57 protein-coding genes (1 of these 57 running past the window's edge) are annotated in these 57,248 nt (G+C 50.3%); 32 read left to right on the forward strand and 25 right to left on the reverse strand.

Going from position 1 to position 57,248, the window contains the following annotated elements; translation table 11 throughout:
- Positions 1-307 precede the first annotated feature (307 nt).
- A complete protein-coding gene (locus tag C6Y40_RS21865) occupies positions 308-2,005 on the reverse strand; it encodes a sensor domain-containing diguanylate cyclase (protein ID WP_105936518.1) in 1,698 nt (565 codons plus the stop codon).
- Positions 1,989-3,410, reverse strand: a complete 1,422-nt coding sequence (locus C6Y40_RS21870) for a bifunctional metallophosphatase/5'-nucleotidase (RefSeq protein ID WP_170308558.1) — start codon at positions 3,408-3,410, stop codon at positions 1,989-1,991. Before C6Y40_RS21870 ends, C6Y40_RS21865 begins: the two co-directional genes overlap by 17 nt.
- 233 nt (positions 3,411-3,643) lie before the next feature.
- On the opposite strand from C6Y40_RS21870, the gene arfB reads away from it, so the two are divergent.
- On the forward strand, positions 3,644-4,066 hold the full coding sequence (gene arfB, locus C6Y40_RS21875; RefSeq protein WP_105936520.1) for an alternative ribosome rescue aminoacyl-tRNA hydrolase ArfB: 423 nt from the start codon (positions 3,644-3,646) through the stop codon (positions 4,064-4,066).
- A gap of 32 nt (positions 4,067-4,098) precedes the next feature.
- Here the strand turns inward: arfB and C6Y40_RS21880 are convergent, their stop codons facing one another.
- Positions 4,099-6,519 carry a porin family protein gene (locus tag C6Y40_RS21880; RefSeq protein ID WP_105936521.1) on the reverse strand — a complete coding sequence of 807 codons (2,421 nt, stop codon included), beginning with the start codon at positions 6,517-6,519 and terminating at the stop codon, positions 4,099-4,101.
- A 386-nt stretch (positions 6,520-6,905) separates the two neighbouring features.
- On the opposite strand from C6Y40_RS21880, the gene C6Y40_RS21885 reads away from it, so the two are divergent.
- Positions 6,906-7,502, forward strand: coding sequence for a hypothetical protein (locus tag C6Y40_RS21885; protein ID WP_105936522.1), 597 nt, complete (start codon positions 6,906-6,908; stop codon positions 7,500-7,502).
- A 183-nt stretch (positions 7,503-7,685) separates the two neighbouring features.
- Here the strand turns inward: C6Y40_RS21885 and C6Y40_RS21890 are convergent, their stop codons facing one another.
- The 7 genes from C6Y40_RS21890 to C6Y40_RS21920 all read right to left on the reverse strand — a co-directional run bounded on the left by C6Y40_RS21890 (position 7,686) and on the right by C6Y40_RS21920 (position 16,689).
- Positions 7,686-9,710, reverse strand: a complete 2,025-nt coding sequence (locus tag C6Y40_RS21890) for a methyl-accepting chemotaxis protein (protein WP_105936523.1) — start codon at positions 9,708-9,710, stop codon at positions 7,686-7,688.
- A gap of 320 nt (positions 9,711-10,030) precedes the next feature.
- Complete coding sequence (locus C6Y40_RS21895) at positions 10,031-10,837, reverse strand: symmetrical bis(5'-nucleosyl)-tetraphosphatase (RefSeq protein WP_105936524.1); 807 nt, start codon at positions 10,835-10,837, stop codon at positions 10,031-10,033.
- Positions 10,838-10,846: 9 nt separating this feature from the next.
- A complete protein-coding gene (gene apaG / locus C6Y40_RS21900; protein ID WP_105936525.1) occupies positions 10,847-11,245 on the reverse strand; it encodes a Co2+/Mg2+ efflux protein ApaG in 399 nt (132 codons plus the stop codon).
- A complete protein-coding gene (gene rsmA, locus C6Y40_RS21905; RefSeq protein WP_105936526.1) occupies positions 11,220-12,038 on the reverse strand; it encodes a 16S rRNA (adenine(1518)-N(6)/adenine(1519)-N(6))-dimethyltransferase RsmA in 819 nt (272 codons plus the stop codon). Before rsmA ends, apaG begins: the two co-directional genes overlap by 26 nt.
- Complete coding sequence (gene pdxA, locus C6Y40_RS21910) at positions 12,035-13,018, reverse strand: 4-hydroxythreonine-4-phosphate dehydrogenase PdxA (RefSeq protein ID WP_105936527.1); 984 nt, start codon at positions 13,016-13,018, stop codon at positions 12,035-12,037. The genes rsmA and pdxA overlap by 4 nt, the downstream gene beginning before the upstream one ends.
- Positions 13,019-13,033: 15 nt before the next feature.
- Positions 13,034-14,317: a peptidylprolyl isomerase SurA gene (gene surA, locus C6Y40_RS21915; RefSeq protein WP_105936528.1), complete on the reverse strand. Its 1,284-nt coding sequence runs from the start codon at positions 14,315-14,317 to the stop codon at positions 13,034-13,036.
- 56 nt (positions 14,318-14,373) lie between these two features.
- Positions 14,374-16,689, reverse strand: coding sequence for an LPS-assembly protein LptD (locus tag C6Y40_RS21920; protein WP_240622052.1), 2,316 nt, complete (start codon positions 16,687-16,689; stop codon positions 14,374-14,376).
- Positions 16,690-16,978: 289 nt separating this feature from the next.
- Here C6Y40_RS21920 and djlA point away from each other — a divergent pair, with 289 nt between their 5' ends.
- The 11 genes from djlA to mazG all read left to right on the forward strand — a co-directional run bounded on the left by djlA (position 16,979) and on the right by mazG (position 28,013).
- On the forward strand, positions 16,979-17,815 hold the full coding sequence (gene djlA, locus C6Y40_RS21925; protein ID WP_105936530.1) for a co-chaperone DjlA: 837 nt from the start codon (positions 16,979-16,981) through the stop codon (positions 17,813-17,815).
- Positions 17,812-18,726, forward strand: coding sequence for a site-specific tyrosine recombinase XerD (gene xerD / locus C6Y40_RS21930; RefSeq protein WP_105936531.1), 915 nt, complete (start codon positions 17,812-17,814; stop codon positions 18,724-18,726). Before djlA ends, xerD begins: the two co-directional genes overlap by 4 nt.
- A 196-nt stretch (positions 18,727-18,922) precedes the next feature.
- Complete coding sequence (gene dsbC, locus C6Y40_RS21935; RefSeq protein WP_105936532.1) at positions 18,923-19,654, forward strand: bifunctional protein-disulfide isomerase/oxidoreductase DsbC; 732 nt, start codon at positions 18,923-18,925, stop codon at positions 19,652-19,654.
- A gap of 97 nt (positions 19,655-19,751) precedes the next feature.
- Complete coding sequence (recJ, locus tag C6Y40_RS21940) at positions 19,752-21,476, forward strand: single-stranded-DNA-specific exonuclease RecJ (protein ID WP_105936533.1); 1,725 nt, start codon at positions 19,752-19,754, stop codon at positions 21,474-21,476.
- A 16-nt stretch (positions 21,477-21,492) separates the two neighbouring features.
- Entirely contained in the window at positions 21,493-21,762 is a 270-nt protein-coding gene (locus C6Y40_RS21945; RefSeq protein ID WP_105936534.1) for a hypothetical protein, read from the forward strand.
- Positions 21,763-21,764: 2 nt separating this feature from the next.
- Entirely contained in the window at positions 21,765-22,463 is a 699-nt protein-coding gene (gene recO / locus C6Y40_RS21950; RefSeq protein WP_105936535.1) for a DNA repair protein RecO, read from the forward strand.
- A 56-nt stretch (positions 22,464-22,519) separates the two neighbouring features.
- Positions 22,520-23,266, forward strand: coding sequence for a pyridoxine 5'-phosphate synthase (pdxJ, locus tag C6Y40_RS21955; protein ID WP_105936536.1), 747 nt, complete (start codon positions 22,520-22,522; stop codon positions 23,264-23,266).
- 18 nt (positions 23,267-23,284) lie between these two features.
- Positions 23,285-23,665: a holo-ACP synthase gene (acpS, locus tag C6Y40_RS21960; RefSeq protein WP_105936537.1), complete on the forward strand. Its 381-nt coding sequence runs from the start codon at positions 23,285-23,287 to the stop codon at positions 23,663-23,665.
- 9 nt (positions 23,666-23,674) lie between these two features.
- Positions 23,675-25,033: a 23S rRNA (uracil(1939)-C(5))-methyltransferase RlmD gene (rlmD, locus tag C6Y40_RS21965; protein ID WP_105936538.1), complete on the forward strand. Its 1,359-nt coding sequence runs from the start codon at positions 23,675-23,677 to the stop codon at positions 25,031-25,033.
- 9 nt (positions 25,034-25,042) lie between these two features.
- Positions 25,043-27,223 (forward strand): GTP diphosphokinase, encoded by a 2,181-nt coding sequence (gene relA, locus C6Y40_RS21970; protein ID WP_105936539.1) that lies wholly within the window; start codon positions 25,043-25,045, stop codon positions 27,221-27,223.
- Positions 27,201-28,013 (forward strand): nucleoside triphosphate pyrophosphohydrolase, encoded by an 813-nt coding sequence (gene mazG, locus C6Y40_RS21975; RefSeq protein WP_105936540.1) that lies wholly within the window; start codon positions 27,201-27,203, stop codon positions 28,011-28,013. Before relA ends, mazG begins: the two co-directional genes overlap by 23 nt.
- A 19-nt stretch (positions 28,014-28,032) precedes the next feature.
- On the opposite strand, the gene C6Y40_RS21980 is transcribed toward mazG, so the two are convergent.
- Positions 28,033-28,935 (reverse strand): type 2 periplasmic-binding domain-containing protein, encoded by a 903-nt coding sequence (locus C6Y40_RS21980; RefSeq protein ID WP_146129629.1) that lies wholly within the window; start codon positions 28,933-28,935, stop codon positions 28,033-28,035.
- 271 nt (positions 28,936-29,206) lie between these two features.
- On the opposite strand from C6Y40_RS21980, the gene rplM reads away from it, so the two are divergent.
- The 10 genes from rplM to C6Y40_RS22030 all read left to right on the forward strand — a co-directional run bounded on the left by rplM (position 29,207) and on the right by C6Y40_RS22030 (position 36,771).
- Positions 29,207-29,635, forward strand: a complete 429-nt coding sequence (gene rplM / locus C6Y40_RS21985) for a 50S ribosomal protein L13 (RefSeq protein WP_105936542.1) — start codon at positions 29,207-29,209, stop codon at positions 29,633-29,635.
- Positions 29,636-29,647: 12 nt separating this feature from the next.
- The gene (gene rpsI, locus C6Y40_RS21990) at positions 29,648-30,040 is read left to right on the forward strand and encodes a 30S ribosomal protein S9 (RefSeq protein WP_105936543.1); all 393 of its coding nucleotides are present in this window, start codon (positions 29,648-29,650) and stop codon (positions 30,038-30,040) included.
- 414 nt (positions 30,041-30,454) lie between these two features.
- Positions 30,455-31,087 (forward strand): ubiquinol-cytochrome c reductase iron-sulfur subunit, encoded by a 633-nt coding sequence (petA, locus tag C6Y40_RS21995; protein ID WP_105936544.1) that lies wholly within the window; start codon positions 30,455-30,457, stop codon positions 31,085-31,087.
- A 1-nt stretch (position 31,088) separates the two neighbouring features.
- The gene (locus C6Y40_RS22000) at positions 31,089-32,354 is read left to right on the forward strand and encodes a cytochrome b (RefSeq protein WP_105936545.1); all 1,266 of its coding nucleotides are present in this window, start codon (positions 31,089-31,091) and stop codon (positions 32,352-32,354) included.
- Positions 32,351-33,085, forward strand: a complete 735-nt coding sequence (locus C6Y40_RS22005) for a cytochrome c1 (protein WP_105936546.1) — start codon at positions 32,351-32,353, stop codon at positions 33,083-33,085. The genes C6Y40_RS22000 and C6Y40_RS22005 overlap by 4 nt, the downstream gene beginning before the upstream one ends.
- A 120-nt stretch (positions 33,086-33,205) precedes the next feature.
- On the forward strand, positions 33,206-33,838 hold the full coding sequence (gene sspA, locus C6Y40_RS22010) for a stringent starvation protein SspA (RefSeq protein WP_105936547.1): 633 nt from the start codon (positions 33,206-33,208) through the stop codon (positions 33,836-33,838).
- Positions 33,835-34,281 carry a ClpXP protease specificity-enhancing factor gene (locus C6Y40_RS22015; RefSeq protein WP_105936548.1) on the forward strand — a complete coding sequence of 149 codons (447 nt, stop codon included), beginning with the start codon at positions 33,835-33,837 and terminating at the stop codon, positions 34,279-34,281. Before sspA ends, C6Y40_RS22015 begins: the two co-directional genes overlap by 4 nt.
- 241 nt (positions 34,282-34,522) lie before the next feature.
- The gene (locus C6Y40_RS22020; protein WP_105936549.1) at positions 34,523-35,236 is read left to right on the forward strand and encodes a spondin domain-containing protein; all 714 of its coding nucleotides are present in this window, start codon (positions 34,523-34,525) and stop codon (positions 35,234-35,236) included.
- Between the two features lie 8 nt (positions 35,237-35,244).
- Positions 35,245-35,952, forward strand: coding sequence for a spondin domain-containing protein (locus tag C6Y40_RS22025; RefSeq protein WP_105936550.1), 708 nt, complete (start codon positions 35,245-35,247; stop codon positions 35,950-35,952).
- Between the two features lie 105 nt (positions 35,953-36,057).
- A complete protein-coding gene (locus tag C6Y40_RS22030; RefSeq protein ID WP_105936551.1) occupies positions 36,058-36,771 on the forward strand; it encodes a response regulator transcription factor in 714 nt (237 codons plus the stop codon).
- A gap of 82 nt (positions 36,772-36,853) precedes the next feature.
- Here the strand turns inward: C6Y40_RS22030 and C6Y40_RS22035 are convergent, their stop codons facing one another.
- Both C6Y40_RS22035 and mgtE read right to left on the reverse strand, forming a co-directional pair.
- Positions 36,854-39,046, reverse strand: coding sequence for a prolyl oligopeptidase family serine peptidase (locus C6Y40_RS22035; RefSeq protein ID WP_105936552.1), 2,193 nt, complete (start codon positions 39,044-39,046; stop codon positions 36,854-36,856).
- 110 nt (positions 39,047-39,156) lie between these two features.
- A complete protein-coding gene (gene mgtE, locus C6Y40_RS22040; RefSeq protein WP_105936553.1) occupies positions 39,157-40,515 on the reverse strand; it encodes a magnesium transporter in 1,359 nt (452 codons plus the stop codon).
- Positions 40,516-40,756: 241 nt separating this feature from the next.
- Here mgtE and C6Y40_RS22045 point away from each other — a divergent pair, with 241 nt between their 5' ends.
- A complete protein-coding gene (locus tag C6Y40_RS22045; protein WP_105936554.1) occupies positions 40,757-42,772 on the forward strand; it encodes a cache domain-containing protein in 2,016 nt (671 codons plus the stop codon).
- Positions 42,773-42,784: 12 nt separating this feature from the next.
- On the opposite strand, the gene C6Y40_RS22050 is transcribed toward C6Y40_RS22045, so the two are convergent.
- A complete protein-coding gene (locus tag C6Y40_RS22050; RefSeq protein ID WP_105936555.1) occupies positions 42,785-43,519 on the reverse strand; it encodes a helix-turn-helix domain-containing protein in 735 nt (244 codons plus the stop codon).
- A 115-nt stretch (positions 43,520-43,634) separates the two neighbouring features.
- On the opposite strand from C6Y40_RS22050, the gene C6Y40_RS22055 reads away from it, so the two are divergent.
- The 6 genes from C6Y40_RS22055 to C6Y40_RS22080 all read left to right on the forward strand — a co-directional run bounded on the left by C6Y40_RS22055 (position 43,635) and on the right by C6Y40_RS22080 (position 47,583).
- Positions 43,635-43,976 (forward strand): hypothetical protein, encoded by a 342-nt coding sequence (locus C6Y40_RS22055; RefSeq protein ID WP_240622053.1) that lies wholly within the window; start codon positions 43,635-43,637, stop codon positions 43,974-43,976.
- Positions 43,977-44,027: 51 nt separating this feature from the next.
- Complete coding sequence (locus C6Y40_RS22060; protein WP_105936557.1) at positions 44,028-44,819, forward strand: DUF2145 domain-containing protein; 792 nt, start codon at positions 44,028-44,030, stop codon at positions 44,817-44,819.
- Positions 44,820-44,833: 14 nt separating this feature from the next.
- Positions 44,834-45,307: an inner membrane protein YiaA gene (yiaA, locus tag C6Y40_RS22065; protein WP_105936558.1), complete on the forward strand. Its 474-nt coding sequence runs from the start codon at positions 44,834-44,836 to the stop codon at positions 45,305-45,307.
- 64 nt (positions 45,308-45,371) lie between these two features.
- On the forward strand, positions 45,372-45,824 hold the full coding sequence (locus tag C6Y40_RS22070; RefSeq protein WP_105936559.1) for a hypothetical protein: 453 nt from the start codon (positions 45,372-45,374) through the stop codon (positions 45,822-45,824).
- 117 nt (positions 45,825-45,941) lie between these two features.
- Positions 45,942-46,979, forward strand: a complete 1,038-nt coding sequence (locus C6Y40_RS22075) for a mechanosensitive ion channel family protein (RefSeq protein WP_105936560.1) — start codon at positions 45,942-45,944, stop codon at positions 46,977-46,979.
- A 145-nt stretch (positions 46,980-47,124) separates the two neighbouring features.
- Complete coding sequence (locus C6Y40_RS22080) at positions 47,125-47,583, forward strand: hypothetical protein (protein WP_105936561.1); 459 nt, start codon at positions 47,125-47,127, stop codon at positions 47,581-47,583.
- A 104-nt stretch (positions 47,584-47,687) separates the two neighbouring features.
- Here C6Y40_RS22080 and C6Y40_RS22085 read toward each other — a convergent pair whose 3' ends face one another.
- From C6Y40_RS22085 to C6Y40_RS22135, 11 genes are all read right to left on the reverse strand, one after another.
- Positions 47,688-47,960, reverse strand: a complete 273-nt coding sequence (locus C6Y40_RS22085) for an HPr family phosphocarrier protein (RefSeq protein WP_105936562.1) — start codon at positions 47,958-47,960, stop codon at positions 47,688-47,690.
- The gene (gene rapZ / locus C6Y40_RS22090) at positions 47,960-48,805 is read right to left on the reverse strand and encodes an RNase adapter RapZ (RefSeq protein ID WP_105936563.1); all 846 of its coding nucleotides are present in this window, start codon (positions 48,803-48,805) and stop codon (positions 47,960-47,962) included. Before rapZ ends, C6Y40_RS22085 begins: the two co-directional genes overlap by 1 nt.
- 23 nt (positions 48,806-48,828) lie before the next feature.
- Positions 48,829-49,287, reverse strand: a complete 459-nt coding sequence (gene ptsN / locus C6Y40_RS22095; protein WP_105936564.1) for a PTS IIA-like nitrogen regulatory protein PtsN — start codon at positions 49,285-49,287, stop codon at positions 48,829-48,831.
- Positions 49,288-49,302: 15 nt separating this feature from the next.
- Entirely contained in the window at positions 49,303-49,590 is a 288-nt protein-coding gene (gene hpf / locus C6Y40_RS22100) for a ribosome hibernation promoting factor (RefSeq protein ID WP_105936565.1), read from the reverse strand.
- A gap of 24 nt (positions 49,591-49,614) precedes the next feature.
- The gene (locus C6Y40_RS22105) at positions 49,615-51,093 is read right to left on the reverse strand and encodes an RNA polymerase factor sigma-54 (protein WP_105936566.1); all 1,479 of its coding nucleotides are present in this window, start codon (positions 51,091-51,093) and stop codon (positions 49,615-49,617) included.
- Between the two features lie 67 nt (positions 51,094-51,160).
- Positions 51,161-51,886 carry an LPS export ABC transporter ATP-binding protein gene (lptB, locus tag C6Y40_RS22110; RefSeq protein ID WP_105936567.1) on the reverse strand — a complete coding sequence of 242 codons (726 nt, stop codon included), beginning with the start codon at positions 51,884-51,886 and terminating at the stop codon, positions 51,161-51,163.
- Complete coding sequence (lptA, locus tag C6Y40_RS22115; RefSeq protein WP_240622054.1) at positions 51,883-52,392, reverse strand: lipopolysaccharide transport periplasmic protein LptA; 510 nt, start codon at positions 52,390-52,392, stop codon at positions 51,883-51,885. The genes lptB and lptA overlap by 4 nt, the downstream gene beginning before the upstream one ends.
- A gap of 31 nt (positions 52,393-52,423) precedes the next feature.
- Positions 52,424-52,987, reverse strand: coding sequence for an LPS export ABC transporter periplasmic protein LptC (gene lptC, locus C6Y40_RS22120; RefSeq protein WP_105936569.1), 564 nt, complete (start codon positions 52,985-52,987; stop codon positions 52,424-52,426).
- Positions 52,984-53,532, reverse strand: coding sequence for a 3-deoxy-manno-octulosonate-8-phosphatase KdsC (gene kdsC / locus C6Y40_RS22125; protein WP_105936584.1), 549 nt, complete (start codon positions 53,530-53,532; stop codon positions 52,984-52,986). Before kdsC ends, lptC begins: the two co-directional genes overlap by 4 nt.
- A gap of 5 nt (positions 53,533-53,537) precedes the next feature.
- Positions 53,538-54,515 (reverse strand): KpsF/GutQ family sugar-phosphate isomerase, encoded by a 978-nt coding sequence (locus C6Y40_RS22130; RefSeq protein ID WP_105936570.1) that lies wholly within the window; start codon positions 54,513-54,515, stop codon positions 53,538-53,540.
- Complete coding sequence (locus C6Y40_RS22135) at positions 54,515-55,471, reverse strand: calcium/sodium antiporter (protein WP_105936585.1); 957 nt, start codon at positions 55,469-55,471, stop codon at positions 54,515-54,517. Before C6Y40_RS22135 ends, C6Y40_RS22130 begins: the two co-directional genes overlap by 1 nt.
- 648 nt (positions 55,472-56,119) lie before the next feature.
- Between C6Y40_RS22135 and mlaF the strand changes: the two genes are divergently transcribed.
- Positions 56,120-56,920 (forward strand): phospholipid ABC transporter ATP-binding protein MlaF, encoded by an 801-nt coding sequence (gene mlaF, locus C6Y40_RS22140; RefSeq protein WP_105936586.1) that lies wholly within the window; start codon positions 56,120-56,122, stop codon positions 56,918-56,920.
- Positions 56,917-57,248: the start of a lipid asymmetry maintenance ABC transporter permease subunit MlaE gene (mlaE, locus tag C6Y40_RS22145; protein WP_105936571.1), read on the forward strand. The gene runs 445 nt beyond the window's last position; 332 of the gene's 777 nt are visible here — the first part of the coding sequence; its start codon is at positions 56,917-56,919; its stop codon lies off the right edge, out of view. Before mlaF ends, mlaE begins: the two co-directional genes overlap by 4 nt.

Genomic DNA, 57,248 nt, shown 5'->3' on the forward strand with positions numbered 1-57,248 from the left:
TCACTGGTTGCTATCTTATTGGGTATGGTAGTCGTCTCTTCGAATAAACATCGGCGCTTCCAAGCTAATACCGACACCAGAAGCGTGCTGTCATTCCACTATCTCGGTCTGAGAGCTATTGCTTGCCGAATAAGATTCACTATGCGACAGTGGAAAGCTGCACTCAAATGGTACAGCTCCATAGTTGACGCTGCCTGGGCCGCAGGCACATGAAATTAAATTCGTGGGGATCCCTCAGGGTCAGAGTTAATTAATTCCTAACAAATTAATTAACTCTGACCCCTTTATTTAATTAACTCTGACCCCTTTATTGCTCGTCTTCATCTGCATCATTCACCCAGCGATTGCGGCCAGTTCGCTTAGCCTTATAAAGGGCTTTATCGGCGGCTTCCACTGAGGGGAGGGTGATCCTGCCATCCTGTTGCTGGCCAACAGAAATACCAATGCTTACGGTAACGTGGTCGGCAACGCCGCTAAAGTCGTGAGGAATTTGCGCATTTTTAAACGCATCCAGAATATTCCGGGCTACCGTTATCGCCCCTTGTTCGTTGGTATCGGGTAACAGTACGGCAAATTCTTCACCACCGTAGCGGGCTAAAATATCGGTTTTACGGGGCATCTGTTGCTTGATCAGCGAGGCCACCTGCTTTAAACACACGTCGCCCTGACTGTGACCATAGTTATCGTTGTATTGTTTAAAATAATCCACATCAATCAGTAATACGGTTAGCGGCCAGCGTTGTCGGCTAGCCACATTGAGCGCCTGGGAGTAGTAGTCGTCGAAGGCACGGCGGTTAGCGATACCAGTGAGCGCATCGCGCAGACTCATTTCTTCCAGGGTATTCTTTTGTAATTCGATAGTAGTGGCAAACCGTTCAAAGCTCTGGGCCAGTTCTGTAATTTCGTCTTTGCCGCTCACGGTGATGAGGTGTCCCTCCCCGGTGGAGCGTTGTTGTACCTGCTTGTTAAGGGTCTTTAAGCGATTCACTACTACCCGCTGGATAAATACGGCAAATCCAATGTAAGCAAACAGTACAATAATAAACAGCAGGCTGGCCTGCTTTACCTGTTGCTCAACCAGTCGGGAAGTTTTCGCCGCCTGGCCTAGTACAGCCTGGTTTAGCTGATGAGATTCAAACTCATTTAAGCGGGCGTAATCGGCAATCAGGTTACGTACAAAGTTACTTCTGCCCTGCACCCGGCCAAGGATCTTTAATTGCAACTGACGCTGCGCAATCAAGCCAGAATTAGGATGTAACACGGTTTCAGATAATGCCGCGATGGCCAGTTGTGCACTTTGTTGTTGGTCTGCCGGCAGCGTATCGGCAAGTTCAGACAGGGAGATAAACAAGTGATCCAGATTGCTCTGACGTAGCCGTATCTCGCTTAACTGGTCGAGGCTGGTGAGTTCAGCAGAGAGCAGCATGATACGGGAAAACAATAAAGACCAGGACGTGCTGGCAGTTGTTGGGTTGCTGGCAATCAGGTCCGTATCGATCTGGCGTTGCAGAGCGAAAAGTTTTGCCGTTAACCGATCGATTTTGTTATTGATGGCAATTCGCTTTTCTACTAACGCATTGAGTTCATCCAGTTCCCGTTCAACCGAACTCAGCTGAGACGTAATATGGTGGGTTTGCTCATGCTCCTGCGATAGTTTGTGTAAGCCGTCCAATTGTAGGGTGATGGCATTTTTAGCAATTCTACGCATGGCCTCTGAATTGGCCATGGATAATTGTTCTGTGCCGCTCAGTAACAGGTTCATCTGCGAATACAGTTTGCCCGATTGAATAACACCGGGCAGCGATTTATCCATCATTGAATTTAAAGACTGTTCGAACGAGGACAGTTTCGAATAGGTAGTATAAGCCAGGATCATAACCGCGATAATCAGCGTAACCAGACTCAAATTAATGATCCCTGATAGCGAGTACAATCTCCTGAGCCTAAGGCGTTTGCTGACGGCCGGCCGTCCCTGCTGACTGGTCATATCAGCTGTCTCTGCCATTAACGAAGCTGACTCTGCCGGTTGCGGTGGCCGAAAGCGTTGACTGACGTCGTAAAACACTGATCACGATGTCGGCAATCAGTGGGGTAACCTGCTGACTAAAGGGGACTTCTGTTCCGCGTTTGAGACTGTCGTAACCGTCACCGCCATTTGCCAGATAATCGGAAGTGGCAAGCGAATAGATACGGCCGGATTCCATAGGCGAGCCATTAATAGTGAGCTCTTTCACACGATTGCCAGGCGCCGAAGAAAGCTGCACTTTAAACTGCATACCAGAGACATGTGGGAAACGGCCTGAAGCGTCTTCAACCCTGCTCACGCCGTTTTCCAGTGCTGACTTTAAATCAGCCCCGGTGATCCTCAGCACCCGGATATGATTTCGAAACGGCAGTTCGCTGGTAATATCCTTACGGGTTAACAGGTGCCCTTCACGATAGCTGCGCTCGCCACGGATAGCACCACCGTTGATGATTGCCACGTCGGTATGGCTGGCTTCCTTTAAGGCATCGCTCACCAGGTTTCCAAAGCCATTCTCACGGGTACGCACAGCTTCTCGCGAAGTGTCCATTTCGGTTGAGAGGCGGGCCACCTGTTCACTAAGCAGCGCGGTAATTCGGTTATCGTAGGTGGCCACCTGTTCGGCAATCACCGGATCTTTCGGGTAGTCGCTGAGAGGGAGTTGTATCACTTCATACTGAGCCTCGCCAGGATTGCCTTGTGGCCATTCAATGTTCACTTTCGCTGCGGCGGCTTCACTGGTAACGATGACATAGTTTGCCCGTGGCTTTTCATCAGGCGCCACCGGCTCAACATAGTAGGGATCGCTGCGCAGCACCAGATCGACTTGCGATTGGCCTAGTAGCTTATTAATAAAAGGCAATTCGTCTGAAATCATTAGCACTACTAATTCTGCGCCGCGTTCACGCAGCGCGTTGGCACGGCTGATTATGGTGTCGTAGGGAGAGTTAATCTGCAGCCGGTGCATTAAGTACTCTTCTGAGGAGGCGCTGGCTATCACCGTAAGAATGCCAACCCTGACACCCCCTCTTTCAAGAACGATATCCTGCCAGGTACCTTCCAGCTCCCGCCGGGTGATTGGATCGGTTACATTGCTTAACACTACCGGGAAAGCCGCCTCATAGGCGCGAAGCGTCAGCTCATCCTCAAAGTAACTAAACTCCCGCTTAGCGACGCCCATGGCATCCGGTTCGATGGTGTTGAGGATATCGATAATATGCGCACCGCGGTCGAAGGATGAAAGCATACTGGGGGCCAGGCTACCACCGCCAAATAAGAACAGACTGGGCTGTCGAGTGTTTCTGGTTTGCTTAACCAGAGTAGCCAGATTGGCGTAACTGCCATGCGGCGGATTAATGATCAGAGGCAGTTCAGCTGTATAGATCACGGTAAGCTGTTTAGACTGACACGCAGTAGCTATAAACAGTGAACTTACACACATCAAACCGAGAACAAGGGTATAGCAGCGAAACACCTGGAGCTGACCTCTTTGGAGACTTCTTAACCGCTTTCTATCGTAACACTGATATTTTTATGCGGGGTAGCTAAAAAGCCATAAGGTATAAAAAATAATGCGTTCGCGGTACTATTGGGTATGGATTTATCACAGTTGATGGATATATGAGCAATATAATTGAGATCTCGTCGACACTGGCTGTTGCCGAAAGCGAAATAGAGCTGCAGGCCATTCGTGCTCAGGGCAGTGGCGGGCAGAACGTAAATAAGGTTAGCAGTGCTATTCATTTACGCTTTGATATCCACAATTCGTCCTTACCCGATCCTATTAAGCATAAGCTGCTCAACTGTAACGACAGCCGGGTAAATTCCGACGGCGTAATGATTATTAAGGCGCAACAATTCAGAACCCAGGAGCAGAATCGCGAGGATGCCATTGCCCGTTTAGTGGAATGGATTAAGGAAAACACCAAAGTACAGAAAAAGCGCCGTCCTACCCGGGTAAGCAGAGCCGTGAAGGCTCGCCGCAAAGATGCCAAGCAGACCAACAGCCAGCGTAAGCAACAGCGTCAGAAAGTTCGCTGGTGATCCCGCCGTCTGTCGGATAACCTGGCAACGTCCTAAAATGTATAGCGTAAGCTCAATTTGGCTGTGGTACCGCTATAAAGGTTATTAACCACCCGCTTTTGCTCGCTGAGATAAGAACGGTCCGGGTAATTAAGAATATTATTCAGGCTGAATTTTGTGCTCAGGTGCTCACTGAAGCGCCAGCTGAAAGACTGGTTCCACGAAAGGACTTTCTCTCTGATAGTGTCCTGTTGGGCATCGGCGCCTACATCATCCAGCGCTTCACTCTGCCAGGCCAGGTTAGTGGTATATTGCCACTGGTTATTCTTTACCAGCAGGTTGAGCATCAGGCGGTGCTCAGCCCGCTCAGGCATGGCAATGGAGCGGTCAGCCAGATTGGCTTCAGTATCTGAGTAGGTGTAAGAGGCTGTGATATCAATCAGAGTCAGCCCGGTATCGGTAAACTGCTGTGACCAGTAGGTTTGCACACCGCGGATAAAGCCGTCCTTGCCATTTTCCACCCGGGTAACATCGTACACAATGCCGTCGAGTTCTTCTGTAACCCTGGAGTCATAAAAGAAGTCTGCGATATTGTTGTAGTACACCCCGGCATAGAGTTTACCTACGTGGGTGTGAGTATATTCGAGTCCGGCAAACCAGTTAATAATGGTGGTGGCCTCAAGATCCGGTGAGCCTTCCGTAATGGTGCGGGTGGGGGGATTAATGCGGCGGTAACGTACCGTATCAAAATACTGCGGGCGCATTAACTGCTCAAAATAATTAAATTTGAAACGGGTGGAAGCGGATAACTGGTAGCGCAACTCCAGTGAGGGTAGCAAATGCTGATAGCTGTTACCGCCTTCTACAAATGCCGCATCAAAGTGGCTGAAGGTCTCTTCGATAGTGAGGCCGGCCACGTCGACGCTGGTGATCTGATCACCAAGATTAGCAATCCCGGCTTCTGTGGGCCCGCTCACTGCACCACGAGTGCTGGTTTTGGTTTTCTCGTAACGCAGACCAAAACGCCAGAACCAGGATGCCCGTTGCTGGTAAGCATCGATATAGGCTGAACTTACTGTTTCCTCGCTGGTATAGATATCCTGAATAGACTCTAAAAAGGATTGGGCCGGGTTAAAGTTAAATTGTTCGTGATTAGCGGCGAGATAGGTTTCACCCAATAACAAGTCCATACCGGCAGGTATTGTGGTTCGGTCTTCCATAATCGCTACCGCCTGATTACTCCCCAGCACCTGAGTGAGGCTAAACCGGTTGTCAGTAGCGGTATAAACTGAGCGGTAATTGTCGTTATCGCGCTCTTTATTGCGCCAGGTGATGCCACTGCCAACCCACACTGGTCGTCCGGCAAACTTAAACTGCTGGCTCCAGTCGGTAACCAGAGCATAGTCGGTATCTGTTGTGGTAGTCAGTGTCGGCCGGTAGTTAGCAAACCAGGACTGACTGGTATCAAATACGTCGGCATTGGTTACGGTGGTAGCTGGCAGATAAGGGCTATCAATAGAATAGTTAGCGGTCAGTCCCTGATCAACAAAATTCCAGGGCAGCCAGAGTCGCTCGTTGACCCAGCGGCTATAGTAGATGCCAGCTTCAAACGCGCTGGTATCGGTTTCGTAATTAACGCCCAGGCGATGACGATGAATATCCCTGGCGGTTTCCATTCTGTGAAAGTAACGGCGAATACGCGAGTCGGACACGCTGACATCGCTTAAGGTGGAGTCGTCATCACCGAGTTCGGCGCTATCAATGGTGCCGGCGCCAATTTGGTATTCCAGTCGGTTACGGGTGGCGATATCATCGTAGTTGGTCGACATGCCTTCATAGGTAAAATAGGTATGCTGTGAAAGCACGTAGTCAGCGCGCCACTGCATATTGGTGCTGGTGGTATCAAACTGGTCCTGGCTGTAGCGGGGGAAACCCAGTAATAAAGCCTGTTGTTCCGGTGCCTCAGGTGCATCTATAGATAGCCAGCGGGCCTCATAAAAATCGACTATTCGCTCCAGACTGTTTCGTTGGGCGTTAAACTGTAAGCGCCAGCGATCGAAACTTTTGGCCAGCTTAATGCTGCCGCCAGGCGTATATTGCCGGGCCACGTCCTGATAACTAAGGTTGGCCTCAATTTCTGCATTATGGGCTGCGGCCCTGCCTTTTGATAAACGAAACTGACCACGAAAGTCCACGCCTTCCGCATCGGTCACCGCACTGAAGAAGCGCCCGGGAGTCTCGTTACCCTGATATTCAGAAGCAATGGGATTACGCTTGAGCAGGATTCGATCGCGTTCCCTGGCGCTTTGATTGGTCGCATCATCAGAGGGTCTTGCTACGGGCGTAGCTGTGGTTTGCGCAGACGTGGTGCCGGTAACCGACAACGCAGTCAGAATGACAGAGAGTAACGATAGTTTAAACGGTGTACCGACTGCCTTAAGGCCCCTAAGGCCTTTTCGGGTATCACTAGACATTAATTTCCCTTCAAAGAAGAACAACAATAAAAATAACGGTCGTTTTCAGGCAATAGGTACTTAATCAGTGGGCGAGCTGAGCCGAGTTATTTTGGTCTGCGCAGCCAATAACCAGTTCTGCTCTTTGTGGCAGATTATGTGTGTTGACGGACCGCATTGTTAGTATATTTTGCGTGCCCGCCACTGCACTGATTAGCGGCGTAACGGTAGCTATTTATCGGGTGAAAAACGAGCTTAATAAGATAAGCACACTGTGAATAACGTTCAATGGAGACGCACTTTGTGTAAATTATACGATTGGTTAAGAGTTTTGGACGTCCGGTGCAACATGCTGCTGGGTCAGGTTGTAAGCTGGCTAACATCAATTAGCCTCGGAAAATTACACAATGCTATTTAGTTTTAAACCTTGTTTCGGCACGCCAAAGCTGATCATTACTCTGGCCCTGTTAGTGATGACTCTGAAACTGTTTACTCCGCACCAAGCACAGGCCTCGGTGGTGTTGGAAGAACCGCATTTTTGTGGCCCGTATCGAAGTGAAGCTGAAACCTTGCGAAACATTGTACCGGCTTTATATGAAGTAGTGTCTGGTGCGCCAGATGAGGAACGTAACTGGCCGCTGCTCCACGATCTGTTTGCACCCACAGCTACCATCACACCGTTGTTTCATCGCGATGGAATGCCGGATATTTCAGTACTGACCGCTAGTGAGTTTGTGGATCTCAATAAACTACTGTTTCAGGATGTGGGATTTTATGAAACCGAGACTCATAATCAAACTATTCAGGTAGGACATATGGCAACGGTTATCAGTGCCTACGAATCCCGGGAAACGCCTGATAAACCGGTGTACTCAAGAGGAATTAATACTTTTCAGCTGGTCAACGACGGCCGGCGCTGGTGCGTGGTCTCGGTAACGTGGGACAGTAATAAAGGCGGTCACGATATCGCCGGGAGTATTGCTGAGGTGTTTGGTACGGAATAGAGGCAATGGAAGAAGATCCCGGATATTTTCTGCGAAAATTCCGGGAAGACATTGGGACCCCGGATAGCTTCTGCGAAGCTTCCGGGGTATAAAAACGCGAGAGCGGTTAGGTTAGCCGAATAATTCTGGAGATCCCGGATAACGCCTTTGGCATTTCCGGGATGTAAAAACACTAAGGTGTTTTTACACCTTAAACTGTCTGATTGAGCTTTGTAGTTCTTCGGCCAGGCGGGCAACTTCTTCGCTCGATTCTGACGTTTGTTGTGCACCCACGGTGGTTTCTTCTGCGATGCCAACAATTGTTTCCAGCTTTTCAGAGATATCCTGTGATACCAGGTTTTGCTCACGAGCTGATTGCTCAATCTGGCTGCTCACATCGTGAGCCCGTTTAACGGCCTCAGAAATAATGTCGAGAGCCTGGGTGGCCAGTTCGGTTTGTTCAACACATTTAGCAGTTTGCTGTTTGCCCTGATCCATCACTGATACGGCTTTCTCTGCGCCTTCCTGCAGGACTTCGATCATGGCGTTGATTTCCTGTGTCGATTCCTGTGTGCGGCTGGCCAGGGTGCGAACTTCGTCGGCTACCACCGCAAAGCCGCGACCTTGTTCACCGGCGCGTGCTGCCTCAATAGCGGCGTTCAGTGCCAACAGGTTGGTTTGGTCGGCAATGCCACGGATAACATCGAGGATGCTACCGATGCTGGCACTGTCCTGATGAAGTTTGTGAATAACCTGAGCGGCATCTTCTACATCGCGGGCCAGTACTTCAATGGTGGCCTTGTTCTCCAATGAAATATCACGAACCTTGTTCGATTCCTGGTCGGCATTACGAATCTCAAGCAGCGTATCTTCAGCATTTTGCGAGACCATTTGTGAAGTGGAATGCATTTCTGTGGTTGCCGTGGCTACCAAAGCAATTTGCGCTTTTTGATCCTGAATGGACTTGGTGGTTTGCGTGGTAACGGCTGAGGTTTGCTCTGAAGCCGCGGCGAGCTGCTCGGCGCGCACGTTAATACCGCGGATAAGCTCTTTAAGGCTGAGGATTAGCTTATTACAGTTTTTCGCCAGCTGACCAAATTCATCTTTGCTGGAGTCATCCAGGTTATGGGTCAGATCGCCGGACGAGGCGATGTTAAGTAAGTCGTTGACCTTTTTAAGCGGAATGGTAATGGCATTAACGGTTTTATAGCCGGTAAAGAAGGCAATAATCAGTGATGCCAGAACAATAACCACTACCAGTGTGGTACCAAAACTAACGTTACTGGTAACCTGTTCTTCGAGAGTTTTCACTTTAGCATTGGTCAGGTTAAGTAGCTGCTCAAGCTCGCTTACCGCGTTGGCCGCCATTTCTTCAGACTTACCAAGGGCTTGTTCGGTCTGGTTGCGCAGTTCTAAACGCGATACATGCAATTGCACCACGCCATCGCTGCCGGTTACCGCATCGATAGCATCATTAACCAGCGACTCAACTTCTTCCAGCGTGCCAGACGAATCCTGGCCATTGGCAGCGCTAAGCATGGCGTCGAGCTGTTCACGAATGGCATCCACGGCAAATTTCACTTCGTTACTCAGGGTGTCGGCACGCACCAGTGTCTGGGTTTTAATGTAGTCAGACGTCACTGTGATAAGCGTCAGCAGACGGGTTTCCAATTCGCCACCGAGTTCTGAGGCGCGGCGCAGATTAGCATTGCTTTGTACTTCACGTAAGTCGCTAAAATCGAGCAGGTAAGTAGAGGCGTCGTCGGCATTATCCTCGACGTCCATTAAGCGATCTTCGACATCGTTGCGACGGGATAAATAGCTGTTGTGGCTGGCATATAAACCGTTTACTGTAGCCAGGTACTCTTGCGAGATACCATTTACGTTTTGCAAAGCGGCGCTAAGTTTTGGATCGTTTTTTACCGTTGATGCCAGTGCACTGTAAGCGTTGGTAAAATTTTGACTGGCTTCTTCGAATTGTGTTTGTTTTTCTTTGACTGTTGACAGTTCATCAGACACATAAGCTTCGAAAACCAGACGGCCCATGTTTAAAAATGAAGCTTTAAGTGTATTGCTGCCGATAACTGTGGGGACTGCCACGGTATTAACTTCACCCACATCATGTTGCAGTGAACGAAGATTAACCAGAGACACTCCGCTGATAATTAGCAGCAGCACACTTATCGTGAAGAAGCCGAGAATGACCCGTGCTTTTACCGTTAAATTCATTGTAGCTCCCAGAGCAATATTATAGTTTTGGTGTTCCAAACAAATATGAACTGTGCCTGTTCGGAGTCTGGTGTTAACCGATTTCTTTGATATTGCAGCGTTGTATCCCCTCAAAGCACGCAATAAAACCGGATAATCTGTTGCAGAGGTGCTTTTTCCTCCGCACGATTAGTTATACCAATCTTTTAAAACTGATACAAAAGTATTAGAACCTTTTGAGCGGATTTTCGTAACAACCCTCGCTTCCTTATCGGACAATTCAACCAATAGTTAAGTGATTTTATTACGGGTTGCCTATTACTATAGTCGCTGAAATGTGGTTAGGCAGATACCGAAATGCATTCGTTGGTTTCTTTGTGCCAGAGGGTCATGGCGTTGCCCCAGACGTAACCCGTATCTAGCGCTACAAACTGGTCAGAAGAAGTGAAGCCTTGCAGTGCCGCCCAGTGGCCGAACAAAATGCGCTCATCGATGTTTAGTTGCGGATTGGGAATGTCAAACCAGGGGCGCAGAGAAGAGGGGGCGTCCTTCGGTGCTGATTTTACCGATAAGTTAAGTGCCAGTGAGGGGCGTACAAAGCGCATTCGGGTGGTGGCATTGATGATAAATCGTTGCCTCTGTTTACCGCTGAGTTTGTTATGCCACTTTGGCGGGCCGTCACCGTACATATTTTCGAGCAGTTGGCACCACTTCACGCTTTTGAGTTGTTGGGCGATTTCCTGACTGTATGTCAGTAGCTGAGCTGTCGACCAGCCCGGATATAAACCGGCGTGCACCAAGGTGTGTCTTTCATCAAGCGCCATTGCCAGCGGCCATTGCCTTAGCCAGGCGGTGAGCTCTTCAATATCCGGCGCTTTCAACAGAGGCTCGAGGTTATCACTGCGCTTGGCTTTTTTTATTCCTTGCGACACCGATAAGAAATGCAGGTCGTGATTACCCAGCACGCTATAAAAACTGCTACCTAATGAACGCAGATAACGCAGTGTATTCAATGAGTCCTCGCCACGGGCAATCAGATCGCCCACGGCATACAGGCTGTCGCGGCCGGGCTCAAAGCTAACGCTGTCGAGCAAACGGCGAAGCCCGGCGTAACACCCCTGAATGTCGCCAATTACATAGGTTGCCATTACTATAAGTTAGTTGATGATATTGGGTAGTGCGAGGCGGAATGGTTCTATTGGGACTCTGAAAACATCGCCGTCGGCGGTTTTCATGTCGTAATATCCCTGCATAGTGCCTACTTCCGTATCAATTACGGAGCCACTGGTATATTGAAAGCTGTCACCGGGTTCAATGGTGGGTTGTTTACCTACCACACCTTCACCGCTGACCTCGGTTTGTTTGCCGTTTGCATCCGTTACCAGCCAGTAACGGTGAGTCAGTTTCACCGCAAAGCTATTGTGATTGATCACAGTAATCTGATACGCAAAGGCATATTTATCGCTGTCTGAGGGTAAATGTTCTGGTAAATGCCGCGTTACAACTCTTACGGTTACCAGGTCGGCCGGATTATGTTCGGTCTTCGGTGCTGTCATGTTCACTCACCCAATTCGCAATGGTTGCAAAATCATCGAGCGACAGTGTCTCAGCCCGTCGGGTTGGATCAAGGCCAAGCGCTTCTAACTGTGCTTCGTCAATACAGTCTTTAAGACTATTACGTATGGTCTTTCTGCGTTGATTAAACGCCATCGTGCAAACACGTTCAAGCATTTTTACATCACTAACCGTTACCACCGGAGTTTGATGGGGAGTAAGACGGACCACGGCCGACTCCACCTTCGGCGGCGGCACAAAGGCACCTGGCGGCACATTGAGTACCGGCTGAACCTTACAGTAATACTGCGCCATTACCGACAAACGGCCGTAATTTTTATTACCCGGGCTGGCAGCCAAACGGTTAACCACTTCCTTTTGCAGCATAAAATGCATGTCGCCAATAATCCCGGCGTGGGAAAAAAGGTGAAACATGATGGGCGTGGAAATGTTGTAAGGCAGATTACCAAATACTCGCAAGGGCGCATCCGGTTTGGCCAGGTCGTTAAAGTCTACGGTCAGAGCATCCTGTTCGACAATGGTGAGTTTGCTGCCATGGAAAGGGTGATGACGCAGGCGTTTGGCCAGATCCCGGTCCAGTTCGATAACCGTCAGTGCATTAACCCGCTCACAAACCGGATCGGTAAGAGCGCCCAGACCAGGGCCGATCTCTACAAGATTCTCGCCGTCCTGCGGATTAATAGCATCGACAATTTGCTCAATCACAAAGGTGTCGTTTAAAAAATTCTGGCCAAACCGCTTACGCGCGGTGTGGCCTAAATGGGTTTTATTCATTGTTGATGATGAGCCAGTTCAATTGCTTTATTCAATGCTTTGGTAAAACTGCCGCTGTCGGCCTGGCCTTTTGCTGCCAGATCCAGCGCCGTACCATGATCTACTGAGGTGCGAATAAACGGAAGACCCAAAGTAATATTCACCGCCGCACCAAAGCCTTTATATTTTAGCACGGGAAGTCCCTGGTCGTGATACATGGCCAGCACCACATCGGCATCTTCCAGGTATTTTGGCTGGAAAATGGTATCAGCAGGCAAGGGCCCGGTGAGGTGAATACCTTCAGCGCGCAGTTCGTCCAGTGCAGGGCTAATGGTTTCGATTTCTTCGCGGCCAATGTGGCCGTCTTCACCAGCATGCGGATTCAGGCCGCACACATAGATATGCGGTTTGGTGATATTAAATTTGAGCTTCAGATCGGTATGAATGATATGAATGACCTTGTGCAGGCGCTCGCGGGTAATCGCTCGGGAAACATATTCCAGCGGAATGTGGGTAGTGGCCAGAGCGACATTTAAACCTTCGGTTGCCAGCAGCATCACCACATCAATGGTATTAGACTGATGGGCAAAATACTCAGTATGGCCGCTAAAGGAAATTCCCGCTTTATTAATGATACCCTTGTTTACCGGCCCGGTAACTACGGCGTCGAAGTCGCCCTCAATGTTGGCCTGGCAGGCCTGACGCAGGGTTTCCACCACGTAGTGGCCGTTATCGCTGCTTAATACTCCGGGCTCAACCGGTACGGCAGTCGGAATCGCCTGAATAAACAGTTCACCTGGTGCCTGAATGCGTGTTTCACCGTGGGTGTATGGCGTTAGCTTGAGCGGCATATTTAATGCCGCAGCGCGTTCCTGCATCATGGTTTCGTCGGCAAAAATAACCAGCTGTGCGGGCCATTCCTGTTGCGCCAGTTCGATAACCAGATCGGGGCCAACGCCAGCGGGTTCGCCTGGCGTAATGGCAATTTTAAGCGGTGTCATAGTCAGACCTTAATTTTAATCACTAAGGACTTCGATATAAGCCGAGTCACGCATTTCACGTAACCAGTTCTCACTCTCTTCTGCAAATTTACGGTTAAACAGCAGCTGGTGGGCTTTATCTTCCTTGCGTTGTTCTGTGGCATCGTCGATACGACGGTCGAGCAACTGAATTAAATGCCAACCGTGTTGCGTACGTACAGGTTCACTGTACTCTCCGGGCTCCAAATTAGCCAGTGCTTCTTTGAACTCGGGCACATAGATGCTCGGATCTGACCAACCCAACTCACCGCCACGCAGGGCTGAACCCGGGTCCGCTGAATGCTCTTTGGCCAGTTCGGCAAAGTCGGCGTCGCCAGCCTGAACCTGTTCTTTAAATTCGACCAGCATGCTGCGGGCACGCTCTTCACTCAGAATAATGGACGGCTGGATCAGAATATGTCGGGCGTTAACTTCTTCTACTTCCACAACCTCAATACCACGGGTATCAAGAATTTTCAGAATGTGGAAACCTGCGCCACTACGAATTGGGCCGATTACTTCACCTTTACGTTTACCCTGCACTGCTTCGGCAAACAGAGTAGGCATGGCGTTAATGTTCATCCAGCCCATGTTACCACCGTCCAGGGCTTCAGAGCCTGAAGAGGCGGCAATAGCAAGACGAGAAAACTCAGAGCCTTCATCCAGCAGGTTTAGGACTTTATCGGCTCGTTCGCGGGCATCGGCTACGTCGGCATCGGTGGTCTCCGGCGGAAAGCCAATCAGAATGTGACCGAGTTCATACTCAGCCTGCGCAGAACCCTGTTGTTCCATCAGGTCCACCAGGTTAGCGATTTCCTGCGAAGTAATATAGATTCGACGACGCACGTTAGCGCGACGTACTTCACCCATAATGATTTCTTCGCGAACCTGTTCGCGGTAGTCATTATAAGCAATGCCCTGGCGGGTAATTTCATCACGCAGTTGCTCAACCGTTGCGCCTTCACCGGCGGCGATGTTGGCAATGGTCTGGTCGAGCTGTGGATCACTTACCCGGATCCCCATACGCTCTGCCATTTGCAGTTGCAGGTTTTTCAGGATCAGGCGCTCAATGGCCTGAGTGCGCAGGGCTTCGTCAGACGGCAGGCGCTGATCTTTGGCTGCCGCGTCTGCTTTTACTTCATTAACCAGTGCCCTTACTTCACTTTCCAGTACCACACCCTGATCAACAATTACCGCCACTTTGTCGAGCAGCTCGGTTTGGGCCATGACGGGTAAGCTCATTACCAGACTTAAAAACAAACCCCGAATAAAATACTTCATAAACTCTCTTGCTTGTTGTTAATACTGCCGTGTTCCCTTAAGGGATACCGGCGCATTTAATTTAACACGTAAGGCTGTCGATAGCCGAACATGCCGTCCTCGAGCATAGCCCGATTCGACCGGGATGAACCGATCCCTTTAAAAATAAATTGCAGAGCAATACTTGAGTCAAACTCATTGGTATTTTGCTGGCCCGCTACATCGTAACGGTTACTCAGACTTCGCTGGGCAACAATCCGTAATGCCCAGCAGCAGGACTCATACTGTAACCCAAAATAGTTTTCGATGCTTCTGTCTCGCTCTAAATCGCGATAAGAACGCCCGACTACCTGCCAGTTCTCGCCAATCGGCCAGCTCGCCGATACGCCAAACTGATCGATGGTTTCCCCCGACAGATCGCGCACAAACCGGTGACTCAGTTGCACCAGCCGTGTGGCGTCGAGACGATATTCCAGTGCCATACTGCTGCGTTCAACCTTGTCATTGTCGGTGGCAATTTGTACCGCCGAATGAACAAACCAGCTGTCATCAAAACGCCAGTCCAGTTCGCCGGCCAGCGCCGAGCGGTTGCGATCGTCCACTGCCGTGGTGACCTGTGAGTCCGACAGGTAGAATATCTGACCCAGGCTGATAACAAATTGTTCCCGGTTGTTGTCATCAATTATTCGAGACGTTGCTCCTACCGTGATCTGGTCATTATCACTGATACGGTCAAGACCGGTAAATTCCTGGCCGCGGAACAGCCCGTTCACATCGGTTAACAGCGCGGTGGTGTCGTATAAACCGATATTGCTCTGGTCTTTAAATGAGGTATACAGATACTGAACTTTGGGCTCAAAAGTAATGGTTACATCATTGCCAAACAGCTGGTCATTCTTTTCCAGGTACAGGGTGCTGAACAGTCGGCCCTGATAGAGAGTACGGTTAACCTCTTCGTCCAGTTCGGTGTTGGCTATGTTGGTTTGTTTGTAATAGGTATTCATGGCCGTTAGTTCAGCCGTTACCTCACCCCAGTAACGCTGATAGGGGAGCGCAACGGTGGGTGCCAGGTGCCAGCGCAGGGCATCTGGCCTGGTCTCCTGGGCATTATCAAAATACGCCAGCTCAGAATCCACCTTAAAGGTCAGTAACTCACCGAGGCTGTTACGCCACTGCAGTTTCGCTTCCGGCAGGGCGCGGTAAATGGCATCAAAATCGCCCAGGGTTTCAAAATCACGTAAGTACAGGCTCATATCCAGCGACTGACTGTAATAATCCATGCCAATGGTGCGGTTGATAGTGGTATCGGAGCGATTGAAGAAGTCCGAGCCCAGGTCAACCACATAGTTGTTGTCGCTGATGCCGTTGAAATCCACATTAAGCTGCCAGTTATCCGACAACATGCCGTGATGCTGCAGGCGATAGAAGTAGCGGCTGTCGTCGCTGGCAAGCTTTGTATCATTGTTAAGATATTCAAGATGCATCTGACCACCGGATGCGCGGGTCAGATAGCGAAATTCTGTTTTTAACTGTAAACCACGGTTGGTCATCAGCCGTGGCGAGATGGTCATGTCGTAATTCGGCGCAATATTCCAGTAAAACGGCTGCTCATAATCAACGCCGGTAGCGCTGGAACTGCTGATGATCGGAAACAGTAAGCCGGTTTGGCGTTGGTTACTCACCGGAAACGCGAAATAGGGCAAATACAGCACCGGCACATCGCCCAGATAAAAACGGGTATGGCGCGCCTCACCGAGGGTGTCACCCGGTTCAATACTGATTTTAGAGGCTTCAAGCCGCCAGTCTTGTTGGTCCAGCGGACAGGTGGTAAAGCTGACATTATGCAGAGCGATACCTTGCTGGGTGCCTATATCAATCTCGCCGGCGGCACCATGGCCAACAAAACCGGTAAGCTGATACTGCGTATTTTCCAGCTTTAAGGTTTGCTCAACCGAATCAACCGACAGTAAGTCACTGCTGACTGTCAGCGCGGGACTGCGGTAACTTACGTTGCCACTGGCCGATAGCGCGCGGCCATTGTCGGTCACCTCGGCTGTGTTGGCGTGAATAATGGCACTGTCGGTCACGATATCCACATCACCTTCAAACAGGGCAAACTGGTTTTCGCGGATTTCTGCGGCGTCAGCAGTGACCTGCACCTGTTTTTTTTGGAGCAGTTGAGAGCTGTCAAAGGGGGCCGGTATGGCCATACACAGCGCATTGTTATCAATAGCGGTCCGGGCATTTGCCTGCCAGGCAAGACTGTTTAAACCTGCTACAGCAAGCCAGACCAAGGCACCATTCATGCGCCGTTGGCGGTTGACTGGTTGTCTGGGAGCCCGGGTGTTTCGTTGGCCATGCTGCTGAGCAAGTTGTGTAGTTTTCGACAGCAAATTATTATTCTCGGTGCTTCTAAGGATTATTCGGCTGGTAGGGGCGCCGATGTCTGTTCTGATAAGGCGCTAATTCTATGCACTTCGCCGCCAATTACCAACAGCAGACCCTAAAAAAATCGAAAAATTCATATCTTATCCCCATTTATTTGCTTTAAAGCAATGATGTGGGCGACTTCTCAAGCGAATAACCATTGGTTATAGTGCTTAACATCTTATCTTTTTTCTGGTTGTTACGCCTGTTTATCAACCAGTCCGGCGCGGGGCGTCGCAGTTGTAGGGGGAATGCATGCCGATTTGGGGCAGATTACTGGGTTTAATTTTCGGAATGATGTTTTTAAAAATACCGGGCGCCATTCTGGGGTTCTTTGTCGGCTATATGTTCGACAAGGGCTACAGTCAGGATTTCGGCCGTATGGGCGGTTTCGGACGCTTTTTCTCCAGTCAGGATGCGTTGCAGCAACAGGCTATCTTCTTCCATAGTTTGTTTGCTGCCCTGGGGCACCTGGCAAAATCTGATGGTAAGGTTACGGAATCAGAAATAAAGGTTGCCTCACGTCTGATGGACGACATGCAACTGCAGGGACAGGCTCGTCAGGAAGCGCAACAGGCTTTCCGGGAAGGTAAATCGCGGGATTTTCCTATTGCCGATATTCTCAAGCAATTATATGAATCCTGCCATGGCCGCCGGGATATTCTGCAAGTATTTCTGGAAATCCTTATTCAGGCGGCATTTGCCGATGGCCGGCTGGCCAACGAGGAATACCGGGTGCTGGAGAAAGTCGCTAGAGCACTGGGATTTGTGCGTCGCGATCTCGATTACCTTATTGCCATGTTTGAAGCCGAGGTGCGCTTTCGAAGCCAGGGGCGCGGTAGTCATCAACGTCAGGGCAGTCAGCAGAACAGCGGGCCATCACTGGAAGATGCCTATGCCGTGTTAGGGGTAGCTGCCAGTGATGATGAAAAGGCTATCAAACGGGCTTATCGTAAGCGAATGTCGGAGCATCACCCGGATAAACTGGCCTCTAAAGGGTTGCCGGAACAAGCGATGGAAATCGCCAAAAATAAAGCCCAGGATATTCAGGCTGCTTACGAGCTGATAAAAGAGCGGCGCGGCTTTAAATGAGTCAGAAAATGCTGCCTCCCGGCGCCGCCGATCTTGACCTGATAGAAGCCTTTATCGAAATGCTGTGGCTCGAAAAAGGCTTAAGCGATAATACCCAACAAAGTTATCGTCGGGATCTGTGTCATGTGGCGGGCTTCCTAACCAGTCGCTCTACCAGTCTGAAGCAGGCCAGTCTCACCGACATGCAGGACTATCTGATGTTTCGCGAGCAGCGGGGACTTTCGGCGCGCAGCACGCAGCGCAACATTAGCGCTATGCGTCAGTTTTACCGCTATCTGGTTACGGATAATCAGCGTAAGGATAACCCGGTGAGTCAACTGGCTATCCCCAAAGCTGCCAAGAAGTTACCCGGGACGCTGAGCGAGGCCGATGTTGAGGCGTTGCTCGATGCGCCGGAAATGGAAGAACCCATTGAGTGTCGTGATAAATGCATGCTCGAGGTGCTGTATGCTACCGGCCTGCGGGTCAGCGAGCTAATTGGCCTGCGCTTGTCGGAAGTCAGCTTACAGCAAGGACTGGTGCGGGTGATGGGTAAAGGCAATAAAGAGCGCCTGGTACCGCTGGGTGAAAATGCCCTCGATGCGCTACAGGACTATTTACACAGTGCCCGCCCGCAATTGTTAAAGCATCAGACCGACGTGGTGTTCGTGAGTAACCGTGGTGTACAGATGACCCGCCAGACATTCTGGCACCGCATTAAACACTATGCAGTGAAAGCCGGGATCCGTACTCAGTTGTCTCCCCATACGCTGCGCCATGCATTCGCAACGCATTTACTTAATCATGGTGCCGACCTGCGGGTGGTGCAAATGCTATTGGGCCACAGCGATCTGTCAACCACGCAAATTTATACCCATGTTGCCACAGAGAGACTTCAAAACCTGATTACAGCGCATCATCCTAGGGGATAAAACAAACTATTGGCAGGGCCGATTCGATGAGCACCGGGGTAATTGTCGATGGCAATCATCGCCAGAGCGGGATTTTTTGATACACTAGAGCGAATTTTACGGTTAAATGCCGGTCTTAAAGAAAACAATGTGCTGCAAATTCAGCACCCCAGAGGCCGTTTAGGCCATAATCCGAGTGGTTTTCAGGAGTGATTAAATGAAAGTGTTTCTTCGCAGTTTACTGGCAGTGCTGAGTGTTGTTTCAGTTGCTGCAACTGCAAATGTGCTGGCCGATGCGGCAGATAAAGAGAGCGTTAAAGCAAAAATCGAAACCACGCTGAAATGGCGGGTAGATGCCATCGCCGACTCACCTGTTGATGGCTTACTGCAAATCAGCACCGAAAACGGCCTGTTTTACGTTAGTGCAGACGGCACCTATTTACTCCAGGCGCGGGTTTACAATCTCGACGAAGAAATGCGTAACGAAACCGAAACCGCGCTGGCTGAAATGCGTCTGGATGGTTTAAAGCAATTTGATGATTCCTACATCGAATTTAAAGCTGAAGACGAACAATATGTGGTAACAGTATTCACCGACACTACCTGCGGATATTGCCGTAAGCTGCACGAGCAGATTGCTCAGTACAACGAAGAAGGCATTACCGTAAGGTACCTGGCGTATCCTCGTGCTGGCCTCAACAGCCCGGTCTATCGTCAGATGGTATCGGTCTGGTGCTCCGCCGATCCGAAAAAAGCTATGACCAACGCAAAATCAGGCAGCAGCGTAACGCCTAACAGCTGTGATAACGACATTGCCGAGCAATTTCGTTTTGGTCGCAAGATTGGCGTAAATGGTACGCCTAATATCGTACTCAGCGATGGCAGTATTATTCCTGGTTACCAACCGCCGGAACAGTTGCTATCGGCGCTTAAACAGATCGCCGGTTAATTGTCTTACCGCCTACCGGATACCATTCCTCTCGGGTATCCGGTTGCTTCACCAATCAGAATGCTTTTCAGTTTCAGTAACGAATCACAGCGAATTTATGAGTTTACACATCAGGCGCCGGCCGTTAACCGATACCTTTGACACGGCAATACATCCGGTTCTTGAGCGGGTTTACCGTGGCCGTTCCATTCAGTCTGCCGAGCAATTAAATACCGGTGCCCGGGCACTGCTGCATTATCGCGATTTACTGGGCTGCGACATAGCCGCCACGCGCATTGCCGATGCCATTAGTGAGCAGCAATCGATAACCATTATCGGTGACTTTGATGCCGATGGCGCGACCAGCACGGCGCTGTGTATGCTGGCTCTGGGGCAAATGGGGGCAACCCGGGTGGATTATCTGGTACCCAACCGGTTTGATTTTGGTTACGGGCTTTCGCCACAGATTGTCGAGGTGGCAGCCGAGCGGGGAACGCCGTTAATTATCACCGTTGATAATGGCATTTCATGCCATGCAGGGGTTCAGCGGGCCAACGAGCTGGGCATGGAAGTGATTGTGACTGATCACCATTTACCTGGCGAAACCCTGCCTGCCGCTACCGCCATCGTTAATCCTAATCAGCCGGATTGCCATTTTGCCTCGAAGAACCTCGCCGGTGTTGGCGTGGCGTTTTATCTTATGCTGGCGCTGCGAGCTGAACTGGAAGGGCGCGACTGGTTTAACCGCCAGGGGCTTCAGATGCCTAATTTAGCCAATTTACTCGACATCGTGGCAGTAGGCACAGTAGCGGACGTGGTGCCGCTTGATCAGAATAACCGTATTCTGGTGCATCAGGGCTTACAGCGGATCCGTGCCGGACAATGCCGGCCGGGGATTACTGCCTTACTCGACGTAGCTCAGCGTCATGCCAGCCGCCTGACGGCAACGGATCTGGGCTTTGTAATAGGCCCCCGGCTAAATGCGGCGGGTCGTCTGGATGATATGGCGGCCGGGATAGAGTGCCTGCTTTGCAGTGATTCCATGGAAGCCCGGGCGCGGGCGACGGAGCTCGACCGGCTTAACCAGCAGCGGCGAACCATTGAACAGGAAATGAAACAACAAGCACAGGAAACCCTGGCGTCGGTGCAACTCGACAGCAGTGCACCGCCAGATGCCATCGTGCTGTTCGATGAGCATTTTCACCAGGGCGTCATCGGGATCGTCGCGGGTCGGCTGAAAGATGAATATAAGCGACCGACCATTGTGTTTGCCAAACAGGATGATGAAATTATTAAAGGCTCGGCGCGCTCCATAGCCGGGGTCCATATCCGCGACATTCTGGAGGCCGTCAGTACCGCTCACCCGGGCCTGATTGAGAAGTTCGGCGGACACGCGGCAGCCGCCGGATTATCAATCCAGACTGCCAATCTTTCCGCCTTTACCGCAGCCTTTACCAGTCATGTTAAAGCGGCTCTGGCTGACATTGACGACCCGAATATCATCCTCAGTGATGGCGAACTGGAGCCACACATCCTTAATTTGCCCACCGCCCAGGTATTGCGCCAGGCCGGTCCTTTCGGCCAGGGCTTTCAGCCGCCGCTATTCGACGGTACTTTCCAGCTTATTCAGCAGCGGATTGTCGGTGAGCGTCACCTTAAGATGGTACTGGCTCACCCCGACAGCGGCGAGGAGTTCGACGCTATCGCGTTTAATATTGATTCCGATGTCTGGCCTGACCCTAATGTTAAGCAGGTGCAGTTGGCGTATCAGCTGGATGTGAATTACTATCGGGGCAGGGAATCGCTGCAACTGCTGGTGGAAGCTCTGGCTCCGGTGGCCTGACAGGTAATGAATTGCTATGAGTGTGGAAAAGCTGCTAAAACGTCATCAGTCACTGACTCACAGTGAAAACCTGAAAGTGGTTTCTCATGTACAGCGTCAGGATGGCGACTGGGTTCGCCATACCGTAATGATTGAAGATGTCGATGCGCCCTTTGTGTTTAAACGCACCAAACCTTATCAGTCGCTGCAGGGAGCCCGGGTGAATATGACCTACTACCGCACGGTGGAAACCGTTGCTGGTATGGAGTTTGAACAGATGAAAGTTGTGCGGATCAAGCGGGCATAATCATGGCTAACCACTGGTTGAATGCCTATGTTTTGCATCGACGCCCCTATCGTGAAACCAGTTTTATTGTTGATTTCTTTACCCTCGAACTCGGCCGCGTCAGCGCCGTGGCCCGTGGTGTGCGCAGCGCCAAATCCGACCGCCGAAGCCTGCTGCAACCCTTCCAGGCGCTGCGAGTACAGCTAAGCGGCAAAAGCGATTTAAAGAACCTGACTCAATTAGAAGGCAATGGCGCTTTGCGCATGCTCACCGGAAATGCCCTTTATTGTGCCCTGTATGTCAATGAGATCACCAACCGGGTATTGCCTGGCGGTGTCGAGGCTGCAGAGCTCTACAGTGCCTATGCAACAGCCCTGGCAGCATTGCAGCAGGAACAGGCGGCTGCCGAGTATATTCTGCGTCAGTATGAACTGGCACTCTTGCAGGAGCTTGGCGTTATGCCGGATTTCACTACTGACGCGGCTTCCAATGATCCCATCGAACCGTCTTTTCATTACGAACTGGTGTCGGAACTGGGGTTTTGCCAGGTTAAACAGGCCAGCAAACTCAGTTTTTCCGGTACCGAACTGCTGATGCTGGCTGAACAGGATTTCAGCCCGCCGGGATTAAAGGCGGCAAAGCGCTTATGCCGGTTAGCTCTGCATCCCTTTGTGGGTGACAAGCCATTGAAAAGTCGTGAGCTCTTTTTGGCCTCCCGCTGAATCACTGCTACAATACGCGCCACTTCAGTTTTGTTATGTAATCTAGGACCCTGGGAATGAAAGATATTCTGCTTGGCGTTAATATTGATCATATCGCTACGCTGCGAAATGCGCGTGGTACCTCTTACCCCGATCCGGTGCACGCTGCGGATATCGCAGAACGCGCAGGCGCAGACGGTATAACCGTTCATCTGCGGGAAGACCGTCGCCACATTAAAGACCGTGATGTCACGTTACTCGCGCAAACCATTAATACCCGCTTAAACCTAGAAATGGCTGTCACCGAAGAAATGCTGGCCATTGCCGAACAGGTTAAACCCACATTTTGTTGCCTGGTGCCCGAAAAACGTGAAGAGTTAACCACCGAAGGCGGGCTGGATGTGGCCGGCAATCTGAGTCGTATGACCGATGCCTGCCAGCGCCTGGCCGAGGCGAATATTCTGGTTTCCCTGTTCATTGATGGCGATGAGCGCCAGCTTGATGCCGCTAAAGCAACCGGCGCACCGTATATCGAAATTCATACCGGTCATTATGCCGATGCAACCAGTGAAGCGGAGCAGTTGGAACACCTGGCGCAAATCCGCCGTGGTGTGGAGTATGCCGATAATCTCGGGCTGCAGGTTAACGCTGGTCATGGCTTGCATTACCACAACGTAAAACCGATTGCGGCTATCCCGCAGCTTATCGAACTCAATATTGGTCATGCCATTATCGCCCGAGCTGCGTTTGACGGTTTGCACAAAGCCGTGGCGGATATGCGCAGCCTGATGCAGGAAGCGCGTTTACAGGCATACATAGGCTAACCACCACCGGAGCTGACCATGGCCATTGCAGGCTTGGGAACTGATATTGTCGAAATTGCCCGTTTTGAGATGGAGGATGGCTCCCGGGATCGCCTCGCGCGTCGGGTGCTCACACCGGATGAATGGGCCATTTATTCAGCGCACAATCAGCCGGTACGGTATCTGGCTAAACGGTTTGCCGCTAAAGAAGCCGCGGTAAAAGCGCTGGGCACCGGGATTGGTCGCGGTATTAGCTGGCAACAATTGCGTGTCAGCAATGACGAAGCGGGCGCGCCAATTCTGCATTATAGCGGTGAGTTTGCCGAGAAATGCAAGATTAAAGGTATAGTGAGTGCTTACTTAAGTTTATCTGATGAACAACATTACGCCGTGGCAACGGTGATCCTTGAAACACCGTGAGGCAAGGTAATGGTTAGCATTTATCAGGGCGGCGGTAAGCGTCGCGCCAGCGGAAAACGAAAAGGGCCCGCTCAGGTAGCTTCTGCTACGGTGACGCTGGAAAAGTGGGATGCCCGCGGGCGCGGTGTTTGCCGAACCCATCAGCCGGTACTGTTTGTAGATGGCGCGCTGCCCGGTGAAACCTGTCAGGTAGCCATTACGCGCAGTAAAAAACAAGTCTGCGAAGGTCATGTAACCAAAGTGCTTGAGCCTGCCCCGGCGCGGCAAACGCCTTTTTGCCCGGTATATGAGCAATGTGGCGGCTGCCAGTTGCAGCACGTTGAGCGCGACGCTGCCTTAGCCTGGCGACAACAGGCGCTGGATGAGCAAATCCGGCTCACCCACTCGTTAGACAAGTTACCCTGGGTCACACCTTTACGCAGCGCCGGTGACCAATACCGGCGAAAAACGCGCCTGGCCATTGATGCCCGCAAAGGCAAGCCGCTGGCGCTGGGATTCAGAGCGGCAAAGAGCGATAAAGTGGTCAATGTCAACCATTGCCCGGTGCTTGAACCTGAACTTAATGATCTGTTAGCGCCGTTACATAAACTACTCGAGCAGCTATCCGGGCGCACCGCTATTGGCCATATAAGTTTACTAAGAGCACAAAACGGTATCGGCATCACATTTCGCTGCACTCAACCTTTTGCAGGCAGCGACCGCGAATTGTTAATGACCTTTGCTCAGACAAATAAGCTGTTACTGCGACTCGACTATGGTGATCACAGCGAAGCCTTGCATAAGCCGGTAGATGAGTTGTTATGCGCCACCACCGATGCATTATCGCTGGCGGTTACCACCGAAGATTTTATTCAGGTGAATGCAGAGGTAAATCTGGCCATGGTTGAGCAAGCGCTCGACTGGCTGGCGCCAGAGGCGCAGCACAACGTACTCGATCTGTTTAGCGGTTTAGGTAACTTTTCCTTGCCCCTGGCAAAACGTTGCGCCAGTGTTACTGCGGTGGAAGGGGTTTCCACAATGGTGCAAAAAGGCGAAAAAATTGCCCGACAACAAGGCATTACTAATATTCAGTGGCGCACTGCCGATTTAAGTAACGAGGCAGAACTTAACGCTCTGGCACTAAAAAAATATCATAAAGTGTTGCTGGATCCGTCCCGGGAAGGGGCTATGGAAGCCTGCCAGCAAATTGCCAAAGCCAGAGTTGAGTCAGTCGTGTACGTATCTTGCAATCCGGCAACTTTTAATCGCGATCTGGCACCGCTGCTGCAAGCAGGGTATCGGATCGTGAAACTCGGCATAATGGAAATGTTCCCGTATACCCAGCATATTGAGTCGATGGCGTTACTCGAACGCGTGGCTAAAGGGTAAGAGGTAAATATGGTTTCAACCCGCACAGTGCATGAAGAACACCGGCCACCGTTTGAAGAATGGCTGGCGAGTCTTAATCTGTCTGAAAGTACCGCTCAGAAGCTGCGCGATATTTCGCATATGCCGGATAAACTGCTGGTCGGTCAGGAGATGGTGGAAATCCTTCACCAGCTCAACATGGACGACGCAACATTGCAGGCCGCGCTGGTTTATCCCTATTGTCAGCAGCATGAGTTGTCTGATGCCGAGGTGGCGGAAAACTTTGGTACTGAAATTGAGCAACTGGTAGTGGGTGTACGCCGCATGGAAGCGATTCGCATGCTGCATAACCGCAAACAATCCGAAAGCAAGCTCTCAGCACCCGATGAGCAACACATCGACAGTATCCGTCGTATGCTGCTGGCCATGGTGGAAGACGTGCGGGCGGTTGTGATTAAAATGGCGGAACGGATTTGCGCCCTGCAACAGGTTAAAAAGGCCGACGAAGAAACCCGGGTTATGGTTGCCCGGGAGTGTGCCACCATCTATGCGCCACTGGCTAACCGTCTTGGCATTGGTCAGTTAAAATGGGAGCTGGAAGATTTAGCCTTTCGCTATTTACATCCAGTCACTTATAAACAAATCGCTAAACAGCTGGATGGTAAGAGGCGCGAGCGCGCCGAGTATATCGACAATGTAGTGGACTCTTTGCAGGACTTGCTCAATAACGAACACATTAAGGCCGAGGTTTACGGGCGACCAAAACACATCTACAGCATCTGGAAAAAGATGCAGAAAAAACGCCTGACTTTTGAGCAGCTTTTCGATATCAGGGCAGTGCGGATCATTGCCGAGCGGTTGCAGGATTGCTACGCGGCGCTGGGCACTGTGCATGCCCACTTCAAGCATATTCCCAAAGAATTCGACGACTATATTGCCACCCCTAAACCGAATGGCTATCAGTCGATACATACGGTTATTGTCGGCCCGGAAGGTAAGCCGGTTGAAATTCAGATCCGTACCCAGAAGATGCACCAGGATGCTGAACTGGGTGTAGCGGCGCACTGGAAATATAAAGAGGGCAGTGCTGGTAAGGTTTCTGGCTACGATGAGCGGATTAACTGGTTACGTAAAATCCTGCAATGGCAGGAAGAGGTGGCCGAGTCGGGTGACTTTGTTGAAGAACTGCGCAGTCAGGTGTTTGACGACCGGGTATATGTCTTTACACCGCGCGGTGATGTGATTGATTTACCGCAGGGGTCAACGCCGGTGGATTTTGCCTATTACATTCACAGTAATGTAGGGCACCGCTGTATCGGCGCTAAGATTAACGGCCGTATAGTGCCCTTTACCTATCAGCTGCAAAGTGGCGATCAGGTGGGGATCCTGACCGGAAAAGAACCCAACCCGTCGCGAGACTGGCTGCATCCTGGTTTAGGTTATGTCCATTCGTCACGGGCCCGCGCGACAATTCACAGTTTCTTTAAGAAACAGGATAAAGAGAAAAACCAGCAGGCGGGTAAAGAGCTGCTGGAGCGCGAACTCCAACGCGCCGGTCTGCCGGTTAAAATGGCGGTCGATGCCTGCGAACGATTTAATGTGCCCAGTACAGACGAACTGTTTGCTGCAATAGGTGCCGGCGATGTGCGGGTAATGTCGGTGGTGCATCATCTGCAACAGTTAGTGGCGCCGCCGCCGGAAGTTGAAGAACTGAGCCCCAAGGTTAAAACGCGCAAAGCCGCGCGGGGCAAAAATAAACCTGACAGTGTGGTAGTACAGGGCGTGGGTAACCTGATGAGCCAGCTGGCTAACTGCTGTCAGCCGGTGCCCGGCGATCATATTTTGGGTTATATCACTCAGGGGCGCGGTGTAAGCGTGCACAAAGACAGCTGTGAGCAACTTCAGAACCTGCTCAATCAGCATCCGGAACGGCAAATTGAAGTGAGTTGGTCAGAAGATCTCAACGTCGGTTATGAAGCGAATCTGGACATTGAATGTAATGATCGTACTGGTCTGCTGCGCGATATCACCACAGTGCTGGCTAACGAAGGCGTGGCCCTGCTCGGCGTAAACAGCCTGAGTGACAAAAACAGCCACACTGCACTGATTTCGGTATCGGTAGAAGTCTCCGATGTAGAAGCGCTGAGCCGCCTGACGAATCGTTTGCGACAACTGAAGGACATCATTGATGTCAGACGTAAGACCCACTGAACCGAAGGCGGCGTTAGCCCGCCTGCTTGATATCATGGCGCGCCTGCGTGACCCGCAATCGGGCTGCCCGTGGGATGTGCAACAAACCATGCAGTCGCTTACCCGTTATACGATTGAGGAAGCTTATGAGGCCGTTGATGCCATAGAGCGGGGGGCACCGGATGAGATTAAAGATGAACTGGGTGATCTGCTGTTTCAAATCGTTTTCTACGCGCAAATTGGCAATGAATCACAGCAGTTCGACTTTACGGACATCGCGAATGCAATCAGCGATAAAATGGTGCGCCGCCATCCCCATGTGTTTGGCGAAGCAACCACCGATAACGCCGGTTTAACGGAGCAATGGGAAGCCATTAAGGCACAGGAGCGTAAACACGTCCCGCAAGCCCTACTGGACAGTGTCCCCACCGGTTTGCCGGCGTTAATGTATGCCCAGAAAATTCAGAAGAAATGCGCGCGAGTGGGGTTTGACTGGCCAGAGGTTGCCCCGGTGGCTGATAAAGTGCGCGAGGAAGTAGCGGAAATACAGGCGGAGCTGGATGCGCCGAAGCGCGATCAGCAGGCCCTCGAAGCTGAAATTGGTGATGCATTATTTGCCATGGTAAACCTGGCTCGTCATTGTAATGTGGATGCTGATGCCGCGCTGCGCCGGGCCAGCCAAAAGTTTGCTAATCGTTTTGCTGTGGTTGAAGCGATGGCAAAAGCAGAAAAAGGCGCACTTGAAGCGCACTCGCTGGATGAGCTTGAACAACTATGGCAGCGGGTAAAACGTCAGGAAACATCTGCCTGATATCGCTTTTTGTAATGTTTTATTCTGCAGCCCGGGCAGCAAGGTAAGCGCGTAACGGAGCCGGACTCTGGCTCCACAAAGGGTTTTCAAAGGTTTGCTTGATGCCAGGATTTTCCAGCTCAAATATTTTTCGGTTGGGGTCGGTGGCCAGCTCCAGCGCTCGTCGATGATTGTAGTGTTTGTCGAAATAGGTTTTAAGTTCACCGCTATCCAGCATTCTTAACAAACCCGTATACAGCCGTTTTACCAGTTTCGGATGTTTTGGCGATACAAAAAAATATTCGTAGCTGGGATAGCGCAGCAACAGGTTATCTTCGAGTTTAACTAACTTGTCGGCATGTCGTTCGAGGTCGTTGGAGACTTCGATAACATTACGCGGAAAATAGTCCACCATGCCTTTTTCTACGGCGATAAACATATTGGCAAACCACAGGCTCCAGGGGAGCCCTTCAACCTGATATCCATTGTATTTTAGCACCGTTAAATCCGGCCAGTCTGCGCCCTGTACCCCCAGATAAGACTGCAGGGTTGATTTGGTTACATCCTGCGGATAACTGCCTTGCTTGTATTTATGGATAACCAGCACCCGATAACCGGCGAGGCCTTGCAATAAGGGAAAACGTACCGTAAGCAACTGCTTTTCCCGCTCGGCTGAGGTAGCGCTCCACATTACCTGCGCCTCGCCACTCTGGAGCTTTATAATTTGTCTGGCCTGGGGCATGGGTTGGGGATGTGGTTCTGCCACTGCCGCCCCAAATTCTGGTGTTAACTCCAGCACCTGTGCCAGGATCTGCGCGTGATAATACCCGTAGGCTTCATCGGCAAAGGCGCGGGTGAAAATCACTTTTTCTGGCGCGTCGTTAGCGAAGCCTGCCGGGCTGAATAACACGGCGAGCAGGATTGAAAATGAAAAGGGTTTCATAAACAGCAATATATGTTTGAATTCGTTATCAAGATTAGTCGACGAATAAAGCTTGTGCCAATTTAATTTTTTGCTGTGTTGGGGGTATGCTTTTTGTGCAAATGCTGTATAATTCGCGCCCTGCCCAGTTACACCCACCTGTGGGAAGGTGGAAGAATCATCAGACTCGAAGGGGTCAGACAGTTGATTTTAGGTAGGTTTGAAACGTTGTTAATCGCTTAACAATGCTTCTTAACCAAAGTAACGACGAATTATTTCGGTGAATTTTAAAATGAAAACTTTTGTTGCAAAGCCAGAAACGGTAGTCCGTGACTGGTATGTGGTAGACGCCACAGACAAAACTCTGGGTCGCTTGGCTTCTGAAATCGCACTGCGTTTACGTGGTAAGCATAAGCCTGAGTATACTCCTCACGTTGACACTGGTGACTACATTGTAGTTATCAACGCTGAGAAAATTACTGTAACTGGTAACAAAGCGCAGGGTAAAATGTACTACGCTCATACTGGTTATCCTGGTGGTCTTAAAGAGACTAACTTTGAGAAGCTGCTTGCTCACAAGCCAGAAATGGTGCTTGAAAAAGCGGTTAAAGGTATGTTGCCAAAAGGTCCTCTGGGCCGTGCAATGTTCCGCAAGCTTAAAGTTTACGCAGGTGCTGAACACAAGCACACTGCTCAACAGCCTCAAGTATTGGACATTTAAGGAGCTTATCACATGGCAGATACTCAATATTACGGCACTGGCCGTCGCAAAAGTTCTACTGCTCGTGTATTCCTGCGTCCAGGTTCAGGAAACATCACAGTAAACTCACGTGCTCTTGACGAGTACTTTGGTCGTGAAACCGAGTGCATGGTTGTTCGTCAGCCACTGGAACTGGTAGAAATGACTGAAAAGTTTGACCTGTACATCACTGTTAAAGGTGGTGGTTCAAATGGTCAGGCTGGTGCAATCCGTCACGGTATTACCCGTGCACTGATGGAATATGATGAAGCACTTCGTCCAGCTCTGCGTAAAGCAGGCTTCGTTACTCGTGACGCTCGTCGCGTTGAACGTAAGAAAGTGGGTCTTCATAAAGCACGTAAGAAACCACAATTCTCAAAACGTTAATACGTTTATACAGAATGCAAAAACCCGGCTTATGCCGGGTTTTTTTATGCCTGATGTACAGGGATTTTTACGCTTCTACGCAGACCGCGAAGCGCCCGCTGCACAATTGTGATAATTAAATGTAAAAAATATGTTTAAGGCCGTAAATCTGACTACGACTTTCGTCTCAGGCTGCATTACCGGCCTGATTTGGCGCAAATATTTATCCAGTTAATTCCAGTAATTCCTTGTGTTTTGAGGGGGTTTTCTTTTATCATTTTCGGTCGAAAATTATGACAATCTTTCGTGCTAAATCGCCACCTTGCTAAAACGCTCTGGCGATACGGACACGACAAGTTTAATGAAAGCCTGTAAAACCCGCCTGGGGCGGTGGTTTGCGGGTTTTCATATTATCCAAAACCTGGAGAAAAGTGGATGAGCAATGTATCTGTAGATGCAAAAGAGTCTGCGCTGAGTGATAACAAACCGCAAGATAATCCGCGTCGTCGGTTTCTAACCGTTGCGACATCGGTTGTTGGTGGTGTGGGTGTAGTAGGTGCAGCTGTACCTTTCGTTGCGTCCTGGAATCCGAGTGCAAAAGCGAAAGCGGCCGGTGCTGATGTGGAAGTTGATATCAGCGCAATCGAACCTGGCCAGCTGATTCGTGTTATGTGGCGAAGCAAGCCGGTATGGATCGTACGTCGTACGCCTGAAATCCTGGCAGAACTTGGTCAACACGAAGATCAGTTACGTGACCCTAACTCTGAAAACGAGCAACAACCTGCATTTGCGCAGAACCAGTACCGCTCAATGAAAGAGGAATACCTCATTCTGGTAGGTATTTGTACGCATCTTGGTTGCTCTCCACAACACATGAAAGATGGTGCGTTTGAAGAATACGTCGAAGGCGTGCCAGAAGGCTTCTTCTGCCCGTGCCACGGTTCTAAATTCGATATGGCCGGCCGCGTTTTCCAAAACGTTCCAGCGCCATTAAATCTGGTTGTTCCACCGTATCAGTTTGTTGACGACACAACAGTGATCATTGGTTCAGAAGCGGAGGTTGCGTAACATGCAAGCATTTCTAGCCTGGATTGAAGCACGTATCCCAATGATGCGTGTGGCCAACATGCACGCTATCCAGTATCCGGCACCACGTAACATGAACTTCTGGTACGTGTTCGGGTTTCTGGCCACCATTGTATTAGTAAACCAAATCGTAACCGGTATCTGGTTAACCATGAACTTCAACCCAACTGCCGAAGGTGCCTTCGCGTCGGTTGAATACATCATGCGTGAAATCGATTACGGATGGATCATCCGTTACATGCACAGCACCGGCGCGTCAGCGTTCTTTATCGTGGTATACATGCACATGTTCCGTGGCATGATCTACGGTTCTTACCAGAAGCCACGCGAGCTGCTGTGGATCTTCGGTATGCTGATTTACCTCGCCCTGATGGCTGAAGCCTTCATGGGTTACGTACTGCCATGGGGTCAGATGTCTTACTGGGGTGCACAGGTAATCGTATCGCTGTTTAGTGCCATTCCGGTGATTGGTCCGGACTTAGTACAGTGGATTCAGGGTGACTACGTTATCTCTGGTGCTACGCTTAACCGCTTCTTTGCGTTACACGTTATCGCATTGCCACTGGTTATTGTTATCTTAGTGTTCCTGCACATCATTGCACTGCACGAAGTGGGTTCTAACAACCCTGATGGTGTGGCTATCAAACACAAGAAAGGCAGCCTGTCTGAAGACGAAAAAACCAAGTTTGAAATTCATGAGTACTACACCAGCAAGTATGACATCGCAGATGATGTTGTACCCTTCTTCCCGCACATCGTGCTGAAAGACCTGGTGGCGTTTTGTATCTTCCTGGCGGCGTTCACTTACATCATGTTCTTTGCGCCGGAAATGGGCGGTAAATTCCTTGAGCATCCAAACTTTGAAATTGCTAACCCGCTGAAAACGCCTGCGCATATCTTCCCGGTATGGTACTTCACGCCGTTCTACGCGATTCTGAAAGCGGTTCCGGATAAGCTGTTTGGGGTTATCGCGATGTTTGGTGCGATTATCTTCCTGTTCCTGTTACCTTGGTTCGACCGCGGTACCGTTAAGTCATGGCGCTATCGCAGCGGTCTGCATAAGCTGAATCTGCTTGTGTTTGCCGGTGTGTTTATTTTCTTAGGTTACTTAGGCGGTACGCCTCAGGAAAACTGGAAAATCACGGCGTCGCAAATCTTAACAGTGATGTATTTCGGTTTCTTCATCCTGCTGTTTATCTACAGTAAAAATGAAACAACTAAGCCTGTACCAGCGAGGATCCCTAAATGAGAAAACTAATTTGTGTACTGGCGTTGCTGTTGCCTGGGATGGCTCTGGCCGCTGGCGGCAACGTCCACCTGGACAAAGCTAACTACGATTTGAGCGACAAAGCGTCGTTGCAGCGTGGTGCGAAATTATTCATGAACTACTGCCTTGGCTGTCACGGCCAGCAGTATCAGCGCTACCAGCGTACGTTCAACGATCTGGGTATTCCGGAAGAACTGGCAGAAGAAAACCTGCAATTCACCGGTGATAAAATCTCCGATTACATTGAACGCTCTATGCCGGCAGAGTCTGCCGCTCAGTGGTTTGGTGCGGCGCCGCCGGATCTGACACTGGTTGCTCGCGTTCGTGGTGCTGACTGGATTTACACTTATCTGCGTTCTTTCTACGTGGATGAGTCGCGTCCGTTTGGTGTCAACAACACAGTATTCCCTGAAGTAGGTATGCCACACGTGCTGCAACCACTGCAAGGTACGCCGCGCATGGTTGAAGAAGAAGCAATGGTCGATGGTGAAACAGTGATGCGTCACGCCGGTATTAAAACCGATGGTGACGGTGCACTGACAACCGCAGAGTACGACCAGGCTATTCTGGATCTGGTTAACTACCTCGAATACACCGGCGAACCGTTCCGCCTGGAGTCAGAGTCCATTGGTAAATGGGTACTGATCTTCATCCTGGTACTGTTTGTATTTGTATTCATGCTCAAGAAAGAATTCTGGCGAGACGTTCACTAATCGTCAGGGTTTTATAGTATAATAAATGACAGGGGGCCTCTCGCCCCCTTTTTTTAGTTTATGTTGGCCGCAAATTAGCGTTCAACCATGCTCGATTTAATGTATCTCGGAGGAGAATGAATGGCCGTAGCCGCGAATAAACGTTCAATCATGACGTTGTTCTCAGACACGATTGACATCTATAGTCATCAGGTTCGTATTGTATTGGCCGAAAAAGGCGTTGGCGTTGAGATCAGCTACACCGATCCCACTAAACTGCCTGAAGACCTGATGGAGCTGAATCCTTATGGAACAGTGCCCACTTTGGTTGATCGTGAATTAGTGCTGTATAAGTCTCACATCATCATGGAATACCTTGATGAGCGTTTTCCTCATCCGCCACTGATGCCTGTTTATCCGGTATCCCGTGGTCAGAGCCGCCTGATGATGCACCGCATCGAACAGGACTGGTACAGCCTGGCAGCGCAAATCTTCCGTGGCGAAGGTGATGTGGAAACTGCCCGCAACGATTTACGCGAAGCGCTGTTAAGCCTGGCACCGGTATTTGCCGAAATGCCTTACTTCATGAGCGAAGAATTCAGTCTGGTAGATTGCTACCTTGCGCCGTTGTTATGGCGTTTACCTGCCCTGGGCATTGAGCTTAACGGTGGTGGCGCTAAAGACATCCACGCTTACATGAACCGTATCTTCTCAAGAAGTTCGTTCAAAGCGTCGCTGACTGATCAAGAACGCGAAATTCATAACCCGTTATGAGTCAAATGACCTCCAACCAACCGTATTTGTTAAGAGCGTTTTTCGACTGGATTGTTGATAACGATCTCACGCCCTACATTGTTGTAGACGCCACAAATAGTCTGGTTGATGTGCCGCAGGAATTTGTTAAAGACGGTCAAATTGTGCTGAACATCTCGCCGTCTGCCTGTGTTAATTTCTATCTGGATAAAGATGGTTTGTCGTTTCAGGCCCGTTTTAGTGGCCAGCCGCGCAGCCTGAGTATGCCTTGTGAGGCAGTTCTGGCTATCTATGCGCGTGAGAATGGCGCCGGTACGGTATTTGCTCCTGAGGGCATGCCGGCTGATGAGCCCGAAGCAGACGACAGCGCTCCGGTTCTGGAAGAAGCAAAAACAGACGCTGAGGTACCGCCTCAGACGCCACCAAAACCTCGTGGTAAACCTAATCTGAAGGTCATTAAATAATCTGGCGTGAATAGATAATCAGTAAAAACCGGCTTAACCGCCGGTTTTTTTATGCCTGAAAATTGTGATTTTTCTGTGAAACTTTTGCGAACTTTGTCGGCCATGCTTAGCGCTATGAAGAACGGGGGATAGCACGCATAAGCGTGGCTCCGATTTTCTAATCCTCGGTATCTGTTGCTGTGTACAAGTAATCCAGTGAACTATCGAGGCCTGAAAATTATTACGCGCAAAAGGAATCTCTATGAAACTAAAGCAACTGACACCCTTAATGGTCGCCACCGGCCTGACTGCAATGAGCGGATTCGCTCAGGCCGCCGAGCTTGAAGTTACCGTGCAAAACCTCACTCGCGGTATTTATTTTACGCCCATTTTAATTACGGCCCATAGCCCTGATCAGCAGCTTTTCAATGTGGGTGAAGCCGCCAGCACCGAGCTGCAGGCGATGGCTGAAGGCGGCGATATTTCCGGATTGGAAATGGCCGTCGATGCATTAAGTGCCGATACAGTCGCTAATCCAGCTGGCGGTTTATTAATGCCAACCGCAGCCACGACAACGACTTTATCGACCATGGACGGCAACACCGCATTATCTATCGTTGCCATGATGCTGCCGACTAATGATGGCTTTATTGGTCTGAATAGCTGGATGATCCCCGATGAGCCGGGTACTTACACCGTGTATCTTAATGCCTACGATGCGGGCACTGAAGCCAACGATGAAATCCGGGGCGGCGGCGCACCTGGGGCGCCGGGTCTGCCTGTTCCACCGCCGCTTGAAGATCTGGTGGGAAATGGTGGTAGTGGTGTAACCAGCGAAATCACCAATGCCACGGTGCACATTCACCCCGGGAATCTTGGCGACAATGATACCGAGGCTGGCATGTCTGATATTTCCAATACTGTCCAGCGCTGGTTAAACCCTGTTGCCATGGTCACCGTTACCGTATCAGAGTAGGAGGTCCCATGGTTATACAACAACGATTCGGACTTTCACTGGTCGCGTTAAGCTGCCTGGCCCTGACTGCATGTGATCATAACGATGATAACGAGCCTGCCCCGGTGCCACCCGCTGATGTCTCGTATTCCTATGAGGTGACAGTACAAAACATAACGCAGGGACAACCGCTGTCGCCGGTAGGTGTAGCGCTGCATGGTGATGCGGTGATGTGGGAAGTAGGCATGCCTGCCTCAGCGGCTCTGGAAGTACTCGCTGAGGGTGGTGATAACAGCGATTTTACTGCCTCAGAGGGCGTAATGGCCTCTGCATCAGGTGCAGGGCCTATTGCGCCGGGTAGCAGTGAAACCATCACTGTCACAGTGATAAATGAACCTGATACGTTTATCAGCGTTGCTACCATGTTGGTTAACACCAACGACGCGTTTGCTGGCGTTACCGGCCATGCTTTGGGTGAGCTTGAAGTGAACCAGAGCATGACCATGGTATTGCCCGTCCTCGATGCAGGTACCGAGGCCAACAGCGAGGTGGCGGGCACTATTCCCGGCCCGGCTGATGGCGGGGAAGGCTACAATGCTGAACGGGACGATGCGGATTTGGTGAGCTTTCACCCTGGCGTGGTTTCGGCTCAAGATGGCCTGAAAATGTCGGTGCTTACTGCTGCGCATCGGTTTGATAACCCGGCGGTAAAACTCACCATTACCCGGGTTGAATAACCACCGCAATAAAAAAGTGGAATAAAGTTTCCTGTCTTCCGGTCTGTTGATTAATAACAGGTACGCTGACTGCGTCTGCAGTCAGGCAACAGACCGGGAGAGGGAATGATTCTAATTGTCAGCGATAATCGTCATCATTGTCGGCCGCTACTTACTTGCGTTGAGCGGATCAGCGAAAACTGTGAACTGGTATGCACTTCATCCGGGGTCATTCAGCGTTGCCTGCAAAAACGTTACCCGGTAATCATTATTGACAGCTACAGCAAGCTTGCCGAACACTTTGAGCTGATTGCCCAGCTACAGACTAAGTTACCCGACAGCGCAATCATCGTTATGGCTCATCAGGGCTGTGATTCAGAGCGTATTGTCAGCCTTGAACTCGGTGCCCAGGACTATATTGAGTATCCGTTTAATCCGGCCGAGGTACAGGCCCGGATAAGGGTTCAGTTACGCCGCGCCGCCGGTCGAACCGGGGCGGATAAAAGCAGTGAGCACCCGGTTCGTATCGGTCGCTTTTATATCGATAACAGCTATCACCGTGCCGAGCTGGACGGCCAGGCATTACCTCTCACCGCCAAAGAATTCTCGTTGCTGCATTTCCTGGCCAGTCATCCGGATCAGGTATTTTCCAGAGAGCAATTGTTAACCTCAGTCTGGGGATATCATTATGGGGGCTTTGAACACACAGTGGCCAGTCATGTAAACCGCCTGCGTGCCAAGCTGGGGAAAACCAAAGCCGGCGCTCATCTGGTCGAAACCGTATGGGGTGTGGGGTATAAATTTAACAGCGACTGTTTACAGTTATCCCAATCCGCTTAGGGATTGGGGAACCAGTAAAATGAAAAAAGCCCGTTAACGTAACGGGCTTTCTTGTGGGCTTTTCTGGTGAAAATCAGCAGGCTTAATCTGCGCTTTCAGCCATCAGTTTCTCTGTCAGATAGGTGAACTCAAGGGCTACCCGCTTAGCGGTTTCTTGCTGGTTAGCCGCTGCTGAATGACCACCATCAATGTTCTCGTAGTACAAAAACGGCTTGCCGGCGGCCTCAAACAGTTTGGCCATCTTACGGGCGTGTCCGGGATGTACCCTGTCATCCTTGGTGGAGGTCACAAAGAAAGGTTCCGGGTAATCCGCATCGGCATCAAAGTTGTGGTAGGGCGACATTTTTTCCAGCCATTCGCGCTCTTCGGGCACTTCTGGTGAGCCGTATTCTCCCACCCAGCTGGCGCCGGCCAGCAACAGGTGGAAACGCAGCATATCGAGCAATGGTACCTGCACTATCACCGCATTCCACAGGTCCGGGCGTTGAGTTAGCATGACCCCCATTAGCAGACCACCGTTAGAGCCGCCCTGGATCCCCAGATGTTGTGGAGAGGTCAGTTTGTGATCAATCAGCCATTCGCCTACTGCGATAAAGTCGTCATAAACCACCTGACGTTTGGTTTTCAGACCGGCCTGATGCCATTTAGGGCCGAATTCACCCCCGCCACGGATATTCGCCAGCACAAAAGCACCGCCTCGTTCTAACCACAGTTTGCCCCTTAAGCCACTGTAGCTGGGTCGCATAGAAATTTGAAAGCCGCCATAGCCATACAGCAGAGTAGGCGTTTTGCCATCGTGCTTAATGCCTTTTTTATGGATCACGAAAAACGGAACCATGGTGCCGTCTTTCGATTTTGCTTCTTTTTGCTCTACTACCAGATCCTCAGCGTTAAACCAGCTGGGCAGGCTCTTTAAGGTTGTCACTTCGCCGCTTTGCGGTGAATAACTCATTAACGAATCGGGCGTCAGGAAGCCTTCGTAATTGATCAGTACCGTTGCCTCATCTTTACCAGCAAAAGAGACCGACAGCGTGCCATTGGCAGGCAAGTCCAGTTGTTCCCGTTGCCATTCATCGCCGGCTTTAGTGATGGCAAATACTTTGCCTACCACATTGTCGCTTAAAGTCATCAGTAACTGTCCCCGGGTCATCGAGACACCTTCGATAGCCTGACGATCGTTAGGTTCAAAAATGACCTCAGGCACCGTTTCAGAGGTCATTTCGCCTGCTTCAGTGAAAGGCATCGCCAGCAGACTACCGGTAGAATAATGCGTGGTACTGCCAGCGGCTTCCACGGTCCAGTCTTGTTTGATGGTAAATATCAGTTGTCCTTCAAACAAACCCACGATATCGGCTTTATCTGGCAGCGGAAGACGCACAGCATCTTTACCTGCCGGGAATATATAGTTTTCGCGGGTAAAGAAAGTGGGGGCAACGACTACCCCTTCCAGGCGGGTGCCATCATCCCGTTCCTGGGTGTAAGGAAATACGCCAACATCAGTTTTATTGCCGCTGAACAGCTGTGTTGCTTCGCTAAGTGGTGTGCCGCGCTGCCAGCGTTTTACCGTAGAGGGGTAGCCGGATTGCGTTAGGGTAGTGCCATCACCGCCCCAGTCTGTCGCCACCAGCAGTGTATTGTAGTCAACCCAGGCTACGCCGGATTTGGCTTCGGGCAGGGTAAAGCCGTCATCCACAAAGCGCTTGGTAGCAAGGTCAAACTCACGGATCACCACCGCGTCTTTGCCGCCATTGGATAAGCTAATCAGGCATTTGTAATCGGCTTTTGCCTTGGCGGTGTAACAGTTGGCGCCTTTATATACCCAGTTTCTATCTTCGCGTTCGGCCAGTTGGTCGAAGTCGAGGATAGTTTCCCATTGGGGAGATTCGGTAGCATAACTTTCGAGTGTGGTTCGGCGCCACAGGCCTCTTACATTAGTCGCATCCTGCCAGAAGTTGTACACATAGCCATTACGGATGGTGCCGTAGGGAATACGCTCGGAGGAGTTAACCACTTCCAGCGCTTGCTCATTCAGGTCGGCATAAACTGGATTAGCCTGAAGGTCGGCCAGGGTGCGCTGGTTCTGGCTACGTACCCAGTTGAGTGCTCTGTCGCCTTCGACTTCTTCCAGCCACAGGTAAGGATCTTCAGTGGTGGCAGGGACGGCCGGGGTTACCGAACTGGCGGTGTCCTCTGTAGAGCTTTGTTGCGCGGTCATACAGCCACTCAGCGCGAGGGCGGTTGCCACAGCAATGCTCAAAGAGCGGATCAGTTCCATGTGTTCTCTCCTTTGAAAGATGGCCGCTCACCACTCAGCAGCGGGTGATAACGGCAGGCTACTCTATTGATTGTTGGTTACATCGTCAGGGTAGATGTGGCGAGTTACCGCTACACCAGAAATAGCGTTGCGGTGCCCAAAAAGGCAAAGATACCCACTACGTCGGTGATGGTAGTCAAAATCACACTACCAGCCAGCGCGGGATCAATGCGCAGCTTTTTCATAACAATAGGTAGTGTAGCGCCTGACAGCGCAGCGGCAATCATGTTCATCAGCATTGCGAAGGCAATGATAATTCCGAGTGTAAGGTCTTGTTTCCAAGCGGCTATTACGGTGGCAATCAGGACTGCCCAGATAACACCATTAAGCAAGCCTATAGCGAACTCCTTGGTGATCAGCCAGCGTGAGTTAGACGGATTAACGTGGCCCAGAGCCATACCGCGGATCACTAAGGTGAGGGTTTGGTTACCTGCGACGCCCCCCATGCTGGGCACAATAGTATTGAGAATGGCCAGCACTGCCAGTTGACTCAGCGTCGCTTCAAATAAATCGCTTACCGCAGCGGCCATCAGGGCGGTAAGCAGGTTAACGCCAAGCCAGACAGAGCGTCTGCGGGTACTTTGCCAGACCGGGGCAAAGGTATCTTCTTCATCATCCAGACCGGCCATACTCATCATGGAGTGTTCGGCGTCTTCACGAATAATATCCACCACGTCATCAATGGTGATCCGGCCGACCAGACGGTGTTTATCGTCCACCACCGGTGCCGAAAGCCAGTTATACCGTTCAAACATGCTGGCGACTTCGTCATCGGGCATATTCACGGGAATAGCTTCTGGCTCTTCGTCCATGACATCCGATACTTTGGCTTCCGGATCGGTTGTGAGAAGCCGTGCTACGGGCACAATACCCACCAGATTATCGGTGCGGCTGACCACGTAAAACGTATCGGTATTTTCCGGCAGCTCACCTTTCAGGCGCAGATACCGCAGTACCACATCAATGGAGACTTCCGGGCGCAGCGTAATGGTGTCGGTGTTCATGATGAAACCAGCGGTTTCTTCACCGTAGGACATCGCTTGTTCTGCGCGGTGGCGGTCCTGGGCATCCATGGACTGCAGCACATCCTGCAGCACTTCTTCAGGCAGACTCGACAAGGTTTCGGCGAGGTCGTCGGTGTCCATGTCTTCGAGAGCATCGACCACCTTGGCGGGCATCATTTTGGCAATAATACCGTTACGGACTTCCTCGGAAAGCTCTTCGATGACATCGCCATGAAAATCACTGTCGAGTAATTCCCATAAATCATCACGGGTTTTGGTAGGGCTGGACTCAAGAATCAGCGCGACATCGCTGGGGGGCATCTCGTGCAGCTGCTTGCGCACAGAAACAAAGCGACCCTCAGACAGCGCCTGATTGATGGCACGTAATTGCCCTCGCGCATAGTTCGCTTCAATCGCTTCTGCCACCCGTAATCCTTAAGTATATCGCTATGTCTGTAAGGGTAACTCAGAGGCTGATTTCTGTCATGGATTAAAACGTTAACTGGCGCTTTTTTATTCTATACAACAGGTTTTAGCGTGACTTCTATAGCTAAAGGTTATGGTTGTTAACATAAATTATACGATATTTTATTTTACCATCTGTTATAAAGAATATTAATAACCCATTTAAAACAATAACTTATACTAAAGTATTAGGTGCGGCGCCGTGGAAATTTTAAATACCAGAAATAACAATGCGCTGGCAGTAGTCTTTCCTTCTGTCATAAAACATCAGACTAACCTGACAAACCTCAATCGTTGGTGGGATAAAGTAGCTCTGGTTGGCAAAATTAACAGTTTGAATGTGCCTCAGAGTTTGTTAGCTAACATGCTGGATACTAAGGGGGAATTTGCCGACCTACAGGAATTGCTGATTGAAAATCTACTGGCTGAGCAGCTACAACAGGTGGGGCGCAAGCACCGCTCTTTGGCCCAGACGCTGATTGATATTCCCAACCGTAATTTGTTTGAACGCACCGCCGATGTGGGCTTTCTGGCCACCGATACCCGGTTTGTCAATTTTTTGAAAGCGCAGCACAACATCACCGATAGCCAAACCGCAACTGATACTCAAAACATCGTGCAGCATATGCAGGAATACGCAGCAAAATATTCCGTGTACGACGATGTGATATTACTCGACCCGCAGGGCCGCGTAAGAGCCCGTATGAATAGCGCGGTGGCCGGGCAATTAGGCACGGATCCGGTAATCAAGGAGCTGGTAAGCAGTGGTAAAGACTACGTGGAGATTTGCCGTTATTCTGCACTGTGTCCGCATAAAACGGTTGCTTCTTTGTTTCTCGCGCCGGTCAGGGATCCGCATAGCAACGAACTGCTTGGAGTGCTGTGTTTAAGCTTTAAACTGGAAGATGAAATGACTTCGCTGTTTGCTGACCTGGATGATGGCAGCGGACTGCTGATGGCGTTACTGGATGCTCGTGGTAAGGTTCTGGTGTGCAGTGATCAGTCGGTATTAGGGCGGGGTGAGCAGGTAGCAACGAATGGTCAGGGCTCGTTAATTACGCTTAACAACCAGCAATATTTTTGCACCGTGGCACCAACCCGGGGTTATCAGGGATATACAGGGTTATCCTGGCAGGGATGTGTGTTAATGCCTTTTACACAACCTGCGGAACAAGGAGAGCAGACAGACACAGCAGCGGCTGAGCAGGACGTTACCCGTTGGCAGGGATTTTCTGCCACGCTCAGCAATATTCAACATCGTTCCCGGGTGGTTACGGATGATCTCGATCTGGTGGTGCTCAATGGCCGTATCGCGGCGGCCCGCACCGATGCGGATGAGTTTATTCCGATACTGGAAGAAATTCGTCAGATTGGCCGTCAGATGCAGGGCATTTTCAGTCGCTCCGTGAGCCAGCTGATGAGTACTGCATTAACTACCCACTACAATGCACTGAGCGCTCAGGCAGCTTTGGCGATTGATATTATGGACCGAAATTTATACGAGCGGGCCAATGATTGCCGCTGGTGGGCATTAACGGACACTTTTACACAGGTGCTGTCTGCACCTGATTTTTCGCCGCAGGCAGGCCAATCCATAAGTGATACCTTAGCTTACATCAACGATTTATATACGGTGTATCAGGGGATCTACGTGTTTGATAAAAGCGGTAGGATCATTGCAGTATCAAATCCCGGCTTCAAAGCATGGCAAGAAACCCAGGCAACAGAGCACAGTCGTTGGCAAAGCGTTATGGCCCTGACGGACACGCAGCAATACTGTGTGTCGTCATTTCACCCTTGTGATTATTACCAGCAGCGACCCACGTATATTTATAATGCCGCAATTCGCAGTGATAACCGTGTCGTTGGGGGGATAGGTTTGGTGTTCGACAGTGAACCCGAGTTTCGGCAGATGCTGGACGATGTGCTCAATAGCAGAGATTCAAAACGGATGGGGATTTTTGTAGAGCGCAGCGGTAAGGTAGTCTCCGCCAGCAGCAATGCGCCCTGGCAGGCGGGCTGTCAACTGACGCTTCCTCAAGATATTGTTCGTTATCGTAGCGGTGAACAGGGAGCGGGTATTTATACTCTCGATGGGCAGCAGTACGTGGTTGGTTTTGCCGTCTCAAAAGGTTATCGGGAATATAAGACCACGGATGGCTACCGCAATGAGATTGTGGCACTGATGATTGAGAAAAATGCTGGCCAGCCCGGGTAGGCCAGGCTGGTATTACTCCCGGCGCATTGCTTCAAATAATGATGGCTCCCAGGGGCGCATGGCCATGAGCAAGCCCATATGTGTGCGTTCACTGATCGGTAAGCGGGCATCTTCTTCATTGAGTTCGGCCGCTTCCCGGGTTAACTGATTGAGCCGGCGCTGGATAATTTCCACCGAACTCGCCGAATAGCGCCCACGCAGGTAAAAACGAAAAGCCCAGGGTTCGTTTTTTTTCGGCGCCATAAATTTTACCATCACTTCCTGCTCCATAAACCTTTCCAGGGGGCCGCCCGGGATCCAGCGAAAATCCTGCGCAATCAACAGGCGGTAGCGATTACCGGGCAGAAACTCAATCAATTTCAGACGATCCAGTTTTACCATCAGGCGCACGGCTTCGGGCTCGCTGATAGCGTAGTAATCAATGATCTCGTTAAATTGCCAGCCATCGCGCACGCACACCGCGGCCAGCAGCAAGCGTGGATTCTCAAGCAGTTCGCGCTCCTGCGCCTCAGATAGCTGGGAAACCCGAGGCTGAGTCTGGGCAACCTGAATAAACACATCGCTCAGGGTTAACCCTAACGCCTCACAAACCTGCTCCAGGCGCTCCAGGGTAAAACTCTGTTGGGAAAAGCAGCGTTTTATACTCGCTTCACTTAGTTGCAGCTGTTCAGACAGGGATTTATAGGTCATTCCCTGTTCCTTGAGTAATTGCTTTAAACGCTGTGTTACCTGCTTAATCTGACTCATAGTATTAAAATCCGATACCTTTGGTGTAGGAATATACTACAAATTTTAATTGAGTTTACTTATTTTCTACCGAGGATTAGCTTGAAGGGGAACCAACCAATGAAGGATTATGACCATGAAGAAATTAGTTATTGCGTTACTTACCAGTGTTGTTATTAGCCAGGGGGCTATAGCGGCGGACTCCGTTGATCACAGCGGTCAGGCCAGTAAACACAGTGTACTGGCCAGTGTGGAAGGTGCTGCTTCAACGGCTTCGGTAGCCAGTGCCGTAGTCGCAGCACCGGTGATTGTTACTGGCATGAGTGTGGTGGCCGTCGCCGACTCAACCCACCAGTCGGTTAAAGCCCTTCATGCCAAACATCAGCAAAACACAAAACCTCTCACTATTACTACCCGCGTGATCACTCGCGATCCACCGCCTTCAGAAGTCGTAGTTGAACAAACGGTAAAACACTAAGGGTTTACCCTCAGGGTTCACCCTCAGGGTTAATCCGACAAGGAACAGACTATGCGAGTCATTATAGCAGCACTATTGATTTTACTGACTGCCGGCGCACAGGCCGGCAGTCAGGCCCCGTCGAAATCGGTATTTCAACCAGAGCAGATCATCGACTTTGCCAAGCAGGTCGAGCAGTATGCGGCAGAGCACCAAGCCCATGCCTTTATTATCGGCCGGGTCGGCCGCCCGGAAAAAGAGCTGCCCAAAGGCATTCATTTTACCCATACGGCGGTGGCGGTTTACTCTGCCATTACCCTGGATGACGGGAGTACAGAATACGGTTACGCCATTCATAATCTTTATCAGCGCGCAGACGACCCGGGCCGCAGCGACATTGTTATTGATTACCCGGTGGATTTTTTCTGGGGCGCACAAACGCTTAAAGCCGGTATCGTAATACCAACCCCGGCGGTGCAGGAACGGCTCATTGCACTAATCAGTGAACAAAAGCATCTGGTTTTGCACAACCCCCGTTATTCGGTAGTGGCCAATCCTTTTAATAGTGAAAGGCAAAACTGCACGGAGTTCACCCTGGATATGCTGCAGGCGGCCATGTACCAGACCGAGGATAAAAAGCGAATTAAAGCCAATAATGCCGCTTACTTTAATCCTCAGCGAGTGCATATCAGCCCGCTAAAACTGGCCCTGGGCAGTATGGTAACAGATGGGGTAACCACTTCTGATCACAAAGGGCGGGTTCGCACAGCTACCTTTACCACTATTGGCCACTACTTAGCGCAGTTTAACTTGTCTCAACATGCCGTGGTGCTTTATGCCAACGGCCGTACCCAAGCTATTTAACCGAGGATATCAATATGAACATCTCTGCTCAGACGCTGACAAATACCCCCACCAGGGCTTTTCGGATTGCTGCCGTGGCGGCGCTTGTCATTGGGGTTGCCAGTTACCTGATTGGCTTATTTAACGCTTACATGCAGCTTAATGAAAAAGGCTATTACCTGACCGTAATGCTACTGGGACTTTTTGCGGTGGTGTCTTTACAGAAAACCATTCGTGATAAAATGGCCGGAATCGAAGTGACCCGTGCCTACTTTATTGCTTGCGGCGTAGCAACTGTAGCCGCTATCGCGCTGTTAATTGTGGGGCTATATAACGCGGAACTGGCACTCAGTGAGAAGGGCTTTTTCGGGATGGCCTTTGTATTAAGCATGTTTGCCGCTATCACCGTGCAAAAAAACGTGCGGGATTGTGCTGAAGCCGAAACGGATACGGCTACTATTCAATCAACCACGAGCCAGGCAGCCACTTTTTCTGCCGAGGCAGAATAAGTCGCCCTGTTGGCGACTTATTCGCTATTGACGTTCAGGCGATAAACTAAACAAGGATTCAGTGATGAGTAAAAGTTTTTGGATAGCGTTAATAGCGGCCTTTGTTGTTATTAATGAAATACTGGTGGACTGGGTATTGGCTATATCTGTTGGCGACTTCGGTGTGGCAGAAGGGTTTTCTGAGGTGACGCGGTATTTAACTGTCGACAGCCTGCTGTTTGCTGCCGGATTCAGAGTTATTCCCTACGGCGCTTTGCTTCTGGTGGGACTAACTACCAGTCTGAAACGTTCCGTGCCAGGCAAGCTCGCTCTTTGGTTCGCGCTGTTAGCGATTGCGGCAATCCACTTTTCTGGCTACTGGGGTATGCAGCATTCACTTTATACCCCGGCCCACACATCTTCAACGTCTGCGTTGGCCCTTATTTTTGTACCTATCCACGCGGCATGGATAGGGGCGCTTACCGGTGGGGCTGTGTTGATGGGGGCGAAGCTCGGGATACGGCTCTTTAAACGGTAAAATATCGGAGTAACCACGTAATGAACTGAGTGATGCCAGGGGCGGCCCTGGCATTTCTGATCTATTCAGGGAAAAAGCTATTATTAATTAATGGAAACAGCGTAAGGGAATAAGTTAATGGAATCCTCCACCAGTGAACTGGTTAGCTCGCTAAATGCATACTGGCAGGCTTTTATCGTAAAGCTGCCAGCTATTGCATTAGGGGTGTTGATATTGATGCTGACCTTGTGGCTCGCCGGACGAGTTTCACAAGCATTGATAAGACCTGTTCGTTACCTTTCTTCCAGTCCGCTATTGCGTTCGGTCAGCCAGCGCGCGGTGAGTCTGATTCTTATTCTGCTGGCACTGTATATCTTTTTAAAGCTCTCCGGCCTTTCCGAGTTTGCCGTGGCAATAATGAGCGGAACCGGTGTACTGGGGCTTATTCTGGGGTTTGCCTTTCGGGATATCGCAGAAAATATGATAGCCAGTTTGCTATTAACGGTGCAGCGCCCGTTCCGTATTGATGACGTGGTGCAAATAAATAGTTATACCGGGGTGGTTCAGAAAGTCACAACACGGGCCACTACGCTGGTGGATTTCGATGGCAATCATATTCAGATACCCAACGCCGTGATTTACAAAGGAACCATCAAGAATCTCACCGCAAACCCTAAAATGCGTGGCCAGTTTACCTTAGGTATTGGTTACGATGCCGACTGTCAGCAGGCTCAGCGGTTAGCGTTACAGCTAATTGGTGAGCACCCTAACGTACTAAAAGAGCCTGAGCCGTTAGTGTTGGTTGATGAGCTCGGCTCGGCGACGGTAAATCTCAAAGTGTATTTCTGGATCAATGTAGAAAGTACCAGCGTAATTAAAATGGCGTCGGTATTAATGCGCGACCTGGTGGAACTGTTTACCGCTCAGGGTATCAGCATGCCGGATGACGCCCGTGAAGTGATTTTCCCACAGGGCGTGCCGGTAACAATGGTGAATAATCAGGAGCAGGTCAGCGATAACAAAGAGCCGGTTAAACAAAGCCCGGCCAGCAAACCCGCATCCGCCCCCAAGAAAAGCCAGGCCGCTCATGATGACGTCTCCAGTGAAAATGATGATATCCGCCGCCAGGCAGAAGAAGCCAGGGCGCCGGAGCAGGGCGCGAATATATTGTCTTAGTGCTGCGTATCGCATTAGAAATTTATCTCATAAGGCGCACTGAAGCCTGCCAGGTCTCTGCTTTTAATGTTCTGTTAATGTTGCTGTAGGGCTCTTTTCATTGTTACTAGCTATACTTAATGAGGTCAAACAGAAGGAGTTCGATATGATAATAACGCGATTCGTGCCAACCTTAACGACACTGACTATCCTGATGACTTCGTCTGTCGCTGCATCGACTATCAATGGGATTAGCGACTACCTCACCTCACAAAACACACATGATGTCAGTTTCAGTCAATATAGCATTGGCATTCAGGCGAAAGGCCTAAATGAAGTGCAAAATACAATTTTTGCTTTGCCAGTCTGCAATCCAAATAGCATCGATTTGGCCATGCTCGCAGAACCAAATCAGCTAGCGTGTGATTACTTTAATCCTGTGGTCAGTCACAATAAACAGGCTTTAGTTGCAGAGTACCAAATCTCTCCCGGCCCGGGGAAGTCGGTAACATTCAAAGGCTGGCCTGTATGGATTAGGGATGGCAATGCGCCTTCACCCAGCCACTTCGACACGGATTCAGCGGATAATCGCCATGTGAGAGTGGAGTTTCGATTTGGATTTTAGGTGAAACAAATCGGCAGGTTGCAACTGAAATTAAATGACCAGACTTTGCCATCCGTAATTAAACAAACCACAGATAACCGCTTCGCTGAGGTTATCTGTGCGTGCTACTCGTCTTCGTTAAAACGGCCAACAATCAATGTTTCCACTGCTGCCATGGCGGCTTCGGCATCCGGGCCTTCGCTGATCACATCAACCTGTTCGCCCTGATGACTTTCCATCAGCATTAAACCCAGCACGCTGTTGGCATTAGCTTCTTTATCCCCTTTTTTAAGGGTGATTTCGGCATCAAACTGATTAGCCAGTTGTACTAACTGTGTGGCTGCGCGGGCATGCAGGCCAAGCTTATTAACGATGGTAAGAGTTCTTTCTACGCGCATTATCGGTTTAACTCCCGGTGACGGATTTGCACATCCGGATGCTTATCGCTGTATATTTTGGCCAGTGACTGGGCTACAAACACCGAGCGGTGCTGGCCTCCGGTACAGCCTATAGCAATGGTTACATAGCTGCGATTATTCCGTTCCAGGTGCGGCATCCAGGTATCCAGCAGGTTTTGTATTTGCCAGATAAACTTGGTAACAATGGGTTGAGAGCCCAGAAAGGCCTCAACCGGTGAATCCAGCCCGGTTAAATGCTTCAAATCAGGTTCCCAGTGCGGGTTAGGTAAAAAGCGCACATCAAACACGTAATCTGCGTCTTTGGGGATGCCGTGCTTAAAGCCAAAGGATTCAAATACCAGTACCAGTCTGGAGCTTTTCTTACCCAGAATTCGCTCCCGGATAAGCTCAGCCAGCTGATGAATCGATAAGCGGTCGGTGTCGATATACAGGTCAGCACGCTCCACAATAGGCGCTAGCAGTTCTTTTTCTGCCAGAATGGCATCGGCCAGGGATTTATTCAACTTGGCCAGTGGGTGCAGGCGGCGGGTTTCACTAAAACGCTTCACCAGCATGTCATCGCTGGCATCAAGGTAGACGATGGTCATAGACCAGGATGAAGGTAGGTAATCAAGGATTTCCACCAGTTCATCGGGATCCTTTGGCAGGTTACGCACGTCGATACTCACGGCTACCTGATCGTATTCGTCGACCACGGTATGGGTGAGGGTAGGGAGCAGGTTTACCGGAATGTTATCAACGCAGTAGTAGCCCAAATCTTCCAGGGCCCTTAGCGCAACGGATTTGCCGGAGCCGGAGCGCCCGCTGATAATAATGAGTTTCATGGTTTGTCAGACTCCCTGCCGGACTACTGTGCAGCCTCGTCGCATAGTGCGGCGATAACCTGTTCCTTCGATTCGGCGTTACGGATGGTTTTTACAATGCTTTTCTGGCTTAACTTGCCGGCAATCGTGGCGAGGGTCTGCAAATGCCCCTCGGTCTGGTTTTCTGGTACCAGAATGGCAAAAAAGATATCAACCGGTTTATCATCAATGGCGTCAAAGGCAATGGCTGGGTTGGTGGTTACTACCACGGCTGTTACATTGGAAAGATTAGCCAGTCTGCCATGCGGTAACGCTATGCCATTACCAATGCCGGTGCTGCCCATTTTTTCGCGACTGAGCAGGGCGTTAAGCGCGTCTTCTTTTTGAATTTCGGCGTTGGTTTCGGCAGCAATATCGCTGATGATTTCTAAAATTCGTTTTTTACTGTTGCACTGGACCGCACATTCAGTGCGATCCAGGCTAACTAAGGCTTGAATATTCATAAGGTTAAATTGGGCCTAGTGCTTTTTGAGCTTTTCCTTATGCTTAATTACCTGGCGATCCAGTTTGTCGACCATACTGTCTATCGCGGCATACATATCTTGATTTTCTGACGAGGCAAATACTTCCGCGCCACTCAAATGCATCGTGGCTTCGGCTTTTTGAGCAAGCTTTTCCACGTTGAGGATCACATGCACATTGGATATGTGATCAAAGTGGCGCTCCAGTTTACTAAACTTGGTATCAACATAATTACGCAAAGAATCGGTTATCTCGATGTGATGACCTGTAAGATTTATTTGCATAGTTCGTCTTCCTTATATTTCGGCCTAAATAAGGCTCTTGCGTTGGTTAGACGGTGGAATCGACAAGGATTCCCGGTATTTTGCTATTGTCCGCCGGGCAACTTTTATACCTTGTTCGGCCAACAATTGAGCAATTTTGCTGTCGCTTAGTGGTTTACTGGGCTTCTCGGCGGCAACCAGTTTTTTAATCAGAGCGCGGATGGCAGTAGATGAACATTCTCCGCCCGACTCGGTGGCTACGTGGCTGGAGAAGAAATACTTCAGTTCAAAAATACCGCGGGGGGTGTGCATGTATTTTTGAGTGGTTACCCGCGAAATGGTAGATTCATGCATATCAACCATTTCGGCTACGTCATTGAGGACCATAGGCTTCATCATTTCCGGGCCGTGTTCGAAAAAGCCCATTTGCTGCTGCACAATGCAGTTAGCAACCTTGAGCAAGGTTTCGTTACGCGACTCCAGGCTCTTGATAAACCACTTGGCTTCCTGCATATGCGAGCGAATAAACTGGGAATCTGAACTGTTGCGGGCCTGACGGCTCATGGCAGCGTACTGCTGATTTACGCTCAGTTTTGGCAGGCTGTCGGGATTGAGTTCAACCACCCAACGGCCTTTTTTCTTGGTGACCGATACGTCGGGAATAACGTACTCGGGTTCCTGAGTAATTAATGCACTGCCCGGACGCGGATTAAGGGTTTGCAGTAAGCGCATTGCCTCACGCAAATCATCTTCCTTCAGGCGTGATTTACGCATTAAGGTGCGATAGTCCTTGCTGCCCAGCAGGTCGGCATAGTCTTCAATCAGGGTTTTTGCTTCCTTGAGCCATGGCGTGTCGGGAGCAAATTGTTTTAACTGGACCAGTAGACACTCCTGCGGGGTACGTGAGCCTGAACCAATCGGGTCGAACATTTGGATCCGTTTCAGTACGCATTCAATTTCGTCCACTTCAACCGGTTCTTCCATATCTTCAGTATTGACGCTCTGCAGGATATCTTCAACTGTTACGGTTAAATATCCTGATTCGTCAATCGAATCAATAATGGCAATCGCAATGGCACGGTCTACATCGCTGAAGGGCGTGAGGCGCATTTGCCAGAGCAGGTGGTCCTGAATATTGTCGGTGGTTTCACCCTGAAAAACATTCTCATCGTCGTTGGAAGCAGGGCCTGGCGCTGGCGCTGAGGAGGCCGAATAATATTCATCCCAGGTGCTGTCGATGGGTAATTCGTCGGGCAACTCGTTCTTTTCTAGGGCCTCATTGGTGTCCATGCTGGTCTCGGTGCTGGCGGTTGCTGCGGCATCCGCTTCCGCATCGAGTTTACTTTTCTCAACCGTATCGTTGTCGCTGTTGTCATCAACTTCCAATAACGGATTTGAATCGAGCGCTTCCTGGATTTCCTGTTGTAAATCCAGAGTAGATAGTTGCAGCAGTTTAATCGCCTGCTGCAATTGTGGCGTCATAGTAAGTTGTTGACTAAATTTGAGCTGTAAAGATGGTTTCATCTACTTCTGTTCTTAACGCCTTGCTTATTATTGATCGGGACAAAATTTGTTGTCTATATGCATCTAACTATAGCCTGAATTGCTCACCCAGGTATACATCCTTGACCTTTTGATTACTTAAAACCTGTTCGGCGGTGCCCTGGGCGATTAATTCCCCCTGACTCACAATGTAGGCTTTCTCGCATACGTCGAGGGTTTCCCGGACGTTGTGGTCGGTAATCAGGATACCAATTCCACGGTCACGAAGATGCTGTATGATCTTCTTTATATCATTAACCGAAATTGGGTCAACTCCCGCAAAGGGTTCATCGAGCAAAATAAATTTTGGATTCGCCGCCAGTGCCCTGGCAATTTCTACCCGACGCCGCTCTCCCCCCGACAAACTCATCCCTGTACTATTACGTATATGGTTGATATTGAATTCATCAAGTAGCGCATCGGCTTCATTTTGCTGTTCGGCAGAAGAAAGGTCTTTGCGTGTCTGCAATATTGCCATGATATTGTCAAAAACCGTTAACTTTCTGAAAATAGAGGCTTCCTGGGGTAGATAACCAATTCCGTTGCGGGCACGTTCGTGCATGGGCTGGCGGGTCAGATCCATCTCGTCGATGCGAATATCGCCCTTATCCAGTGCCACCAGGCCTACAATCATGTAAAAAGTGGTGGTTTTACCTGCACCATTGGGGCCTAACAGGCCAACAATCTGGCCGGCAGATACCTCAACGCTAACATCCCTTACTACCTGCCGGGACTTATACGACTTAGCTAAGTGGGTGGCGGTCAGGGTGGTCATTCGTTGTCATTATCCTGTTGGTCGTCTGTGCTATCACTGGCCTTGCTTTCGTCGCGCACGGCTTCAATATCTTCCAGACTAAACACGGTACGCACCCGGCCATCTTCACTGCCGCTGCCGTCACCGGTAGCTTTTAGTTGCTCTTTTTCCATGTCGTAAACGATGGTTTCACCTTTTACTACACTGGTATTCTGATTCAATTCGGCATCACCGGCCAGCGAAATAGTGCGATTCGCCACTTCATAACGGATCTCAAATGCACGGGCTTCCACAACCCGGCCATCGTCCAGAGTCTGGCTGTATACAGCAGGTTTGCCAGTAGCAATAAATATTTCCTTGCCCTTGCCGCCGCCAGCTTCTACTTCTACCCGGTCGGCCTTAATGCTGAGCGAGCCCTGGGTAACCTGTACATTATCAATCAGGATAGACTTTTTATTCTTACCGTCGAGGAACTGTGACTCGGAAAACACCTCGATGTCTTTTTTGAAATCAGACTTGGCTGCCATGACCACCGCCGGCGAGAGCGTCAGCGACAGGCTAGTTAGCAGGGGAATAAGTCGTTTGCACATGTTGATTCAACTCATAAGTTTTATTCAATAGGTTGGCGCGAAGTCCGTTACTAAATATCAGGAAATCAGGCCCCGAAATTTCCACCCTGGCGTCGGAAACCATGGTTTGTTGGTCCAAATCTATCTCAAGGTAGTCTGTGGTTACCCGCTGTACAAAGTCAGCCTGGTCCTTACTCACAATCACTACGTTATTTTCCAGTTGTATCATATTGTTATCATACAACGTCCCTTCGTCGGCGACTACCTGCCAGGGTGGCTCGCCAGACTCCTGGTAAATGGTGTACTGCGGCGCTAAAAACAACACAAAGCCCAGCTGCTCGTAGTTTTCCATGGTAGATGAAAATACTTCATGCACGCGCTGACCCTGTTCGTTATATAAGGTGGTGGTCAGGTTACGGGCTTTATAACTGGGTGTAATGGCCAATACATCCTGATCCGGGGGGATAAGCGGTTCTTCTGCCAGAAACCCGGGCAGGTAAAGCAGTGTGGCCAGAATAAACAGGCAGGCAATGCTCAGGCCTACTTTACTCATACACTGGCTCCTAAAATACCTTGTAACTTATCGTTGGCCTGCAGCAGGGTGTCACACACTTCTCTTACCGCACCAAAGCCGCCTGGCAGGGTGGTTACCCAGTTTGCCTGCGCAATCACCTGTGGGTGGGCATCCTTCACCGCAATATTAACTGCGCTGTGGGTATACATACCGGTATCCGGCATATCATCACCAATCGCGGCCACCTGTTCCCGGCTAAGCCCCAGTGAAGCAATTAACTCAGCCAGCGCGTCGGCCTTGTTTTCTTCACCCTGGATTATGTGCGACACCTTTAATGATGTCATACGGTCCTTAACGATAGCTGAACGCCGGCCGGTAATTACTGCCACTTCAATGCCGGCATTAACCAGCGCTTTAACGCCATAACCATCGCGGGTATGAAAAGCTTTTAATTCTTCGCCCTGATTGCCCAGATAAATGCGTCCATCTGAGAATACACCATCCACATCGCAAACCAGCAGCTTAATCTGTTGCAGTTGCTGATAAAACGCATGAGGAAGTTCAGTATACAGGGTTTTAACCATGCTCATTACAGTACTCCGGCTTTTAACAGCATGTGCATGTTAAACGCACCTACTGGCTGGTTGTTTTCATCCACCACTAACAGGGCGCTGATTTTGTATTGTTCCATTAAGTTAAGTGCCTCAACGGCGAGGTCTTCACCGCGGGACGTTTTACAGCCACGGGTCATCACTTCTTCTACGCGGGTAGTATGAATATCCACCCGGGCATCCAGCAGGCGGCGTAAATCGCCGTCGGTAAATACGCCAAGCAGGTTGCGCTGCGTATCGGTAATACCGGTTAGTCCCAGACCCTTGCGGGAGATTTCCAGCAATGCTTCAGACACCGTTGCTTGTTCAGGGACCAGCGGAATTTCATCACCGGTCAGCATAATATCTGCAACAGTGAGTAACAGTTTACGGCCGAGACTGCCGCCTGGGTGCGATAAGGCAAAATCATCGGAGGTAAATCCATTGGCGTCCAGCAGGGCCACCGCCAGGGCATCGCCCATTACCAGCGTCACGGTGGTGCTGGTGGTAGGCGCCAGGCCCAGCGAACAGGCTTCCTGCTCTACGCCAATGTCGAGTACTACGTCTGCATGTTTGCCCAGGGTACTGTCGGCGCGGTTGGTCATGGCTATCACTGGCACATTCAGGCGTTTTACTACGGGCAGCAGGTTGAGTAGCTCACCGGTTTCGCCTGAGTTAGAAATGGCTAGCAGCACATCGTTAGCGCCCAGCATGCCCAAATCGCCGTGATTGGCTTCGCCCGGGTGCATAAAAAATGCCGGTGTACCGGTACTGGCAAGGGTGGCGGCAATTTTATTACCTACATGACCTGATTTACCCATGCCACAGACGACCACCTTGCCCTGACAGTCTTTGAGTATTTCGCAGGCTTTCACAAAGCGCCCATCAAAACGTTCGCACAGCGCGGCAATGGCGGCTTGTTCGATTGCGACAACGCGCCTGGCCGATTCAATAAAGGAAGATTGTTGTGAAGTCATTAGGCAAATAACCAAAACTGATAACCCAGGTAGCAGCCTGCTAGCAGGGCCGCCTCGACACGGTTGATTCGTCGTGTCCCACGGAAATTAAAACTAAACACTAATAATAGCAGGGTCAGTCCCAGCATCACCAGTGCGTCCCGATGTGCGGCATTTTCGTCAAGTATACCCGGCGCAATGAGCCCAGGCATACCGAGTACCGCCAGCAAATTAAAGATGTTCGAGCCGATGACGTTACCCAGGGCGAGGTCGTCTTCGCCTTTCAGCACTCCGGCTACACTGGCCGCCAGTTCCGGCAAACTGGTGCCCAGAGCTATTATGGTTAACCCGATCACCAAATCGCTCATGCCAAAGTACCTGGCGATATGCACGGCGGAGTCTACCATAAACTGGGCGCTCACCGGCAACAGCACTAATCCCATACCTATCCAGAGTACAGCATGTGAGGTTTCCACTGCTTCGGGAATTTCATCGCTGGTTTCATTCATCAGTGGATCGCCCTTATCGACCAGCAAAGAAATCCACGCCATCCCGGCTAACACGAAGATAAACAGCAGAATAAGAATGATGCCTTCCTGTGAGGATAATTCGCCGTCATACAGGAAGTAAACGGCAATCAGGTTGATTACCAGCAGCAATGGGAACTCCCGTTTAAGGGTTGTCGACGATACCAGCAAGGGCTTGATGAGGGCAGTAATACCAAGCACCAGGCCAATATTTGTGATGTTTGAACCCAGCGCATTACCGACTGCGGTGTTTGGATTACCGTTGATAGACGCCACCGCTGAGACCACAATTTCTGGTGCAGACGAACCCATGGCCACAATTGTCAGACCAATCATCATGGGAGATATGCCGATGTTTTTGGCCAGAGCAGAAGCGCCGTAAACAAATTTGTCGGCACTCCAGCTTAATACCGCGAGTCCGGCCAGAAAAATAGCTACCTGAAGTATCACAACAAAACCTGCTTCCATCGAAAGTTGTATTCTCGCAAAAAAATGCGCTTATTCCTATGTTTAGCCTGACAGAAAAACGCGTAAACACGGTCTTATTAAAGGCGGGGCGATATCTACCAGGTGAACTTTATAAGCTTGCGGGGCGTTTTAATGGCAAAAGAGGGAGATTTTTTATGCGGAAGTCGCATCGTCATGGAACGTATGCTTGTGTAGAGTGTCACAGAGTTAGCCGTAATTATAGTTAATAGTAGTTGGCAAGTAACTGATAAAACGCCGAATTAAGCGCTGGGCATAACTGGTTATTAAATATACCTACATGAATGTATGTAATCGGCTTATACTATGGTAGAATCCTTTGCACAGTAATCGGTAGCAGCTTCAGCGAATATTCAGTATCGATTCTACAGCATAGAACAAAGTTATTCGTTAAATAAAACGGAAATTCCGTGCGAATAAGCGGATAATGAAAATCTAATATACTTCGCTGGTGGGCTATATCCTGCAGTGGCTTCGTGATACAAGTTGTAACTTTTTCGGTTTAGGCAGAATAAGCAAACCGACATACAATGAACGCGGAAAAGATAAACCGAGGTCGGGTAGTGTAACCGGACTTCAGGGCTAAGGCCTGCACAGGAAATGCAAAGTAACATGGACTATTTAGTCGACGTAAAAAATATGACCTTTTCCCGTGGGGAGCGCGTTATTTATGACGGCATTTCTCTGCGTGTGCCCAAAGGCAAAATCACTGCTGTGATGGGGCCGAGTGGAATAGGTAAAACCACGTTGCTTAAGCTGATAGGCGGACAACTCATACCTGACGGTGGTGACATTACCTTTGACGGTGAGTCCATCCCGGCAATGAGCCGCAAAGCGCTTTATCATAATCGTCGTCGTATGAGCATGCTGTTCCAGAGTGGCGCATTGTTCACCGACATGACAGTGTTTGATAACGTCGCTTTTCCGCTGCGCGAGCACACTAAATTATCAGAATCGATCATCGCCACTATCGTTGCGCTTAAGCTACAGGCTGTAGGGCTGCGTGGTGCAGCGCAGATGATGCCCAGTGAACTATCCGGCGGTATGGCCCGACGGGCAGCGCTGGCCAGGGCTATCGCGCTGGATCCGGATTTAATTATGTACGATGAGCCATTTGCCGGCCAGGACCCGATTTCCATGGGTGTGCTGGTAAAGCTGATCCGCGAGCTTAACGATGCTCTCAACCTCACCAGTATTGTGGTAACCCACGATGTTACCGAGGTACTGACAATCGCCGATTATATTTATATTCTCGCCGACCAGCGGGTGATAGGAGAAGGCACCGCCGAGCAAATCAAAGGCAGTGATTCAGAGTTGGTACAACAGTTTCTGCAGGGCAAGGCTGATGGTCCGGTACCGTTTCATTACCCGGCAGACGATTTACGCGCAGCATTTTTGGGAGAAAGCGATTGAACTGGATACAACAAACCGGTCGCCACACTCTGGAACGGGTAGCTGCATCTGGCCGGGCTGGTTTAATGCTGTTTGGCGCGCTGTTTGCTGCGCCCAGCCTGAAGAATATACCGCTTACCATCCGCCAGCTGTATGTGGTGGGTGTACAGTCACTGGCGATTATTATTGTGTCAGGCCTGTTTATCGGCATGGTTATGGCTTTGCAGGGCTACACCATTCTCACCGACTACGGAGCTGAAGGCAGTCTGGGCCCCATGGTGGCGCTGTCGCTACTGCGTGAATTAGGGCCGGTGGTAACCGCCCTGTTATTTGCAGGGCGTGCTGGCTC

The organism is Marisediminitalea alba (assembly GCF_002993365.1).
GTDB lineage: Bacteria > Pseudomonadota > Gammaproteobacteria > Enterobacterales > Alteromonadaceae > Alteromonas > Alteromonas alba.

Excerpts from the sequence above, each read along its gene's own strand:
- C6Y40_RS21980 (WP_146129629.1), bottom strand. The coding sequence starts at position 28,935 with ATGAAACCCTTTTCATTTTCAATCCTGCTCGCCGTGTTATTCAGCCCG.
- recJ (WP_105936533.1), top strand. The coding sequence starts at position 19,752 with ATGAGTTTACACATCAGGCGCCGGCCGTTAACCGATACCTTTGACACG.
- petA (WP_105936544.1), top strand. The coding sequence starts at position 30,455 with ATGAGCAATGTATCTGTAGATGCAAAAGAGTCTGCGCTGAGTGATAAC.
- pdxJ (WP_105936536.1), top strand. The coding sequence starts at position 22,520 with ATGAAAGATATTCTGCTTGGCGTTAATATTGATCATATCGCTACGCTG.
- recO (WP_105936535.1), top strand. The coding sequence starts at position 21,765 with ATGGCTAACCACTGGTTGAATGCCTATGTTTTGCATCGACGCCCCTAT.
- C6Y40_RS22060 (WP_105936557.1), top strand. The coding sequence starts at position 44,028 with ATGCGAGTCATTATAGCAGCACTATTGATTTTACTGACTGCCGGCGCA.
- rsmA (WP_105936526.1), bottom strand. The coding sequence starts at position 12,038 with ATGAATAAAACCCATTTAGGCCACACCGCGCGTAAGCGGTTTGGCCAG.
- C6Y40_RS22000 (WP_105936545.1), top strand. The coding sequence starts at position 31,089 with ATGCAAGCATTTCTAGCCTGGATTGAAGCACGTATCCCAATGATGCGT.
- C6Y40_RS22015 (WP_105936548.1), top strand. The coding sequence starts at position 33,835 with ATGAGTCAAATGACCTCCAACCAACCGTATTTGTTAAGAGCGTTTTTC.
- C6Y40_RS22030 (WP_105936551.1), top strand. The coding sequence starts at position 36,058 with ATGATTCTAATTGTCAGCGATAATCGTCATCATTGTCGGCCGCTACTT.
- mazG (WP_105936540.1), top strand. The coding sequence starts at position 27,201 with ATGTCAGACGTAAGACCCACTGAACCGAAGGCGGCGTTAGCCCGCCTG.
- lptA (WP_240622054.1), bottom strand. The coding sequence starts at position 52,392 with ATGGCAGCCAAGTCTGATTTCAAAAAAGACATCGAGGTGTTTTCCGAG.
- djlA (WP_105936530.1), top strand. The coding sequence starts at position 16,979 with ATGCCGATTTGGGGCAGATTACTGGGTTTAATTTTCGGAATGATGTTT.
- C6Y40_RS22020 (WP_105936549.1), top strand. The coding sequence starts at position 34,523 with ATGAAACTAAAGCAACTGACACCCTTAATGGTCGCCACCGGCCTGACT.
- relA (WP_105936539.1), top strand. The coding sequence starts at position 25,043 with ATGGTTTCAACCCGCACAGTGCATGAAGAACACCGGCCACCGTTTGAA.
- C6Y40_RS22050 (WP_105936555.1), bottom strand. The coding sequence starts at position 43,519 with ATGAGTCAGATTAAGCAGGTAACACAGCGTTTAAAGCAATTACTCAAG.
- sspA (WP_105936547.1), top strand. The coding sequence starts at position 33,206 with ATGGCCGTAGCCGCGAATAAACGTTCAATCATGACGTTGTTCTCAGAC.
- dsbC (WP_105936532.1), top strand. The coding sequence starts at position 18,923 with ATGAAAGTGTTTCTTCGCAGTTTACTGGCAGTGCTGAGTGTTGTTTCA.
- apaG (WP_105936525.1), bottom strand. The coding sequence starts at position 11,245 with ATGACAGCACCGAAGACCGAACATAATCCGGCCGACCTGGTAACCGTA.
- xerD (WP_105936531.1), top strand. The coding sequence starts at position 17,812 with ATGAGTCAGAAAATGCTGCCTCCCGGCGCCGCCGATCTTGACCTGATA.
- C6Y40_RS22055 (WP_240622053.1), top strand. The coding sequence starts at position 43,635 with ATGAAGAAATTAGTTATTGCGTTACTTACCAGTGTTGTTATTAGCCAG.
- C6Y40_RS21890 (WP_105936523.1), bottom strand. The coding sequence starts at position 9,710 with ATGAATTTAACGGTAAAAGCACGGGTCATTCTCGGCTTCTTCACGATA.
- C6Y40_RS21895 (WP_105936524.1), bottom strand. The coding sequence starts at position 10,837 with ATGGCAACCTATGTAATTGGCGACATTCAGGGGTGTTACGCCGGGCTT.
- C6Y40_RS22075 (WP_105936560.1), top strand. The coding sequence starts at position 45,942 with ATGGAATCCTCCACCAGTGAACTGGTTAGCTCGCTAAATGCATACTGG.
- pdxA (WP_105936527.1), bottom strand. The coding sequence starts at position 13,018 with ATGACACCGCTTAAAATTGCCATTACGCCAGGCGAACCCGCTGGCGTT.
- lptC (WP_105936569.1), bottom strand. The coding sequence starts at position 52,987 with ATGAGTAAAGTAGGCCTGAGCATTGCCTGCCTGTTTATTCTGGCCACA.
- acpS (WP_105936537.1), top strand. The coding sequence starts at position 23,285 with ATGGCCATTGCAGGCTTGGGAACTGATATTGTCGAAATTGCCCGTTTT.
- rapZ (WP_105936563.1), bottom strand. The coding sequence starts at position 48,805 with ATGAAACTCATTATTATCAGCGGGCGCTCCGGCTCCGGCAAATCCGTT.
- C6Y40_RS21880 (WP_105936521.1), bottom strand. The coding sequence starts at position 6,519 with ATGTCTAGTGATACCCGAAAAGGCCTTAGGGGCCTTAAGGCAGTCGGT.
- C6Y40_RS22035 (WP_105936552.1), bottom strand. The coding sequence starts at position 39,046 with ATGGAACTGATCCGCTCTTTGAGCATTGCTGTGGCAACCGCCCTCGCG.
- hpf (WP_105936565.1), bottom strand. The coding sequence starts at position 49,590 with ATGCAAATAAATCTTACAGGTCATCACATCGAGATAACCGATTCTTTG.
- C6Y40_RS22105 (WP_105936566.1), bottom strand. The coding sequence starts at position 51,093 with ATGAAACCATCTTTACAGCTCAAATTTAGTCAACAACTTACTATGACG.
- C6Y40_RS22070 (WP_105936559.1), top strand. The coding sequence starts at position 45,372 with ATGAGTAAAAGTTTTTGGATAGCGTTAATAGCGGCCTTTGTTGTTATT.
- rplM (WP_105936542.1), top strand. The coding sequence starts at position 29,207 with ATGAAAACTTTTGTTGCAAAGCCAGAAACGGTAGTCCGTGACTGGTAT.
- rpsI (WP_105936543.1), top strand. The coding sequence starts at position 29,648 with ATGGCAGATACTCAATATTACGGCACTGGCCGTCGCAAAAGTTCTACT.
- yiaA (WP_105936558.1), top strand. The coding sequence starts at position 44,834 with ATGAACATCTCTGCTCAGACGCTGACAAATACCCCCACCAGGGCTTTT.
- C6Y40_RS21865 (WP_105936518.1), bottom strand. The coding sequence starts at position 2,005 with ATGGCAGAGACAGCTGATATGACCAGTCAGCAGGGACGGCCGGCCGTC.
- arfB (WP_105936520.1), top strand. The coding sequence starts at position 3,644 with ATGAGCAATATAATTGAGATCTCGTCGACACTGGCTGTTGCCGAAAGC.
- rlmD (WP_105936538.1), top strand. The coding sequence starts at position 23,675 with ATGGTTAGCATTTATCAGGGCGGCGGTAAGCGTCGCGCCAGCGGAAAA.
- C6Y40_RS22130 (WP_105936570.1), bottom strand. The coding sequence starts at position 54,515 with ATGACTTCACAACAATCTTCCTTTATTGAATCGGCCAGGCGCGTTGTC.
- lptB (WP_105936567.1), bottom strand. The coding sequence starts at position 51,886 with ATGACCACCCTGACCGCCACCCACTTAGCTAAGTCGTATAAGTCCCGG.
- ptsN (WP_105936564.1), bottom strand. The coding sequence starts at position 49,287 with ATGAATATTCAAGCCTTAGTTAGCCTGGATCGCACTGAATGTGCGGTC.
- C6Y40_RS22080 (WP_105936561.1), top strand. The coding sequence starts at position 47,125 with ATGATAATAACGCGATTCGTGCCAACCTTAACGACACTGACTATCCTG.
- C6Y40_RS22025 (WP_105936550.1), top strand. The coding sequence starts at position 35,245 with ATGGTTATACAACAACGATTCGGACTTTCACTGGTCGCGTTAAGCTGC.
- C6Y40_RS22085 (WP_105936562.1), bottom strand. The coding sequence starts at position 47,960 with ATGCGCGTAGAAAGAACTCTTACCATCGTTAATAAGCTTGGCCTGCAT.
- C6Y40_RS22005 (WP_105936546.1), top strand. The coding sequence starts at position 32,351 with ATGAGAAAACTAATTTGTGTACTGGCGTTGCTGTTGCCTGGGATGGCT.
- C6Y40_RS21945 (WP_105936534.1), top strand. The coding sequence starts at position 21,493 with ATGAGTGTGGAAAAGCTGCTAAAACGTCATCAGTCACTGACTCACAGT.
- surA (WP_105936528.1), bottom strand. The coding sequence starts at position 14,317 with ATGAAGTATTTTATTCGGGGTTTGTTTTTAAGTCTGGTAATGAGCTTA.
- C6Y40_RS21885 (WP_105936522.1), top strand. The coding sequence starts at position 6,906 with ATGCTATTTAGTTTTAAACCTTGTTTCGGCACGCCAAAGCTGATCATT.
- kdsC (WP_105936584.1), bottom strand. The coding sequence starts at position 53,532 with ATGGTTAAAACCCTGTATACTGAACTTCCTCATGCGTTTTATCAGCAA.
- mlaF (WP_105936586.1), top strand. The coding sequence starts at position 56,120 with ATGGACTATTTAGTCGACGTAAAAAATATGACCTTTTCCCGTGGGGAG.